Here is a 56,840-nt window from a genome sequence, read left to right on the forward strand (position 1 = left end):
CAAGGCATCGCTGTTCGGAGCCGCTTATCTCTTCCAGGCACCGCTGTCGAAGGCTGTTCGCACCATCGACGCGCTGCGTGAAAAGCAGGAGTCCGCTAACTAGGCACCTGCCTCGTTACGGTCAGATTTTCAAGAAACCAAATAGGAGTACATCATGGCAAAGCTTTCCACTGAAGACCTGCTTGAGCAGTTCAAGGGCCTGACCCTCATCGAGCTCTCCGAGTTCGTCAAGGCGTTCGAGGAGACCTTCGAGGTCACCGCAGCCGCTCCCGTCGCCGCTGCCGGAGCCGCTGGCCCCGCCGCTGCCGCTGAAGAGGTCGAAGAGCAGACCGCGTTCGACGTCATCCTTGACGCCGTCGGCGACAAGAAGATCCAGGTCATCAAGGTTGTGCGCGAGCTCACCAGCCTGGGCCTCGGCGAGGCCAAGGCCGTTGTCGATGGCGCGCCGAAGGCCGTCCTCGAGGGCGTTGCCAAGGATGCAGCCGAGAAGGCCAAGGCTTCCCTCGAAGCCGCTGGCGCCACCGTTACCCTCAAGTAATCCCTCCCCGAAAGGGGACGATTCGAGAGTTGCCGGCGTCTGCCTTGGGGCAGAACCTTGCACAGCACCACTGCGCAACAGAACAGGGCGTCATCCGCGAGGATGGCGCCCTGTTTGGTGTACCTCCGCCTGTGGAGCCGGTCAGGTGCGGGCGCGCGGGCCGCTCGTGCTGGCCCGCATCACGAGCCGTGGCGGCAGCTCGGTGAGTTCCCCGGCGGCGTGGTGATCGGTCGGGTTGTCCAGTTCAGCCAGCAGTGACACCACGGCGAGGCGCCCCTGCTCGCGCGGGTGCTGTTCCAGGGTTGTGAGCCGAAACATGTCGGCATACGGATGCCCGTCAATGCCGATCACCGAGAGATCGGCGGGCACGCTGATGCCCAGCTCCCGGGCCGCGACGATGATTCCGACGGCGATCTCATCACACGCGGCGAAGATGCCCGTGGGGCGGCGGCGCGGGTCGCCGAGCACCTCCATGCCGCGCTCGTAGCCGCCGGGCAGCGTGAATTCACTCGCGTAGAAGCATCCGTCGGTGGAGAGTCCCGCGTGCGTCATCGCCGACGTGAAGCCACGCAGCCGGTTGCTGTGCACCTCGAAGTCCATCTCGTCGACGAGCACCCCGCCCACGTGCACGATGTCCACATGACCGAGGCTCAGCAGGTGCTCGGTGGCCAGGCGGGCGGCCTCGACGTCGTCGATGGCGATGGTGTGCACCCCGCGGATCGGGCCGCCGATGCCGACCAGGGGGCGCCCCAGCCGGTGCAGTTGGTCGACCTCGGTCTCGCTGAGCGCGACTCCGACCGAGATGACCGCGTCGAAGCGCTTACGGGCCAGAAAATACTCGAAAATGCGGTCACGCTCGGGGCTCGCCGCCGGCAGGTTGTACAGGGTCATGTCGTAGCCCTGCTCGAGCAGGGCGATCTCGATGCCCTCGAGCACCTCGGCGAAGAACCACCGGTTGATGAAGGGAATGATGACCCCGACACTCTTGGTGCGCCCGGTCACGAGGCTCGCCGCGTTGGGCGAGACGACATAGCCGATCGTGCGGGCGGCGCTGACGACACGGGCTCGGGTCTCTTCTGAGACGTAGCCCTTGCCGCTCAGGGCGCGACTCGCGGTGGCCTTGGCGACGCTGGCGAGACGGGCGACATCCGCTATCGTGCTCACATCGGCCTCCCTCTCTGCATCCGTCATGCACAGAGTAGCGCCATTCCGCGATCTCTGGAATCGGTTCCATGAAGTTGTCTTGCAACGGATGTGCGTTCACGCAAGAAATCAGCGACTTGGGGGGATTGACTCCGAAGTTTGTCATTTCGTAACATTGGCGGGCTTGCGCGCCGGCAATGAGTGACGTACTTTATGTGTGGAACCGGTTCCCGAGTTCTGTCCCCTGCACTACCGCTTCGCAGCAGATCATCACTGCTGTCTACTGCTGATCACGAACACTCAATGAGGAGAAACCAGATGCGGTCATCGCTGCACCGTCGTATCATCACTCCGCTCGCCATCGCGGCGATCGCGGGTATCACTCTCGCCGGCTGCTCCGGCGGTCCCGGAGGCACCGACGCCGAGGCCGGCGCCGCGGGCGACGGGACGGTCACCATTTATGGTGGAATTTCCGACTTCGAAGCCGAACAGCTCGAAGAGTCCTGGGCCGATTGGGAAACAGATAACGACATCGACATCCAGTACGAAGCGTCGAAGGAGTTCGAGGCCCAGATCTCGATTCGCGCGCAGGGCGGCAACGCGCCCGACATCGCCATCATTCCGCAGCCCGGCCTGTTTGCCGACCTGGCCAGCCGCGACTTTCTGAAGCCCGCGCCGGCGGCCGTCGAAGCCAACGTCGACGAGTTCTGGTCCGAGGACTGGAAGGCCTACGGCACGGTTGACGACACGTTCTACGGGGCGCCGCTGATGGCCAGCCTCAAAGGCTACGTCTGGTATTCGCCGGCCAAGTTCGCTGAGTGGGGAGTCGAGGTCCCCGAGACCTTCGACGATCTGCTGGCGGTCACGAAGACCATCCAGGAGAAGACGGGAACAGCACCGTGGTGCGCCGGCTTCGGCTCCGGTGACGCCACCGGCTGGCCGGGTACAGACTGGGTCGAAGACCTCGTTCTGCGTCAGTCCGGTCCGGAGGTCTACGACCAGTGGGTCGCCAACGAGGTGCCGTTCACCGATCCGCAGATCGCGGAGGCGTTCGACGCCGTCGGTGAAATTCTGCTCAACCCGGCATATACGAACGCCACCTTCGGTGACGTCAAATCGATCAACAGCGTGCCGTTCGGTGACGTCGCGACCCCGATCGCCGAGGGTACCTGTGCCATGACGCACCAGGCTTCCTTCTTTGACGGCTTCATCACGGATGCCGGCGGCGAAGTCGGTCCCGACGGCGACGTGTGGGCGTTCATGACACCGCCCATCGAAGCGGGTGGGCAGACCGTCACCGGTGGTGGCGAGATCGTCGGCGCATTCTCCGATGACGCTGACACCCAGAAGGTGCTCGAGTACCTCTCCAGCGCCGAGTGGGCCAACACTCGCGTCGCTCTCGGTGGAGTTCTGAGTGCCAACTCCGGGCTCGACCCCGAGAACGCGACGAGCCCGATTCTGCAGGAATCGATCAAGATTCTGCAGGACCCGGACACAACCTTCCGCTTCGACGCGTCTGACGTGATGCCGGGAACGGTCGGCGCCGGTACGTTCTGGAAGGGCATCGTGTCCTGGATCAACGGCACACCGACATCCGAGGTCCTGACCAGTATTGAGTCCGGCTGGCCCTCAGAGTAGACCCGCACCCCACCGTGGGTCGCCCGCCCCGAAAAGCGGGCGGCCCACGCCCTGGCCGGCGGACTGCGCGAACCAGTCCCCGGCAGTGAACCGCTTCGTGTCACGAGGCGGCGGGCGATGACCCAGAGTCCATCGTTGAACTCGAAAGGTTTCAGATGTCCGAATTCTTTGCCTGGCTGGCGCAGCTGCCGCCTCTGGTACAGGTACCAATCATCGTCCTGGCTTTTGCCGCCGTGGTCGGGCTGGTGCTCTTCTTCGTCGAGATTGCGCCCCGCCCGGGGCGGATCTACACCGTCATCCGGCTGGCGGTCTGCATCGCGGCCCCGGTGCTGCTGCTCGCCGTCGGCGGATCCTACTGGTGGGCCATCGCCGGAGCGGCCGTGCTCGGCGGTCTCTTCTTTCTGCTCGACTATCGATCCCGCAAGGGTGCAGGTTATCTGTTCCAGCTGGTGGGTTTTCTCGCACCGGCCGTACTCCTGCTCGCGATCGGCTTGATCGTACCCACGATCTCCACCACCGTGCAGGCGTTCATGAACGCTCGCGGTGACCGTTTCGTGGGCTTGGAGAACTTCGCCTGGGTGTTCGGTCAGCCCGAGAACGTGCGCATCATCATCAACACCATCATCTGGGTGCTGATCGTTCCCGTTGTGTCCACCATCGCGGGTCTGGCCTACGCCGTCTTCATCGATAAGAGCCGCGGCGAGAAGTACTTCAAGACCCTGGTCTTTCTCCCGGTGGCGATATCTTTCGTGGGCGCCTCCATCATCTGGCGATTCGTCTACACGGCGCGTCCGGCAGATCAGGAACAGATCGGTCTTCTGAACCAGATTGTGGTCTGGTTCGGCGGTCAGCCGATCGACTTCATCGCCGAGTCGCCGTGGAACACCTTCTTTCTCATCGTCGTGCTCATCTGGGCGCAAACCGGCTTCGCCATGGTCGTGCTTTCTGCGGCCATCAAGGGCGTGCCGGTGGAGCAGATGGAGGCGGCGGAACTCGACGGAACCAACGGCTGGCAGCGGTTCACCAACGTGACGGTGCCGGGCATCCGCAGTGCGCTGATCGTCGTACTCACGACGATCTCGATCGTGTCGCTCAAGGTCTTCGACATCGTTCGAACCATGACGGGTGGCGCGAACGACACCAGCGTCGTCGCCAATGAGATGTACACCCAGTTCAAGAACTTCGAACTGGGCCGGTCGGCCGCATTCGCAGTGATCCTGTTCGTGTTGGTCGTGCCCATCGTTGTCTACAATGCTCGCCAGATCAAGAAGCAGAGGGAAATCCGATGACGGTCACACCCGCAAAAATCCCCCTCGACGAGGCTACGAAACGGCAACAGCGTCGAGGTGAACGCCGTACCGAGAATTCGGTCGCCAAGAACGCCAAGCGACGGCTCACGAGTCGGGGCGCAACCATTGCCGCCCTGGTCATCGCCGTGGTCTGGACCATCCCGACCCTGGGCCTGTTCATCTCCTCGTTCCGCCCCGCCCAGGAGGTGCGCACCACCGGGTGGTGGACCATCTTCCAGAATCCCGGCTTCACCCTCGACAACTACACGACGGCCCTCGCCGCCGGAAACAGCCAGCTCGACCTCGCGGGGTCGTTCGTCAACTCGCTCGCCATCACCATACCGGCGACCCTGATCCCGCTGATGATCGCCAGCATGGCCGCGTACGCGTTCGCCTGGATCGACTTTCGGGGCAAAGATATCCTCTTCATCGGCGTCTTTGCGCTGCAGATCGTGCCGATCCAAATGGCCCTCGTGCCGCTGCTGCTGTTCTTCTCGCAGGGAGAGTTCTTCGGATTCCCCTCGGTCGCACCGCTTGAGGCCGGCGGTTACGCTCAGGTGTGGATCGCCCACTCGATGTTCGCCCTGCCGCTGGCCATCTACCTGCTGCACAACTTCGTCTCGGAGATTCCGGCCGATGTCATCGAAGCGGCTCGCGTCGACGGCGCCGGGCATGCCCAGATCTTCTTCCGGATCGTGTTGCCGCTGAACATGCCGGCCATCGCGTCGATCGCCATCTTCCAGTTCATCTGGGTCTGGAACGACCTGCTGGTGGCGCTGATCTTCGCCGACGGTGCGGTCGCGCCCATGACCAAGCTGCTCGCGGAACTCTCCGGAGCCCGCGGACAGGACTGGTACCTGCTCACAGCGGCTGCGTTCCTCTCCATCCTGGTTCCGGTGATCGTCTTCCTGTCGCTGCAGCGGTACTTCGTGCGCGGTCTGCTGGCCGGCGCCACGAAGGGCTGACCCGCACGATCCCCGCGCCACCGTTTCGCGAGTGAGCAGTTGTGGCGCTTCCCGGCTCCGGGAAGCGCTGTGAAGCGCTGTGAAGCGCCACAACTGCTCACTCGCCAGCTGGGGGTGGGGCACGCGGAGCGGTGTCTCGGGTGCACCTAAAATGGGGCTATGAGTTCATCGCACGGGTCGGGTGGTGTGGGGCCACGACAGAACGCCGGCATGAAGCGTAACCGCGTCAGCAGCGCGGATGCCGTGGCGCAGCGCGCCGAGAACGCCGAAGCGCCCCGCATCCCCCACCTGTTGCGGCGTATTTTCGCCCTCTTCGCCCCGCATCGGGCCACCCTGATCGTGACCGTGGTGCTCGTGCTGGTCAGCGCTGCCCTGTCGGTGATCCCGCCGCTGCTCACCCAGCGGGCCTTCGACGAGGGCCTGTTCCCACCCGGAAACGTGCCGAACCTCGGCATCCTCGGCACCCTCGTGGGCCTCATGCTCGGTGTCTACCTGGTCTCGGCACTGCTCGGCGTCTGGCAGACCTGGCTGACCGCGACGGTCGGCAACTCGGTCATGGGCGCGCTGCGGGTGCGACTCTTCACCCACCTGCAGGCGATGGAGCTGAGCTTCTTCACCAAGACCAAGACCGGTGTCATCCAGTCCCGCTTGCAGAACGATGTCGGCGGCGTCGCGAGCGTGCTGACCAACACCATTTCAAGCATCCTCGGCAACACCGTGACCGTGATCGCGGCCTTCGTGGCGATGCTGCTGCTCAACTGGCAGCTCACGATCGTCGCGCTCGTGCTGATGCCGATCCTCGTCTTCGCCCAGCGCCGGGTCGGGCAGGTGCGGGCCCGCATCGCCGGCAAGACCCAGGAATCGCTCTCCGACATGACGGCGATCACCCAGGAGACCCTGAGCGTCTCGGGAATCCTGTTGTCGAAGAGCTTCACGCGGCAGCAGAACGAGATCGCCCGGTACGCCGACGAAAACGCCAACCAGGTACGCCTGCAGGTCAGCCAGCAGATGAGCGGCCAGTGGTTCTTCGCCACCGTCAGTATCTTTCTCTCGAGCATTCCCGCGATCGTCTATCTGGTCGCCGGGTATCTGATGTTCAATGGCACGACGGATGTCACACCCGGCACGATCGTGGCATTCACGACCGTGCAGGCCCGGCTGATTTTTCCGTTGCTCGGGCTCATGCGGGTCGCGCTCGATCTGCAGACCTCGAGCGCCCTCTTCGCTCGCATCTTCGAGTACCTCGACCTGAAGCCGGCGATCAGCGACAAGCCCGGCGCGCAGAGCGTACCGTCGGCAGCGGATGCCGGCGCGGGCGAACTCGGTCGGGTCGCGTTCGACAATGTGACCTTCGCCTACCCCGACGGGGCGGCGGAGTCCCGGCCGACGCTCGACGCCGTGTCGTTCATGATCGAACCCGGACAGTTCGCGGCCTTTGTCGGCCCGTCCGGTGCGGGAAAGACCACCGTGTCGTACCTGATTCCGCGTTTCTATGAGGCATCGGCAGGGCGGGTCGTGTTCAGTGGGGTCGACGTGCGCGACCTGACGCAGCAGTCTCTGGTGTCCCACATCGGCATCGTGAGCCAGGAGACCTACCTCTTTCACGCATCCATCGCCGAGAACCTGCGCTATGCCAAACCGGATGCCACCCTCGAGGAGCTCGAGATCGCCGCTCGCGCGGCGAACATCCACGACACGATCGACTCGTTCCCCGAAAAGTACGACACCATCGTGGGGGAGCGCGGCTACCGGCTCTCCGGAGGTGAGAAGCAGCGCATCGCGATCGCACGGGTGCTCTTGAAAGACCCGCCGGTACTCATTCTCGACGAGGCGACGAGCGCGCTCGACTCCATCTCGGAGGGGGTCGTGCAGGCGGCACTCGACACGGCGAGCCACGGCCGCACCACCATCGCGATCGCCCACCGGCTGTCCACGGTCGTCGACGCCGACGTCATCTTCGTGATCGACGGCGGCCGCATCGTGGAGCGCGGCACCCACGCCGGGCTGCTCGCGGCCGAGGGCGTCTATGCGAACCTGTACGCCCGGCAGATCACCTCATCACCGGTGCCCCTCCCCGCCGACTGACCACCCGGCCGGCCTGTTCGCATCCGCTCACCGCGCGCCGAGACGCAGCTCGCGCCGAGACGCTGCTCGTGCCCGCAATCGTGCGCCCACAAGCTGCTCGTGCGCCTGCAATTACAGGCGCCTGAGCAGTTTTCGGGCGCATGACCGCCACGACGTGGAATTCTTGGGCGCACGCGCAGCTTCTGGGCGCACGACGCAGCGCGTCAGACGGGCGCCCGTGCAGCTTTATGGCGCAGGCGCAGCTTGCGGGCGCATGAGCTGCGGTCAGCCGGTGTTCTGCACTCGCCGAAGCGATCTATTCGGCCCTGTGGGCTCGCGGGTCTGGGCTCGGGGGTCTGGGCAGGCCACGAAGACGCGCCGGCCAGGGCAGCGGATGCCGCTAGCTGCGGGCCTCGAGCATGCCGGTCATCAGGTCGATCTCGGACTTCTGACTCATCACCACGGCGTTCGCGAACGCGCGCACGGTGGAGTTGTCGCTGCGGTCGAGCACGGCCTCGGCCATCTCGACCGCGCCCTGATGATGGGCGATCATGAGCGTGAGAAACTCGCGCTCCGCCTGGGCACCAGATGCCGCGGTCAGCGACGCGATCTGCTCGCTCGTTGCGAGGCCCGGCATGGGTTCGCCCGCGACGTGCTCGGTGTCATGCGCATGACTCGAGTCCGCATCCGAATCGGTCGGGGCCGGCCTGGTCATCCACGTCATCGACGGTTCCGGGCCGGCCTGGCTCAGCTCCCAGAGTACGAGCCAGGCGTACATCTGCCCGGACTGCTGGCCCTGCGTGACGGTGATGTCATAGGCGAGTCGCCGCACGGCCTCGTCGTCGGTGCCGTCGCGAATGATGAGCGCGAGTTCGACGCCCTGATTGTGGTGGGTCTGCATGTCCCGGGCGAACCCGGCCTCGGCGCTCGTGCTGCTCGGGTTCGGGTCGACGAGCGTGCTCAGGCGGCCGATCGAAAACGCGGCGGCGCCCACAATCACGGCGGTCAGCAGAAGCGCCACGAGCAGGGTGACGCGGCGCACCCCGCGGTGCGGGTGGGCCGCGGTGGCCACGGGGTGCGGGGCATCCGTCTCAGTCATGCCGGTGCGGCCGTCGCGGGGCCACGCGGTGCGGGGTGTCAGCGACGTGCGCTCCAGCAGGCGTTCGGGTCATCGGGCGGGCCGTTAGGCCTTGCCGGGAGCGTCGATGCCGCCGGTGCAGGGAGCGCCGGGCTCCGGCACGGTCGAGGCCTTCCAGAACTCTTCAAAGAAGTCGGTGATGCGCGGGTCGGCGGCGTCGTCAACCTGAAGCTGGGAATTCCAGCCGCTGATGACGATCGGGGACGGCAGGCCCTCGAACGGCGAGAGCACGACGTAGGTCGAGGGCAGCACGGCCTTGAGCGCCTCGAGATCCGCGTCGGACGTGCTCGGGTCGTAGGTCACCCAGAGCGCGCCGTGCTCGAGGGCGTGCACCGCGTTCTCGCTCGGTACCTCCTCGGTGTAGACGCCGCAGTTGAGCCAGGCGCTCGCGTGCTCGCCGCCGGCCGGCGGGGTCTGCTCGTAGGTCACCGGCGTCTCGACGTGCCCGGCCGTGTTCTCGAAGCTCTCGACGCCGTCGATCGTCGACGCGTCGCCGTCGCCGCCGCCGGCGTAGTTCGCGGCCTGCGGGGTCAGCACGATTGACGCGACGATGACGCCGATCACGGCGACCGCGGCGACGGAACCGGCGATGATGCCGATGCGCCGGTTGCGCTTGGCCCGCTTCTGGGTGCGGTGGTATTCCTCGAGCTTCTTCGCGCGCTGGGCGACGCGCTGCTCTTTCACGGATGCTTTGTTCACGGGGGAGCCGGGGTTGGGCGTCACGGGGACCTCTCTCGATTGTGCAGTATCTATTCGAACGTATCAGCGTGAGGCCGGATGTCCGCTGGGAACGTGGAAGAGCTCGGAACCCGCCTCAGGCGCCGGGCTAGAGTACAAGGGGGCGACGGATGCCGCGGCCCTCACTTTCACCGCAGACCAAAGGACTCACTCCGATGCAGATTGCCGACACCATCCTCGACCTCATCGGCAATACCCCGCTGGTCAAACTGCACAAGGTCACGGAGGGTGTGGCGGCAACGGTGCTCGTGAAACTCGAGTACCTGAACCCGGGCGGCTCGGCGAAAGACCGCATCGCGGTGCGCATCATCGATGCCGCCGAGCGCGACGGCCTGTTGAAGCCCGGCGGCACGATCGTGGAACCGACCTCGGGCAACACCGGGGTTGGCCTCGCCCTCGTCGCCCAGCAGCGCGGCTACAAGTGCGTCTTCGTGCTGCCCGACAAGGTCGGCGAGGACAAACGCAACGTGCTCACCGCGTACGGCGCCGAGATCGTGGTGACGCCGACATCCGTCGCCCCCGACGACCCCGACTCCTATTACTCCGTGTCCGACCGCCTGGCCCGTGAGATTCCGGGCGCCTTCAAGCCCAACCAATACTTCAACCCGAACGGTCCGCTCAGCCACTACGAGACCACCGGCCCCGAGATCTGGCGCGACACCGACGGCACCGTCACCCACTTCGTGGCGGGCGTCGGCACCGGCGGCACGATCACCGGAACCGGCCGCTACCTGCGCGAAATCTCGAACGACACCGTGCGCATCGTCGGCGCCGACCCCGAGGGCTCGGTCTACTCCGGCGGCACCGGCCGCCCCTACCTCGTCGAGGGCGTCGGCGAAGACTTCTGGCCCGGCGCCTACGACCCCACGGTCGTGCACGAGGTGATCGCCGTGACGGATGCCGACAGCTTCGCCATGACCCGCCGGCTCGCCCTCGAAGAGGGCATCCTCGTCGGCGGATCGAGCGGAATGGCCGTCGTCGCCGCGCTGCGGCTGGCCGAAACCCTCACGAGCGACGACACCGTCGTGGTGCTGCTGCCCGATGGTGGCCGCGGCTACCTCGGCAAGATCTTCAACGACGGCTGGATGCGCAGCTACGGTTTCACCAACGCCCCGGCCGGCCACACGGTCGCCGACCTGCTCACCTCGAAGACCGGCCTGATGCCGCCCTTCGTCTACGTGCACCCGAGCGACACCGTGCACGACGCGATCGAAACCATGACGAGCGCGGGCGTCTCACAGCTGCTCGTGCTGAGTGCCAAACCGCCCGTCGTGATGGGCGAGGTGCTCGGCGCACTCGACGAGCGTGCGCTGATGGGCCTCGTCTTCTCGGGGGACGCGAAACTCACCGACCGGGTCAGCACGATCGTCGGCGAGGCGCTGCCGCTGATCGGCGTCAACGAACCGGTCGGCTCCGCCCGCGCTGCCTTCGCCCAGCACGATGCCCTGCTCGTGACCGATGGCGGCAAGCCGCTCGGCGTCATCACGCGGCACGACCTGCTCACCTACCTGAGCGCCTGATTTTCGTTTCCCACTGTTCAAAGGATTTTCATGACTGACAGCACCGCGCACAACTTCGACACCCTCGCCATCCACGCCGGCCAGGCCTTCGACCCGACCACCGGCGCCGTCATCCCGCCGATTTACCAGACCTCCACCTACGTGCAGAACAGCATCGGTAATCTGAAGGGCGGCTACGAGTACAGCCGCGGCGGTAACCCCACCCGCACCGTGCTCGAGACACTGCTCGCCGCGCTCGAGGGCGGCAAGCACGGACTCGCCTTCGCGAGCGGGCTCGCAGCCGAAGACACGATCCTGCGGGCGATCCTTGCTCCCGGCGACCACGTCGTGCTCGGCAACGACGTCTACGGCGGCACCCACCGCCTGATCAACAAGATCCACGGTGCCTGGGGCATCCGCAACACCACCGTCGAGATGAGCGACCTGGCCGCCGTCGAAGCCGCCATCATTCCGGGCGAGAGCAAGATCCTCTGGGTCGAAACGCCCAGCAACCCGCTCATGAAGATCAGCGACATCGCCGCCCTGTCGGCGCTCGGCCACCGCCACGGCCTCGTCGTGATCGTCGACAACACCTTTGCGTCGCCCGCGCTGCAGCATCCGCTCGCCCACGGCGCCGACGTCGTGGTGCACTCGACGACCAAGTACCTCGGCGGACACTCCGACGTGCTCGGCGGCGGCCTCGTGATCAACGACGACGAACTCGCCGAGAAGGCGACGTTCATCCAATTCGCGGCCGGCCCCGTCGCGGCCCCGCTCGACGCCTGGCTCACCGTACGCGGCATCAAGACGCTCTCGGTGCGCATGGAGCGCCACTCGAGCAACGCCCTGGCCATCGCGAAGCACCTGCAGGCGCACCCCGCCATCGAGCGGGTCTACTACCCGGGACTGCCCGAGCACCCCGGGCACGAGCTGGCCGCGAAGCAGATGAGCGGCTTCGGCGGCATGCTGTCCCTCGCGTTCAGGGGCGGCGCGGCCGCGGCCCGTACCTTCGCCGAGTCGATGCACCTGTTCCAGCTCGCCGAGTCGCTCGGCGGCGTGGAATCGCTCGTCAACTATCCCTCGGAGATGACGCACGCCTCGGTGCGCGGCACCGAGCTCGAGGTCGCCGACAACATCGTGCGTCTCTCGGTCGGCATCGAAGACGTGCGTGACCTCATTGCCGACCTCGACGCGGCACTCCCCGCGGCCTAGGCCTCGCGGGAGAACGCCGACGCCCGGGCGATCTGCTCGGGCGTCGGGCGGATGCCGGTGTACAGCACGAACTGCTCCTCGGCCTGAAGCGCCACCACCTCGCCCCCGGTGATGACGGCCTTGCCGGCCTCGCGCGCCGCCCGAATCAGTCGCGTCTCCGACGGTGAGGCCACCACGTCGAACACCACCCGGGCGGCCGCGATCGTGCCGGGCTCGAACGAGAGCAGGGCCTCGTCGGGAGTCATGCCCTGCGGGGTGACGTTCACGATCAGGTCGGCGGTCAGCTCGCCGACCCGCGGCGCCCAGGCGTAGCCGCAGAGTTCGGCCAACGCCCGCCCGGTGACCTCGTTGCGCGCCACGATCGTGCCGGAGGCGAACCCGGCATCGCGCAGCGCGGCCGCGACGGCCTTGGCCATGCCGCCGCTGCCCTGCACGATCACCGACAGCTGGGCCGAAACCGCGCGCTGCGTCAGCAGGCGCCGCACGGCCGTGTAATCGGTGTTGTAGGCGCGCAGGTACCCGTTGTCGTTCACGATCGTGTTGACCGAGTCGATCGCGAGAGCGGATGCATCGAGCTCGTCCACGAGCTCGATCACCGCCTCTTTGTAGGGCATCGAGATGGCGCAGCCGCGGATGCCGAGCCCCCGCACGCCCGCAATCGCGTCCCGCAGGGTGACCGGGGCGAAGGCCTTGTAGATGAAGTTGAGGCCGAGTTCGTCGTAGAGGTAGTTGTGGAACCGGGTGCCGATGTTGCTCGGCCGGGCGGCGAGCGAGATGCACAGGGTCATGTCCTTGTTCAGAATTGGCATGGCCCCATTGTTGCGCGTTCTGCGAATGGGCCGGTGAGCGGCGTGTTGCGGGAGCGTTATCGGCCGCCACTTGACATGAGCATTGCTCGGGGCCAGCATGACAAGGCTCTGATCGCTCGGAGTGCTTGAGCAGTCACACCGGTCGGCGACGGCAAGGAAGGCTTCAATGTTGAATAGCCCGGTCATCCTCGAAATGCGCTCCATCACCAAGGAATTCCCCGGCGTCAAGGCGCTGTCCAACGTCTCGCTCACCGTGAGGGCCAGCGAGATCCATGCGATCTGCGGCGAGAACGGCGCGGGCAAGTCGACGCTCATGAAGGTACTGTCCGGCGTCTACCCGTACGGCTCCTACTCGGGTGATATCTACTTCGAGGGCAGCGAGATGCGCTTCAAGGACATCCGCTCGAGCGAAACGGCCGGCATCGCGATCATCCACCAGGAGCTCGCACTCATTCCCGAACTGTCGATCACCGAGAACATCTTTCTCGGAAACGAGCCCACCCGGTGGGGCAGCATCGACTGGGTCGGTGCCAAGCGCACGGCCTACGAACTGCTCGCCAGGGTCGGCCTGCGCGACGACCCAGACACCCTGATCAAGAACATCGGCGTCGGCAAGCAACAGCTCGTCGAGATTGCCAAGGCGCTCAACAAGTCGGTCAAGGTGCTCATCCTCGACGAACCGACCGCCGCCCTCAACGAGGCCGACTCACAACATCTGCTCGATCTGATTCGTGGGCTGAAGAGCAAGGGCATCAGCTCGATCATGATCTCGCACAAGCTCAACGAGATCGAACAGGTCGCCGACTCGATCACCATCATTCGCGACGGCCTGGCCATCGAAACCCTCGACATCGCCGCAGACGGGGTCAATGAGGATCGCATCATTCGCGGGATGGTCGGTCGGAGTCTCGAGAGCCGGTTTCCCGAGCACACGCCCACCATCGGCCCGGTGTTCTTCGAGGTGCGCGACTGGACGGTGCAGCATCCGCAGGTTGCCGAGCGCCTCGTGGCGAAGGGCTCGAACCTGACCGTGCGCACGGGGGAGATCGTCGGCATCGCCGGGCTGATGGGCGCCGGCCGCACCGAGCTCGCCATGAGCATCTTCGGCCGCTCCTACGGCACCTTCATCTCGGGCCAGATCTTCAAGGACGGCACAGAGATCGAGCTGCGCAACGTGGGCGAGGCCATCGAGCACGGACTCGCCTACGTGAGCGAGGACCGCAAGGCGCTCGGCCTCAACCTGCTCGACGACATCAAACGCTCGGTCGTCTCGGCCAAACTCTCCAAGATCTCGGCGGGCCCGGTCGTGAACGACGCCAAGGAGTACGCGATCGCCGAGGAATACCGCAAGAACCTGCGCATCAAGACGCCGACCGTTGACATGGGGGTGAGCAAACTGTCCGGGGGCAACCAGCAGAAGGTCGTGCTGGCGAAGTGGATGTTCACCGACCCCGACATCCTGATTCTCGACGAACCGACCCGCGGCATCGATGTCGGAGCCAAATACGAGATCTACGGCATCATCCAGACCCTCGCCGCCCAGGGCAAGGGCGTGATCCTGATCTCCTCCGAGCTCCCCGAGCTGCTCGGCCTCGCCGACCGCATTTACACGATCTTCGAGGGAGCGATCACGGACTGCATCGACGCCGCCGACGCCGACCCCGAAACCCTCATGAAGAGCATGACCTCCGCCAGAAAGAAGGTGCGCACCATATGAGCGACACGACTCCGATCGCGACGAAGCCGAGCGCGGGACGCCGGTTCGGAAGCGGCAGGAACAGCATCCGCCAATTCGGAATTCTGTTCAGCCTGATCGCGATCATTATTTTCTTTCAGATTCTGACCGACGGGCTCACCCTGTCGTCGGGCAACCTGATCAACCTGGTCAGCCAGTACTCCTACATCCTGATCCTTGCAATCGGAATGGTCATGGTCATCATCGCCGGCCACATCGACCTGTCGGTCGGGTCGGTCGCCGCGTTCTGCGGCATCGTCGTGGCCAGTTCCATGGAGGACTGGAACTTTCCCTGGCCCGTCGCGATCCTGTTCGGTCTCGTCGTCGGTGCCCTCATCGGCGCCTGGCAGGGGTTCTGGGTCGCCTACATCGGGGTGCCGGCCTTCATTGTGACGCTCGCCGGCATGCTCATCTTTCGCGGCGGCAACCAGCTCATCGGCAACGCCAACACGGTGCCGGTGCCCGAAGGCTTCACCACGATCGGTGCCGGCTACCTGCCCGAAGTGGGGCCCAGTACCGGCTACAACAACCTCACCCTGCTGATCGGCTTTCTCATTGCGATCGCGATCGTCGCGCGGGAATGGCGGGCGCGTCAGGTGCAGAAGACCATGCACTCCGAGTCGGTGCCGCTGTGGGCGAGCGTGGTCAAGGTCGGCCTGCTCGACGCGGTCGTCATCTACGCCACGTTCCTGTTCGCCGGCGGCCGGGTCGGCACGAGCTTTCCGGTTTCCGGCATCATCCTCGGCGTACTCGTGCTGCTCTACAGCTTCGTCACGCGCAACACGATCCTGGGTCGGCACGTCTACGCGGTCGGCGGTAACAAACTCGCCGCCGAACTCTCCGGGGTCAATTCACGACGGGTGAACTTTCTCGTCATGATGAACATGGCGATCCTGTCCTCGCTGGCCGGCATGATCTTCGTGGCCCGCGCCGGGGCATCCGGCCCGCAAGACGGCCTCAGCTGGGAGCTCGACGCGATCGCCGCGGTCTTCATCGGCGGCGCGGCCGTGTCGGGCGGCATTGGCACCGTCATCGGCTCCATCGTCGGTGGCCTCGTGATGGCCGTTCTGAACAACGGCCTGCAACTGCTCGGAGTGGGTTCCGACCTCGTGCAGATCATCAAGGGCATGGTGCTGCTGGCGGCCGTCGGGGTGGATGTCTGGAACAAGAGCCAGGGGCGGCCCTCGATCATCGGTCTGCTCACCCGCAACCGGCGCGCTCCCGGCCCGCCGGAACCGCCGCCGGCCGTGCTTCCGACCGCCGGCACCCCGGCCACCGCGCAGCCCGCCGATCGGGCCACCAACTGACGAGCTCTCTTCAACCGATACCCGCAATCCCACAAATTCCCGTATTCAAATGAACAGAAAGTGACGGACATGCGAAAAATCACGGTCAGGGCTACAGCGATCACAGCGGTCGCCGCGGTAGCTCTCATGGCACTCTCGGGATGCTCCACCCGAGACCCCGATTCAGCCGCCGGGGGAACGGCCGAAGCCGGGTTCCCGGCCGACTCCGTCGTGGGGGTGGCCCTTCCGTCGAAGACCAGCGAGAACTGGGTTCTCGCCGGCGGCCTCTTCGAAGACGGTCTCTCCGAGGCCGGTTTCGAAGCCGACGTGCAGTACGCGGGAGCCTCGACCACGGTGAAGGATCAGCAGGACCAGATCTCCGCCATGGTCACCAACGGAGCCAAGGTCATCATCATCGGGGCCCAGGACGGTGGCCAGCTCGGCACGCAGGTCAAGGACGCCCACGATGCCGGCGCCATCGTCATTGCCTATGACCGTCTGATTCTCAATACCGACAACGTCGACTACTACGTGGCCTTCGACAACTTCAACGTGGGCGAGCTGCAGGGTCAGGCGCTGCTCGACGGGCTGGCCGCGGTGCGGCCGGAAGGTCCGTACAACATTGAACTGTTCTCGGGCAACTCCGCCGACGCCAACGCCCCGGTCTTCTTCAACGGTGCCATGAGCGTGCTGCAGCCGAAGATCGACGACGGCACCCTGGTTGTCGCTTCCGGACAGACCGACATCAAGCAGACCGCGACGGCGGACTGGAAGGCCGAGAACGCGCAGAGCCGCATGGACTCGCTGCTCACCAGCACCTACGGCGACCAGGAGATCGACGGGGTGCTCTCGCCGAACGACATGCTGGCGCGGGCGATCATCACCTCGGTGAAGGCGGCCGGCAAGCCGATCCCGGTCGTGACCGGCCAGGACTCCGAGGTGGAGTCGGTCAAGTCGATCATGGCGGGCGAGCAGTACTCCACCATCAACAAGGACACCCGGCTTCTGGTGGCGCAGGCGATCGACATGGTGAAGGCCCTGCAGGTCGGTGACACACCGGAGACCAACGACGACAGCTACGACAACGGCAACAAGATCGTTCCGGCCTACCTGATTCCGCCGGTGATCGTGACCAAGGCGAACGCGGCCGAGGCCTACGCCAACGATCCCAAGTTGGCGCCGCTGACGGAGTAGCACCCACGCCCCGCCCGGTGCGGGCAGCACGGCACGGAAGGTCGGAACGGATGCCGTTCCGACCTTCTGCATGCCGGGTCGGCGACACGCCGAAACACGCCGACCGAGTTTCCACAGGGAAGAATTTTGCCACCGCACCGGTTGTGGATAAGTAGGCGAAAACCGCGGAATTCGGGGGCCCCATTCGGGGGCGGCCTGTTGAAAACTCGAAAATGTCGGTGGATAACTACATAAATATAATTACCGCATGTAGTGGCTGTTCCTATCCAGAATCACTAGATGTAGTATTAAGACTCCAGTTGAGCCCTACGGCTCCCACGGCACAGTTTCTGCGGAAAAACACCGCACACCGTTCTAACAGACACCCCACGACAACTCAGAAGAGAGGCCATCTCCATGGCAATCACGGTCTACACGAAGCCCTCCTGCGTGCAGTGCAACGCGACGTATCGCGCGCTCGACAACAAGGGCATCGAGTACCAGGTTCTGGACCTGTCCGTGGACGAGAACGCCCTCGAAGCCGTCAAGGCGCTCGGCTACCTGCAGGCCCCCGTCGTCATCACCGACGAAGACCACTGGTCGGGCTTCCGCCCCGACAAGATCAACGAGCTCGCGGCGCGACTCGCGTAGCGCCCGGCCCCGGGCCGCGCCACATGGCTGACATCGTCTATTTCTCCAGCACCTCGGGCAACACCGCCCGCTTCGTCGAGAAGCTGGGCCGCCCGGCCACGCGCATCCCGCTGCACGCTCGTGATGAACCCCTGCAGGTCACCGAGCCCTACGTGCTCTGCCTGCCCACCTACGGCGGCGGAAACAACGCCGGGGCCGTGCCGAAGCAGGTCATCAAGTTTTTGAACAACGAGACCAACCGGTCTCTGATTCGCGGCGTCATCGGCGCCGGCAACACCAACTTTGGTGAGGCCTACTGCCTCGCGGGCGACATCATCGCCAGCAAGTGCAAGGTGCCCCACCTCTATCGCTTTGAAGTATTTGGAACACCGGATGATGTACGCATCGTTCACGACGGATTGGAAGCATTTTGGACACGACAGCCGTAAGAGCGACTCCGCTGGAAGCGCCCCTGGGCCAGGGAATGGATTACCACTCCCTGAATGCCATGCTCAACCTGTACGGCCCCAACGGAGAGATCCAGTTCGACAAGGACAAGGACGCCGCGCGCGAGTTCTTTTTGCAGCACGTCAATCAGAACACCGTGTTCTTCCACAGCCTGCGCGAACGTCTCGACTACCTCGTCGAGCACGAATACTACGAGCAGGCCGTTCTCGACCTGTACTCGTTCGAGTTCATCACGAGCCTCAACGACCTCGCCTACTCGAAGAAGTTCCGCTTTCAGACCTTCCTGGGCGCGTTCAAGTACTACACCTCCTACACGCTGAAGACCTTTGACGGCAACCGCTACCTCGAGCGCTTCGAAGACCGCGTCGTGATGAGCGCCCTCGGCCTCGCCCAGGGCGACGAGAAGCTCGCGATCGCCCTCGTCGAGGAGATCGTGGCCGGCCGCTTCCAGCCCGCGACCCCGACCTTCCTCAACTCCGGCAAGGCCCAGCGCGGCGAACTCGTCTCGTGCTTCCTGCTACGCATCGAAGACAACATGGAGTCCATCAGCCGCGGCATCAACTCCTCGCTGCAGCTTTCCAAGCGCGGCGGCGGCGTGGCCCTGCTGCTCTCGAACATTCGCGAGGCCGGCGCCCCGATCAAGCAGATCGAGAACCAGTCCAGCGGAATCATCCCCGTCATGAAGCTGCTCGAAGACTCCTTCAGCTATGCCAACCAGCTCGGCGCCCGTCAGGGTGCCGGTGCGGTGTACCTGCACGCGCACCACCCCGACATCATGCGCTTTCTCGACACCAAGCGCGAGAACGCCGACGAGAAGGTGCGTATCAAGACGCTCTCCCTCGGCGTCGTCATCCCCGACATCACCTTCGAGCTCGCCAAGAAGGGGGAGGACATGTACCTGTTCTCGCCCTACGACGTCGAGCGCGTTTATGGCGTGCCCTTCGCCGACATCTCGGTCACCGAGAAGTACCACGAGATGGTCAACGACTCCCGCATCAAGAAGTCGAAGATGAAGGCCAGAGACTTCTTCCAGACGCTCGCCGAGATCCAGTTCGAGTCCGGCTACCCGTACATCATGTTCGAGGACACGGTCAACAAGGCGAACCCGATCAAGGGTCGCATCAACATGTCGAACCTCTGCTCGGAGATTCTTCAGGTCAACACCCCGACCACGTACAACGAGGACCTCTCGTACAACGAGATCGGTAAGGACATCTCCTGCAACCTCGGGTCGATGAACATTGCCCTCGCCATGGACTCCGGCAACCTCGGCCGTACCGTTGACACGGCCATTCGCGGCCTGAACGCGGTCTCGGAGCAGAGCCACATCTCATCCGTTCGCTCGATCGAAGACGGCAACGACCGCTCGCACGCCATCGGCCTCGGGCAGATGAACCTGCACGGCTACCTCGCCCGGGAGCGCATTTACTACGGCAGCGAAGAGAGCATCGACTTCACCAACATCTACTTCTACACGGTGCTGTTTCACGCCATTCAGGCCTCCAACCGCATCGCCATCGAGCGCGGCCGCGCGTTCGAGGGCTTCGAGGACTCCGCCTACGCTTCGGGCGCGTTCTTCGACAAGTACACCGATCGGGCCTGGGTGCCCGTCACCGAGCGCGGCGCCGAACTGTTCACGCAGGCCGGAGTCGCCATTCCTACGCAGGCCGACTGGGCTGAGCTGAAGGCATCCGTCATGGCGCACGGCATCTACAACCAGAACCTGCAGGCCGTGCCGCCGACCGGGTCGATCTCGTACATCAACAACTCGACCGCGTCGATTCACCCGATCGCGGCCAAGATCGAGATTCGTAAGGAGGGCAAGCTCGGCCGCGTGTACTACCCGGCGCCCTTCATGACCAACGACAACCTGGACTACTACCAGGATGCCTACGAGATCGGTGCCGAGAAGGTCATCGACGTGTACGCCGCCGCCACCCAGCACGTCGATCAGGGCCTCTCCCTGACCCTGTTCTTCAAGGACACGGCGACGACCCGTGACATCAACCGCGCGCAGATCTACGCCTGGAAAAAGGGCATCAAGACGATCTACTACATCCGTCTGCGCCAGATGGCCCTCGAGGGGACCGAAGTTGAGGGCTGCGTCTCCTGCGCCCTTTAATACCCAGCGCTTAAATCAGTTGTCGATGTGCCTAGAAGGAAAAACCCATGACTAACAAGCTCAAGCTGGTCTCGCACGTGGATGCGATCAACTGGAACAAGATCGAAGACGAGAAAGACGTCGACGTCTGGAACCGGCTGACCAACAACTTCTGGCTGCCCGAGAAGATCCCGCTCAGCAATGACATCCAGTCCTGGAACCAGCTCACCCCGGGCGAGCAGCAGCTCACGCTGCGGGTCTTCACCGGCCTGACCCTGCTCGACACGATCCAGGGCACGGTCGGCGCGGTGTCGCTCATTCCCGACTCGATCACCCCGCACGAAGAGGCCGTGTACACGAACATCGCGTTCATGGAGTCGGTGCACGCCAAGAGCTACTCGTCGATCTTCTCGACGCTCAGTAACACGAAGGACATCGACGAGGCGTTCCGCTGGTCGACCGAGAACGAAAACCTGCAGCGCAAAGCCAAGATCGTCATGGACTACTACCAGGGCGACGACCCGCTCAAGCGCAAGGTCGCCTCGGTGCTGCTCGAGTCGTTCCTGTTCTACTCGGGCTTCTACCTGCCGATGTGGTTCTCGAGCCGGGCCCGCATGACCAACACGGCCGACCTCATCCGTCTGATCATTCGGGATGAAGCGGTGCACGGCTACTACATCGGTTACAAGTTTCAGAAGGGCCTCGAGGCGGCGACGCAGGAACGCCGCGACGAGATCAAGGACTACGCCTTCAACCTGGTCTTCGAGCTCTACGAGAACGAGGTGCAGTACACGCAGGACCTCTACGACGAGGTCGGCCTGACCGAAGACGTCAAGAAGTTTCTGCACTACAACGCCAACAAGGCGCTGATGAACCTCGGCTACGAGGCGATCTTCCCGAAGGACGTCTGCGACGTGAACCCGGCTATTCTGTCGGCCCTGTCGCCGAACGCCGACGAGAACCACGACTTCTTCAGCGGGTCGGGCTCCTCGTACGTGATCGGCAAGGCCGTGAACACCGAAGACGACGACTGGGACTTCTAGGCCGTCGTTTCGTTCCCGGTGGGAGACCAGGAACGCTTGTGGTGTCATCGGGCCGTTTGAGAAGAGTTATCGGGGGCATATGTTCGATCAGTCGAGTCTTTGGATGAAGTCCTTCCTAGAGAGGAAAGAGGATGTACACGCGGCTCATCGAGCTCACTTAAAGTCTTCATTCCTGTTGTTCAGGGATCACGTTGGGCCGATAGCGGCGGACATCTCACTCAGCGTTCCGGGATACACGGATCATAGTTTGACGCATTGCGACAGCTTGTGGGAGACCGCTTCGCTCCTGCTTCCTGAGGACTATCCGATAAACCCTGCCGAGGCCTTTGTCTTAGGCGGCGCCTTCTTGATCCACGATCTTGGTATGGGTCTCTCTGCCTACCCGGGCGGGCTTCGCGAGATCATCGAATCGACGGCATGGAAAGATCTGCTCACCGGTCTCTTCGATGATCGATCTTCAGACATTCAGGCCTCGATCGTTGAAGACTGCGAGAAGAATGCAACCTGGGACGGGATATCGAAGGCTGAGGCTAAACAAGGTCTCACTATCTTTCTGCGTTCAAGACACGCTCAACAAGCAGGAAATATTCTTTCACAAACTTGGGACGTGTCCAACGGGCAGCCTGAGTACCTCCTGCCTGACACTCAGTTGAGGCATTTCTACGGTGAGGTCATTGGCAAGATCGCGAAGAGCCATTGGAGCGACGTCTCGCGTCTCCCACAAGAATTGCCCGGTATTTTGGGTCCTATTCCGGGCTTCCCGCCTGAATGGACAGTCAATGCCACAAAATTGGCTTGCGTTCTACGCCTCGCGGACGCCATTCACATTGACGCGCGACGAGCGAATCCGCTGCAGACACCGCATCGCAATCCGCAGGGAGCCTCTCTTGCGCATTGGCAATTCCAAGAGCGGCTCTTGACGCCGCAACTCGAGGATCAGCGGTTAGTATTCACATCGTCAGAGGCGTTCGGAGTTGAAATTTCCGATGCTTGGTGGCTGGCGTATGACACCGTTAAAATGATTGATTCCGAGTTGCGGCGCGTGGATAATCTTTGCGCAGACCTCCACTTACCTCGACTCGCCGCGCATGCAGCCGCAGGGGCTGAGTCTCCGGAACGATTTGCAGCTTTTGTTGGCACGCAAGGTTGGGAGCCTGTGGACGCACGCCCGTACATTGGCGACCAGAATCTGGTGATCAAGAGTCTAGGCGGGGAGGCGCTGTACGGAAGCATGCAAACTGACGGTCTCGTTCCGGTTCGGGAACTACTCGCCAACGCTATGGATGCAACTCGGGCATACAGAATGGCCTTCCCTGAGACTGCGGCTCGCGCTGTTCAAGTCAGCCTAAGCCGATCCAGCGAATGTGATACGTTCCTAATCCGAGATTTCGGCGTCGGAATGTCGGCTGACGACGTTGTGACAAAACTCTGCAACTTCGGTGTCAGCGGTTGGCGCGATGAAGCCACTCGCACGGCACTACCCGGCCTCCTTAGCTCGGGTTATCGAACGACAGGACAGTTCGGGATTGGCTTCTTCTCTGTCTTCATGGCTGCAGACCGAGTGAGAGTGATCACTCGGCATGTCGAAGCAGCCAAGGCCGAAACGTTCGTGTTGGACTTCAAGAACGGGCTTGACGAGCGACCGATTCTTCGTCCAGGCACACGATCAGAACAATTACTCGAACCCGGCACCATTGTTGAATTGTCCCTGAAGGAACGCGTGGAGTCCAACTTGGGCATCCTCTCTCGGACCGCGCTTAATGTGGCACCGGACAATACCCTGTTGTGCGGAATTATCCGAGCTCTTGCGTTGACCTCTGATCAGTCAATCGACGTTCGATCAATCGGTGAGACCTACTTCGTGAACGCAATCTCCGGAGACCAGTGGCTGACCGACACTGGGCGCGACCTCTTCGATCATCTCAATCCACTCGTTCGCAAGCACAATCCAAGCTTTTTACGCGCGCGTAGTACTTTTGATGCTTTAGTCCGTCCGATTGAAGACACAACCGGGCGTGTGGTGGGCAGGATTGCGGTTGATGTGATCGGCCGTACTGCGGACGCCACGTACTGGATGACAACTCGACGTTCGTATTCTGGCGGGCTGGAATCACCGCGTTCGGTGCACGGTGTGGTCGGAGTACTTGAAGGGAATCCGTCGGGTGCCGCGCGGAGTGCCATCAATTTGCAGATTTCCCTTGAGGCCTTTCAGTCTTGGTTCAAGGCTCAGGTGACCGCACTGAACGAACTCGAGATCGAGCCAGTTGTTCTATTCTCCGCCTCTGCGCTGGGGGTGAACTTGGGTGTGGTGGGAGACGAGCTACCGCTCGCCTTCTCAACCGAGGGGTTTCTTTCTCGTTCGGCGCTGGTCCAGTTCTTGGCCGGATGCAATGAGATCTTCGTGTTCACCGAGCCCCCGCTTGAGTACGAGATCGATGGCACGCTTTTACGCATGTTCATGCCGGAAACGTCTGATGCGCTTGCCATCGTGGGTCCGAACATGCTGATAGTTGAAGAAGGGTCCTACGGACTTTCCGCCTTGGCGACGCGGCCAAATGATATGCCCGCGCCGGAGGTTAAAGATCCGGTGAGCGCTGACGAATATCTCTTTGCGTGGTGGGAACGCATCTATCATCAGCCTCTCGCTGAGGTGATGCGGTGTGCGAGCGAGGCTTGGAGAATGCCTCTATTGGAGGTTGCGAGGATCGTCGAGGGTCTAAGTGAGCGAGGGAACGGCGACGACTTTCGAGTCGAAGTGGACCGTTTCGGTGGTGGAGTCGTTAAAGTTGACGCTTTTCGTATCGGCAAGGCTATTGTCACGGAAGACGATGACTAAGACTCCGAGGAGCCTAGTTTCGTCGGTGCCAAGGCTTATGAGATGATCCTCGGGGCCCTCGTTGGAGTCGGGATTGATCGAATCCGACGCGTCGCCAGGCCGGGGCCGCGGGCCGTGAATCCGCAGTTCTCAACGAGCGAGACTGGCTGCGAGGCGTTCCGTGGCTTCAAACAGGGCTGGAATGTCGTTCCGGGCGGTCGTGCTCAGGATTGAGTGCGTGGTGTCGAAGTAGCGGTGTGCCAGGTGGTCACGCAGCCGCGCGATGTCGCCCCAAGGGATGCTGGGTTCCAGCTCTCTGGTGCGAAGAGTCAGATCTTTCGTTGCTTCGCCGATTTCGATCAGCCGCATGCGGATGGCATCGAAGATGAGGTCCTCTGCGGCATCGGTGCGGCTCAGGTAGTCCGCGATTGCCAGACAGGCCACGCGGATGTCATTCACACGTTCTCGGTCGGAACGACTCACAGCGGCCTCGCCTCGGTCAGCACTTTCTGGGCTATGCGGGGTTTGAGGCTGTCGGCCGGGACGATATCCACGGGCACGCCCAAGATACGCTCGGATTCGGCGTGTAGTTGAGCCAAGCCGAACAGGCCGACGTCCGTGCGAAGGTCGACGAGCAGGTCAATGTCACTGTCACTCGTATCCTCGCCGCGGGCCACGCTTCCGAAAACTCGAACGTTGTTCGCGCCGAGCTCTTCGAGCCTGCCCACCAGTTCATCTCTGTGGCTGGCGAGCAACTGCTGGTGCGGCGAGGCCATTGTGTGGGACGTGAGCGCCAGATCGAGCTGGAACCCGCTAGCGGCCACGAGACGCTGAAGCGTGGACAGAGCGGGTTCGCGCTTGCCCGCCTCATAGGCGCTGATCACGCTCTGCGTGACTCCGGCGCTCGCGCCCAGCTGGGCCTGGGTGAGACCGGCCCGTAATCGGGCCTGCAAAAGAATGGATGCGGCGGATGTGAGCACGACGAAAGTATAGCGTTTTGTAGATGTTTGTGGAAGTATCGGCGGTGATGTGCGCATCCCCGCGCGGGGTCGCGGTGGAGGCCGCCGGGACACGGCGGCGCGAGTGGAATCCCGAACTTGCTAGTGCCCGCAGGCCGGGGCGTAGGAACGAGATCCCACGAACTCCGCCCACTCCTGCTGGGTCAGGACCCGTCCGGCGATCGCGCACGCGTGTTCCTCCCATACCGCCGGCTCGGCGAAGACGAGCTGCCAATGCCCGTTGGACTGTTCGAGCGCGACGGTGCGGTCATCGAGCTCGGCCGGTGCCTGGTCCTGCACGTGTAGCCCGCTGCGAAAGGCCGCCGACCAGTCCCCTAAGTCATACATGATGATCGCGCCGTCATCTCCGGCCGTCACGAGCTCGCCGCCCGGCCGGAACTCGACTGCGGTGACTTCGCCATCATGATCCCGGAGCGTCTCCGCGATCTCGCCGGTCGCGGTGCTCGCCACGACGAGGTCGTCGCCGGCGGCGATGGCGAGCTGAGGGCCGTCTGGGCTGAAATCGGCCGCCGTGGGAAAGGACGACAGCGAGACGGTGATGGGTGTTGCTTGCCCTGAGGCGTCGACGATGCGCACCGCGCGCGCACCGTCGCGCACGGCGATCCGTCGGCCATCCGGACTGACGGCGAGAATGCCGGTGCCGGGGATGCGATGGAGCTCTGCGCCCGATGCCGTGTCAAGCACGACCGTCGGTCCGAACCCGCTGGCGTAGAGGCGCGAGCCGTCTGGGGAGAACTTCACCGCACTGTATTGCCAGACCGGACCGGGCAAGGCCTGATCCGACCAGGCCTGACCGGTCACGCCCTGATCGGGCGGCGGGGGCGGATCGGAACTGATCACGCCGAGATTCACGAGTATCGGGCCGGTCGCCGCGTTTGCGCCGCTTCGCCGGAAGGCGATGCTCACCGATGACTCAGGCTGCTGTGTCGCCGCGAGTGCGGCGAACAGGGAGCCGTCGGCCGAGTACTCGACGTCAATCGCGGTCCCGCTCATCCCCTCGTGGGTTGCCACGCCGGAGCGGCCCTGCTCTGCGAGATCGAGCGTCCCCGTGCGCCGGACCGGACAGAACGCGTCGTTGCAGGGGTCGGATATCTCGCTGAACGCGACGGCTCCGGAGACGGGATCGACAGCCGATGTCAGCACTGTCCTCGAGAAGGGGGAGTACTCGCCGAGCTGAGAGCGGTCGTTCAGATCGAACAGGCGCACGTCGTGGTCGCTGTCGATCACCGATGCCCGGGTGCCGTCCTGGGCAAGCGACATGCTCACGGCGGCGACTCCCTCCTCCGGGATCCGGATCACGCTCGTCAGACGGGGTGCGCGCGAGATGACGCGCACGAGGTTGCCCCGAGTGTCGGAATCGTCCCAGATGTGGATGGCCTCCACCGCGAGCAGCAGCGCACGGTCGAAGTCCGGCTCCTCCAGCGCCAGCCCGGCGACCCGCCGGGCCTCCGCGACCGTCGCGCGCTCGCCCGCGAGGTTCGCCTGGAAACCGGCAACGAGGCTCGCCGTCACCGCACAGATCGCGAGGGCGGCTGCGGCCACGGACACCCACGAGAGGCGCCGCACCATGCGGCGCTCCGTGCGAAGCTGGTTCTGCGCGGCAGCGAGCCCTGCGGTCTCATGCGCTGCGGAGGCATCGAGAAAGTCTCGTTCGACCGCCGTGAGTGCGGGAACGACCGCATCCCGCCAGTGCTCGGCCGCCGTCAGTCGGCCCCCGCGGTAGAGCTCACTGTCGGGCCGTCCCATCACATCCCAGGCGGCGGCCGCGGAACCCAGGTGTCGCATGATCCGCTGGCCCTCGACATCATCCGCGAGCCACTCCTTCAAGCGTGGCCACTCCCGTGCCAGTGCTTCGTGCGACAGCTGCACCGACTCCTCATCGGTCGTGAGCAGGCGTGCGTCCACCAGCCGATCAACGATCCTGGCATGGGCGTCGTCGATCGCGATCCGCGTGCGCTCGATCCGACGAGAGACGACCGCACCGCCTGCGGATGCTTCGACAAGACGCAGCAGGATGTCGCGCAGCAGCCGTTGGCCCTCCGCCGAGAGCTCGGCCATGACCTCCTCCGCGGTTTTCGCGACGGCGCCAGCGATCTCACCCGATGCCCGATACCCGTCGACGGTCATGACACGGCCCTCACGGCGTGACCACACCTGGCGCAGGGCGTGCGACAGCAGCGGAAGGTTTCGCCCATCGGCATCGCGAACGAGGATCTCGACGAGGCCCGGCTGCAGGATGAGCCCGGCCTGCTCTGCGGGCTTCTCGATCACTGCTCGAAGTCCGTCGGGACCGAGCCCGGTGAGCATGAGCATGTGTGACTGGATGATCGCGGCGAAGCCTTCGTGATCGGCCAGGTCTCCGAGACGGTCGGCGCGGATCGCGACAACCAGCAGGCCGCGGTAGACCATGCGCTTCAGGGCGGCGAAGAACTCCCGCACCTCGGCGGGGTCGGCCGCGGCGAAGGCGTGCTCGCACTGATCGACGATGAGCAGCGACTGTCCGGCCGGGAGTCCGAGATCGCGCAGGGCATCGAGCGGATGTTCGCCGGGCGACACGATGGCGACGTCCCTGCCGCGGGCGATCAGGTCCGCACCGATCCCGGCCCGCACGAATGAGGATTTGCCGACACCCGATGAGCCGGCGACGAGCAGCACGCCGTGCCTCTCAAGCTCTCGCAGCGCCACTGACAGCTCCTGCTCGCGACCGAAGTACCGTTCGGCGTCTCCGACGCCCGCGGGAGGCAGCCCGAAGTACGGACACTCCGGGCTCTCGGCCCGGAACACCCGGTCAGACAGCAGCGCGGGATCCTGGCGGAGGATCGCCTGCTCCAGCTCGGCAAGCTCCGTACACGGATCCAGTCCCAGCTCGACAGCGAGCAGCCCGCGCGCCCGGCGCACGGTGGCGAGCGCATCCGCTTGCCGACCCTGCCGGTACTGGGCCACGCTCAGCACGACCCAGCGCCGCTCGCGCAGCGGGGCCTCGGCGACGCGGGCGCGCGCCAATGCGGCGACCTCCTGAACGTCGCCCGCCTGCAGCCGTGCGTCGAGCAGCAGCTCCTCGACCCCGAGCCGCATCTCCTCGAGACGTCCGGTCGCGATCTGCGCCGGCTCCCAGTCGGGGAGTTCGACGTAGGGTTCCCCGCGCCACAGGGCGAGCGCCTCCGAGAACGTGTTCGCCGCCCGCTCGGGCTCACCGAGCTGGAGTTGCTGCGTGCCCCGCGTGACGAGTCGCTCGAACCGCTCGGCGTCGAACTCGATGCCCTCCGCGGCCAGGCGGTACCCGTGCGGGGTGGTTTCGATCCGCGCCGGCGCGATCAGCCGGCGCAACCGCATAATGCATCCCGGAATGACGTGTGACCACGAGGCGGGCACATCGTCGCCCCAGAGCGCCGCCGCGAGGGATTCGACCGACAGGGATTCACCCAGGCGGACCGTGAGCGCACCCAGCACCGCACGATCGCGCGGAGCCAGCGGAATCCGACCGTCGTCGAGCGTCAGCGATCCAAGAACTCGTACCTCCATGACGACATGGTGCGTCCGAATCCGACATCCGTCAAGACGGCTGATATCAGGCCGATACCGAACCGCTGGGCGCCGGTATCCTGCTGATATCGGCGAGTCCTTGACTGAAGTGAGCAGCCAACGCGCTGCGTTTTCGACCGAAGGGACATGACATGTGGAACTCAATTCGCCGCCCCCGCGCCGATCACGCGACACGCTCGCGGCAGGCGGGTGTTGCCGTTGCTGTGCTGGCGTGCTTCGGCCTCGCCGCGTGCACCGCGACCGAACCTCCGTCCTCCGCATCGACCGTGGAGGCTGACACGATCGCACCGTTCCCGGAGAGGGGCTTCATCGACGCCGGCACGTACCTCGTGACCGGCTACCCGGTGCCCTTCGAGATCACCGTCCCAGACGGCTGGAGGACCTACAACGGCGCGGAACTGGGCAGGGACGACCCGGATCACCCGGATGAATGGAATGTCTTCCTGTCTTTTTGGCCCCCCCACACTGTGCCGGCGGACGCATGCGCCTGGAAGGGCGCGCCCGTCGAGAGCGGTCCGACGGCTGAGGCGTTCGTCGCTGCGATGACGGCGCAGGCGTCAACGGTAACCACCCCTCCCGTCACGGTCGTGGTGGGCGACTACTCCGGCTTAGAGTTCGACCACGCCGCCGAGAGCGACGTCGACGTCACCGCCTGCGACGGCGGCAAGTTATGCACCGTGGACTCCGCGGAGGACTGCAACGGACGCGCCTACACAACCAGGGGCGAGCACGCGACCTACCTGGTGGTCGACCTGAGCGGCGAACGCGCCGTGATCGAGCTGGGTCAATCCGACCCCTCGATCGATCCGGCGCTGATCACGGAGGCACACGCCATTTTCGACTCGATCGAGTTCGTCGGACCCGACGAGTGACGCTTGGCCCGGTCGTCGTCGCCAGCGGAAATTGTCGTTGGGCGGTGCGAGTTCCAACCTGACGGATGGGCGTTTGCGGGTCGCGGCGGATGCCGTGCGGGACTAACGTGTGGGCGTGCCCGCTGCTGTGGTTGACGCCCGGAGCGCTCACGCCGCCGGCGTGCAGCGCCTTGTGGCGAGCTATCGGGCCGCCCCCGCGACGGCCCCGATCCGACTGGCCAAGCGCACCTCGAATCTGTTCCGAACCCGAGCCAACGCCGGCGCTGCAGGCCTCGACACGTCGGGATTGACCGGTGTCATCTGCGTCGACGTGGAGGCCCGAACCGCCGACGTCGAAGGCATGTGCAGCTACGACGACCTCGTCGCCGAGACCCTGCGTTATGGCCTGGCGCCGTTGGTCGTTCCGCAGCTGAAGACCATCACCCTCGGTGGTGCGGTCACCGGCCTTGGCATCGAGTCGACCTCGTTCCGCAACGGTCTGCCGCACGAGTCGGTACTCGAAATGGACATCCTGACCGGCGGCGGAGAGGTGGTCACCGCATCGCCCGACGAGAACAGCGAGCTGTACCGCGCCTTTCCCAACTGCTACGGAACCCTGGGCTACGCGGTGCGGCTGCGCATCGAGCTCGAACCGGTCGCACCGTTCGTGGCGCTCACGCACGTGCGCTTTCACTCGCTCGTCGACCTGATGACGGCCATGGACGCCATCATGGCGAGCGGCAGCCTCGACGGTGTTGCCGTGGACTACCTCGACGGTGTCGTCTTCGGCGCCGACGAAAGCTACCTGTGCGTGGGCCGGCAGACCGGCACACCCGGCCCGGTGAGTGACTACACCGGCCAACAAATCTATTACCGTTCCATTCGCCACGAGGGTGGCGCGACAACGGATCGCCTCACGATTCACGACTACCTGTGGCGCTGGGACACCGACTGGTTCTGGTGTTCCGAAGCGTTCGGCGCGCAGCATCCGCTCATTCGCCGGATTTGGCCCGGGCGCTATCGGCGCAGCAGCACCTACTCGAGGCTGATGAAGATCGAACAGCGGTTTCAGATCGGCGACCGCATCGAGCAACTGCACGGCCGACCGCCCCGCGAGCGAGTCGTGCAAGACGTGGAGATACCGGCGTCGCGGTGCGTGGAATTTCTCGAGTGGTTTCTGAGCACGGTGCCGATCACGCCGATCTGGTTGTGTCCGCTGCGCCTGCGGAGTGACGAGCGCTGGCCGCTCTACCCGATGCGGCCCGGGCAGGACTACATCAACGTGGGGTTCTGGTCGACGGTGCCGGTGGGGCCTGCCCCCGGCGAGACCAACACGGGGGAAAGCAACCGCCGCATCGAAGACAAGGTCGGCGAGCTTGACGGGCACAAGTCGCTCTATTCCGACTCCTATTACTCCCGGCGGGACTTCGACGAACTCTACGGCGGCGAAACCTACCGGGCCGTGAAGAAGAGCTACGACCCCGACTCCCGACTCCTCGACCTCTACTCCAAGGCGGTGCAGCGACGATGACCACGTTCAAGGACCCTGCGACGAAGTCGACGACGGCGACGGATGCGCCGGCGGCGCATCTCACCCTCGCCCAGATACTGGAGGTGCTGGCAGGTGGTCGACTCCCGGTGCGGTTCACCGCCTACGACGGGAGTTCGGCGGGGCCGCCCGACGCCCCGCTCGGGCTCGATCTCGTGACCCCCCGCGGAACGACCTACCTGGTCACGAGCCGCGGCGACCTCGGACTGGCCCGCGCCTATATCGCCGGCGACCTCGAGCTGCACGGGGTTCACCCCGGAGATCCGTACGAATTGCTCAAGGCACTGGCCGAGAGTCTGGTGTTCACCCGGCCGTCGGCGCGCACGATGGCGGACATCATCCGCTCTATCGGGGTGCGGCGGCTGCTCCCGATCGCGCCGCCACCGCAGGAGGCACAGCCCCGCTGGCGCCGCGTCGCCGCGGGACTCCGGCACAGCAAGACCCGGGATGCCGACGCGATCCACCATCACTACGACGTCTCGAACACGTTCTACGAGTGGGTGCTGGGGCCGTCGATGACGTACACCTGCGCCTGCTACCCCCGCGCCGACGCCTCCCTCGACGAGGCCCAAGAGAACAAGTACCGCCTCGTGTTCGAGAAGTTACGGCTTGTGCCGGGCGACCGGATGCTCGATGTCGGGTGCGGGTGGGGCGGCATGGTGCGCTACGCCGCACGCCGCGGCGTGCGAGCCACCGGCGTGACGCTCTCGATCGAGCAGGCCGCCTGGGCCCAGCGGGCCATCGCCGCCGAGGGGCTGAGCGATCTGGCGGAGGTGCGTTTCGGGGACTACCGCGACATCGCGGAATCCGGCTTTGACGCGGTCTCGTCGATTGGCTTGCTCGAGCACATCGGCGTGCGCAACTATGCCGCGTATTTCGGCTTTCTGCAGTCCCGGGTTCGCCCCGGAGGCCTGCTGCTCAACCACTGCATCACCCGGCCGGAGAACCAGAGCGAAGCGGCGACCCGCGGCTTCATCGACGCGTACGTCTTTCCCGATGGGGAGCTCACCGGTTCGGGCCGCATCATCAGCGCAGCGCAGGATGCGGGCTGGGAGCTGCTGCACGACGAGAACCTGCGTCAGCACTACGCGCTGACCCTGCGTGACTGGGGCGCCAACCTGGTCGAGCATTGGCACGAGGCGGTCGCCGAGGTCGGGCTGCCCACCGCAAAGGTGTGGGGGCTGTACATGGCGGGCTCGAGGCTCGCGTTCGAGAGCAACGGGATCCAGTTGCACCAGGTGTTGCTGGCCAGGCCCGACGATCGCGGTGGTGACGGCGGGCATCCGCTCCGACCGTGGTGGACGCCGTAGCCGCTGCTCGTTATGGGCCGAGGCGCGCTTGAGGGCTTACGGGCCCAGGACAGAGAGCGGGATGACCCGGACCCCGTCTGCGCGCGTGTAGGCATACCGGCCGGTCGTGATGACGATGAGCGCCTGCGGGACTCCGACCTTGCCGGTGTCGACCTTGGCCGTGAACTTCAGCAGTGCTGCGGCGCCCTCGTCTGCCGTGGCCTCGCCCAACTTGATCTCGATCACAGCCCAGGTGCCGTCGCTGAGCGAGATTATCGCGTCGACTTTCAGGCCTGAATCAGGTTTTAGGGGAAGGTTTGACGAGGACTGTCAGGGACGTTTGCGGGGAGTCCCGGTGACGGTCAGCGCGCTGACAGGAACTCGAGGGTGCGGCTGATCACGACATCGGGTCGTTCCTCGGCAATGTAGTAGCCGGTGCCCGGGACATGCTCGAAGGTCAAGTCGTCGACGTAGGCTTCGGAGCCGTCGAGGATTTGCGGGTGGTGCCGCGTCGGATCGTCGTTGCCGTAGAGAACGGTTCCGTAGAGCGAGAGGGTCGGTGTCTGGAGGCGCAGGTCGTGGTAGGCGCCCGCACCGCTGCGTTTCGCCTCGCGCAGGATGAAGTGCCGGTACAGGGCGGATCCGGCGCGCGCTCGCGCCGGATCCGTGAGCGGCGACACGAAAACGTCGAGGTCTGCTCGGGAATACACCGATGGGTCACACGTGTCGCTGGACATCAGCCAGCGCGGCAGGCGCCCCCGGCGCAGAAGCCACGGCCCGAGACCCGGCACGGCGATCGCGAACATCGGCCAGATCCGCCAGATGTAGAGAAGAGCCCGAAGGTGCAGTTCTGGGTACGGGTGGGGGGTCGCGAGATTGACGAACCGCCCGACTCGGTGTGGGTGCGCCAGACACAAGCGATAGCCGACGAGGCCACCCCAGTCATAGCCGAGAATATCGACCTTCTCCAGGTGCAGCGCGTCGAGCAGGGCGGTGATATCCGCCACCAGCTGGTCGCTCGTGTAGCCGTCGGGCGGGGCATCCGTCCAGCCGGCTCCGCGCAGATCCGGGCAGATCACCCGGTAGTGCGCGGCGAGGGCGGGGATCACCTTGCGCCAGGCCCACCAGTGTTGGGGAAACCCGTGCAGCAGCAGCAGCGGGTCGCCGGATCCGGCTTCGGCCACGTGCATGCGCAGCCCGGGGAGGTTGACAAAACGGTGTTGCACGCCTGCGAGTGTCGGCAACTCGGGCGCGGTGTGGATGCTGGTCATGGCACTTCTCCTCACGTGTGCCGACCATAATACTACGTTCGTAGTATCCCGTCACCCGGTCGACGGCAGGGAGCGTTTATAGTGACTGCATGGTCAGTACGCGCGATCGGGCACTGACAGCCGCCGTCGAAGTTCTCGGCAGCCAAGGCCTGCGCTACCTCACGCACGCCCGCATTGACGACGGTGCCGGCCTGCCGCGCGGCTCAACCTCGAACTACTTCCGCACCCGCGCCGCCCTCATCGCGGGGGTCATCGACTGGGTGGCGCGGCACGAGCTGGGCGACATCGACCCGGGCTTCGACCCTGCCGTGTCAACACCGGACGACCTCGTCGATGCCTTCTGTGACCTGGTCACACTGCAGACCGGCCCCGCCCGGGTGCGCACGATCGCCCGCTACCTCCTGTTTCTCGAGGCTGCCCGTGGCGGTGACGAATTTCGAGCCCCCCTCGTCGCCAATCGCGGGCTCTTCGAGCAGTGGACCACGTCGACCCTGGCCGCGCTGGGCGCACCGCACCCGAAGACCGCGGCCCTCGCTCTGATGGCGTTCGGCGAGGGGCTGATTCTGCACCGTCTCACGGTCGATGACAGCGCCGAGACCCGCCCCGCGATTGCCCTTGTTGTGCGTGCCTGTCTGGCGCCAGAGCCGGGCCCCACGTCGGAGCCACAGCCAGGGCCACTGGGAGACTAGGGTGTGGGCGTCGGATCGTCGCCGCGGAAGGAGGCGATCGCGATGAGGCGGCGCAGCACGTCGAGGTCGATGTCGTCGAGTTTTCGCACGTAGACGCAGCCCGCGCCCTCAGTGTAGGTGCCGAGCTGCGGCAACAGGGCGGCTCCCTCCGGGGTGTCTTTCAGCCCGTAGATCGACAGTTGCGCCTTGCGCGGCGAGAAGCCCGTCTTCATCCAGTCGCCGTTCGAGCGGGGATTTGAGGGCGACACGTAGTGGTAGCTGCCGTAGCCCACAATCGACGGGCCCCAGAGAACGGGGTCGTCGCCCGTCACCTCTCGGAAGATTGCGGCGAGGGTCAAGCCGTCTGCGCGGCGGCGGGCGGGCGTTGCCGCGTCGAGGAAATCGTTGACGGAGGCATCCGTCGGCTGTGTCTTATTCTCGGCCATGGCCCCAGTATTGCGCGTTCAGGCCTGATCGCGCGGATAATCGGGGATTTCCGTGACGACCGGCCGGCGCGCTCAGGTGCCGCCGCGGAGTGCGGTGATCGGCTCGATGTTCGAGGCCCTGACCGCGGGATAGGCGCCTGCGGCCAGGCCGACGACCGTGCCCAGCAGGGCGGCGCCGATGGCGACGAGGGGGTCGAGAATGGGAGTCCATCCCTGCGTGAGCGACACCACGACGACCGCGAACACCCCGAGTGCCGCGCCGATCAGGCCGCCGAGCAGGCCGATCACGGCCGACTCCACGATGAACTGCCGCGCAATGTCGCGCTTGGTCGCCCCGAGGGCCCGACGCAAACCGATCTCGCCGACGCGCTCCATGACGGAGAGCAGGGTGACGTTGGCGATGCCCAGACCACCGGCCAGCAGGGCGAGAATGCCGAGGGTCAGAAAGACGATGTTGACGTCGGCCTGAATGTCGTCCTGCAGCGACGACGCCGTGGCGGGCGCCTGCACCGTGAAGTTCTCTGGTGCACCGGAATCGAGGGCGATCGGCGCCTGGCGAGCGACGAGAGTGCCCGCGCCGACATCGATCTGCACGTGCAGTTCGGCGGCAGCGGTCAGGCCGAAGTCGGCTCGTGCCGTATTCAGCGGCAGGATGACCGCGTCGAGCAGGTTGGCGCGCCGCTCGACGCCATCGATGATGCCGATGACGGTATATGGCACCTCGCCGATGAAGATCGACGGCTGCCGGTCGACCCGGTTGATTGCGAGGGTCTCGGCGGCCCGCGACCCGAGCACGGCGACCCGGTCGGCTCGCTCGTCGTGACCGGCGTCGAAGTAGCGCCCGGTGACGACCTCGCCGCGCACGGCGGCGAGCAGACCCGGCGACGTGGCGATGACGGCGGGACTGAGCGTCTGCGCGGCCGAGGGGTCGTTGACGGGAACGGAGGTGATGCGCTGGCCAACGACGTCGACCTCGGCCAGAAGACCGGCGCGTTGCACTCCGGCGAGGCGATCGACGCGCTCCGGGGCATCCCACGGCAGACGGCCGGTCGCCTGCTCGGCCCCGCTCGAGGTGCGGGTCGACCCCGGTTCGATCAGGATCTGGGTCGCCGAGACGGCGTCGAACTGCTGGGAAATCTGGCCGGCCGCGGTCTGCGCGAACCCGATCGTGACCACGAGGGAGGCGATGCCCAGCACCGTGCCGAGGGTCGTCATCACGAGCCGGCTGGGGCGGGCGCCCACGCCGTAACTCGCCTCGACCAGCAGATCCTGCACCGAGAACCGGTCGGCGCGGCGGATGACCGGAACGATGCTGGCCGCATCCGGGGCCGCTTGCGACTGCGGTTCAGCGGATGCCTGCGGCTCGGCGCCAGACGTATCAGCGGGGAACCCGACCGAGGCGGCGGTGCCTGCGGAGCGGCGGCGCAGCATCCGCTTGCCGAAGAGGGTCACGACAGCTCGCTCAGGCGGCCGTCGGTGATGCGCACGCGGCGCTCGGCTCGATCGCTCACGGCCTGGTCGTGCGTGATGACGATGAGGGTGAGGCCGTCGGCGTGCAGCTCTTCGAAGAGGTCCATGACCTCACCGCCGGTGGTCTCGTCGAGGTTTCCGGTGGGTTCGTCGGCCAGCAGCAGCTCGGGCGAGGCGACGACGGCGCGCGCCACGGCGACCCGCTGTCGTTCGCCGCCGGAGAGGGTGCCGGGCCGAAAATCGAGGCGATGCCCCAGGCCAACCCGGTCGAGGGCGGTGCGGGCGCGGTTGTCGCGTTCGGTGCGCGGCACACCGCTGTAGAGGGTGGCGAGCAGCACATTGTCGAGCACGGTGCGGTGCGGCAGCAGATGGAAGGCCTGAAAGACGAAGCCGATGGTGCCGCCGCGCACGATGGCGCGCTGCTTCTCGTCGAGCAGGCTCGTGTCGCGGCCGTCGAGGTGGTACTCGCCGACGCTCGGCCGGTCGAGCAGACCGAGGAGGTTGAGCATGGTCGACTTGCCCGAACCGCTCGGGCCCACGATCGACAGGTAGTCGCCGCGCTCCACCCGCAGGTTGACCGATTTCAGGGCCTGAACCTCGGGCGGGCCGGGAAAGGACCGCGTGACGTTGACCAGTTCGACGACGGGGGCCGCGATCACCGGCCCATCACCGGCCCACCACGACGAGGTCGCCGGCGGCCAGTGAACCGTCGATTGCGGTGATCTCGACGAATCCCTCGGCCGCGAGTCCGGTCGTGACCTCGACCAGCACGGTCTCGGCGCCGTCGCCCGGGTCGAACTCGACGCGGGATTCACCACCGGGGCCCGCGGTGAGCGCGGCGAGCGGAACGGCGAGCACCTCGCCCTCGGTCGAGCTCACCGGGATGCGCACCCGCACGTTGCTGCCCTGCACGGCCTGGATCTGCTCGTCGGTGAGCGCATCCGGGGCGAACAGAACGGTGAAGCGGCCGCTCGCTGCTGCACTACTCGTTGCGGCACCGCTGGCCGGTTCGGCGGGCACTATCGAGGAGATGGTGGCGGTCTGGTCGCCGTCGGGCATGGCGAGAATGGCCGGCGCGCCGACGCTGAGCAGCGCGGCATCGCTCGCGGTCGCCGATCCCGAGATGACCAGGGTCGCGCCCGAGACCCGCATGACCGGCCCGGTGATGCTCGATCCGCGCTTCACGCTGATCTCGTCGACGCGCCGCGGGAGGCCGGGCAGGTACAGTACTTCACCGGCCGGCAGGTAGGCGAGCGCGCCGTCGCGGGCGTCGCTCAGGGCGTCTGCGGCGCGGGTCAGCTCGGCCTTGGCGGCGGTGACGGCGGCCTGCTCGGCGCTCGCGTCGCGCGGGGCCAGGGCCTGGTCTCGGCGCGCGACGGCCAGGGTGACGGCCTCGCCGGCATCCGCTATCTCATTGGGCGTACCGCCAGCCCGGGCGGAAGCGAGTGCCCGCTCGGCGCTGCGCACGAGGTTGCCCTGCTCGAGTACGTCGACGTTCGACGCGGCGCCCTGCACGATGGTGAGGGCTCCGGCGGCGTTGTCAACGGATGCCTGCGCACTCGTGACGCCGGCCTCGGCGCTGCTCACCGCGCTCGCCACCTCGGTGCCGCCGGTGGGTGCCGGGTAGCCGACCCTGGCGTAGAGCGCGGTGACCGCGCTCGCGGTCTGGGCGTCGAACACGTCGGAGTCGAGAGAGCCGGCATCGATCCCGGCCGCGCTGAGGCCCTGCTTGAACTGCAGCACATCGGGGCCGGAGACACCGACCCGCAGGGTGCGGTAGACCGGCAGATCCCCGGGCAGCACGATCACCGGGCGCCCGGCGACCTCGAGCGCGATCGAGGCGGTGTCGAAGATGGCGGCGACCTCGGGAACCTGCCCGGTGACGATAGGCGGGCCGGCGAGCTCGCCGGTTTCGATCGACACCTCCACCGAGTCGGCGTAGGTCGCATCACCGCGCATGGTCACGTCGTTGGCGAGCCTGCGGTTTTCGATGGGAACGGTGATGAGGCCGGCGGCGGGGGCCTCGGCATTCGCTGCGGCCTGCCCGGGCGAGACGATCAGCTGGCCGAGCCCGAGACCGGCCACGAGCGCGACGATGGCGACGGTGGCCATGACCCAGATCACCCGGTTGCCGGCGAACAGACGGCGCCAGCCCTGGCTGCCGGACCGCGCGGACTCGCCGGCCTGGTCAGCGGCCTCGGCGCCGGCGGCCTCACTGGCCTCGTCGGTGGCTGGCTCTGCGGCTGTGCGTCGACCGAGCAGGCGTGACACCTAGTTGCCTTGCTCGTAGTCCGCGATGAGCGCGTCGAGCTCGGCCTTGTGATCGGTGATGAACTGCTCTTCGAGTTCGAACTGCACCTGCAGCGATGCGTCGGTGTAGTCGATCTCTTCGGCGCAGGTGTAGTCGACCATGGCGAGGGCGAGCTCCTTCTCGCGCATGTCGGCGAGGGTCTGCTCGTCGGGACCGGTCTCGGTGTTTTCCTCATAGAGCGCGTTGGAGTCGTTCATGATCGATTCCTGGGCATCTGCCTTCTTGGTGAAGGTCGCGTAGCCGGCATCCGCCATGCAGGCGGCCCACTCGGCGTCGAGGGCGACGAGCGTCGGAGAGGCCTGCGCTTCTTCGTACATGGCGGTCATGGCGGTGAAGAGGGCCTCGTGCTCGTCTTCTGACGGCTGGTCGCCCGTGACTTGCTGACCGGCGAAACCCTGGCAGCCGGATGTCTCCCAGTCGTATTCGTAGGAACCGTCTTCGCCCAGCTCGTCCTCGGTCGGCTGAACGCCGTAGAGCACCTCGTAATAGGCGGCCTGCTCGCTCTGCGAGAGGCTCATCACGTAGTCCTGGTTGGGGTCGACGAACTCCTCTGACTGCTCGGTCTGGGCGGCGATCTGCTCGGGGGACTGGCTCATGCCGTAGCCGTTCTCGGCCACCCACTTCTCGGTGCCGTATTCCGCACCGGTTTCCGTCATCGTGCCGCTGTACGCAGCGCTGTCGACCGGAACGTAGTCGAAACCCTCGTCGGCCATGCAGGTGGCGATGATCTCCTCCTGGTCATTCTGCTGGGCGAGGACCGACTCCTCGTCGTAGCCTTCGGACATCGCCGACATGTACGTCGACAGCGGGCCCTCGGCCGCGTCCAGCGCGGTGTCGGCCTTCTCGGCGCTGCACCCCGCCAGGGCTAACGACAGAAAAACCGTGGTGGCGACGGTCGTGAGCAGTGAGCGATGGCGCATGAAGATCCCCTTTGAATGTGCAGTACTACAGTAACCATACCGGATAGCCCGTTTGTCCCTCTTTCGGGGGACTGACCACCGAGGCTGCGGGTAGACTCGTCGTCTAGTACGCGCAGGAGCGGAGCGTGGTTGCCGCCCCATGTCTCGATCAGCCGCCACCGACGAGCCCCAGGAGTCGCCAGCATGGATACCCTTCCCGCACACCTGCACGACACATACATCGCCCGCTACGCTCCGGGACTTGCCGCGAAGTATCGTCGCAACCACTTCATCCTGGCGGGGGCAATGATCGCGGTGCTGCTCGCCGGTCTCGTATTCACGATCCTCGGCGAAGTGGGTACCGGGATCTATGTCACCATCGGGGTCATGATGGTCGCTTTTCCGAGCCTGCTCTTGATCTCGGGGCGCGAGCTGGAAACCCGCTGGAGTTCGGATGACCGGCTCGCCATCGCGATCGGTGAGGCCGGGGTCGTGCTTCCCTGCCTCGGGCTGATCGGCTGGAGCGAACTGACGTCTATCGTGGTCTACGACAATTCCCTGGCCTACCGGAAGCGTTCCCTGGGAGCCACGACAACGAAGATGATGGGCCTGGACATGCCGATGTATGTCGACTTTCACGTCGCCGATTCGGAGGCCCTGCTGGTGCGCGAAGCCAATCCGGGTGCGTCGAACCCGCGGGGACTGCGCCGAGTGGCGGACAGGAACCTGAAGTTCACCGGCTTCAAGGGTGTGCAGGGCGAGGGCATGCTGGATCCCACCTTCCAGAGCGCCGTTCGCGTTCTTGTGGCCGAGGCCGAGAGCCGTGGCATTCCGGTGGAGATTCGGGTTCCGGCGAACGTGGACACCTATCGGCGGTAGACGCGGTAGGCCTGCGGATGCCTCGGTGGCGGATGCCGCGGCATCCGCCACCGAGGCATCCGCCCGCTTCCAGCCCCGTACCATTCGACGGAGTTAGCGCCCGAACACCGGGATTCCCGGCCCACACCCGTCGATAAGGAGCTCAACACCGTCGAATGGTACGCGGGCCGGGCGGTGCACGCGGCCGAATGGACACTTAAGTGCCCATTCGGACACTTAAGTGCCAGACCTGTCACTAAAGTGGGAGTAGACGACGTGTGCCCTATGTGGCTGAGTGTCCGGAGGAGGAACGGAAATGAACCTCAGCGAGCCGTTGAGCGCCATAGTTTCAGGACTTGATGCTCCTGTCTTGCGTGTGCTGAGTCGAACGACACAGCCGCTGTCCGGGTCGCGTATTGCGGCACTGGCCGAAAAATCTGTCGCGGGTGTCAGAAAGTGTCTGGGGCGTCTTGTGGAGCAAGGGACCGTCATTGTGCATCAGGCGGGTCCGTCCCTGATGTACGTAGCCAATCGTGAGCACCTCGCTTGGGCTGGCATCCAGGCCGCCGTCGACGTGGCGGACGCGCTACTCAGAGAGCTCGAAGGCCGGATCGTTCAGGAGTTAGAGATTTACGTTGGCCGAGAGATCGGAGATCGGTGCACTCTTGCCGTATTCGGCTCGGTGGCCAGGGGCACGAGCACCCCGCAGAGCGACCTGGATCTTCTCGTTCTCTGTCCGGACGAAATCGATACTGAGCAGGTCGATCGGTTCGTTGACTCGGTTCAGAACCAAGTCAAGCGCTGGACGGGAAATACGTGCAACATTCTGACCGTGAACCAGCGTCGGTTTGCGCAGCTGAAAGCAGGCCACGACCCGCTATGGGAATCGTGGCGAGATGAGGCTCGTACCTTTCACGGACCGGAGTTGCGGCTCATCTTGTCGGACGCGATAGCGGCCGGGTGACCCTGTGGCCCGAACGAAACGACTGACACCAGCGGATATCCGCCAGCGCGCGGGTTCTGCTCAGGAACACCTGCAAGTCGCCCTGGAGCGTGAAGAACTCATTCTGGGCACAACGGAACCCTCGGCGGCCGCGCAAGTGTGTGCATCCAATGCGATATCGGCTGGTATCGCGGCCGCTGATGCTATCTGCGGAGCGGTCCTGGGGAGTGCTCGTCTGATCAGAGCCACTCCCTTGCCGTCGAACTGCTAGCCACGGTCAGACCGAATGGCCCTGCGTTAGCGAAGCGACTTCAGAAGCTCCTGGTGGACGAAACGCTCCTGCAGTACGGGGGATATTGCACTCCAGACGTGGCGAGCAAGATGGTTCATTCTGCCCGCGACTTGGTCGCCGCGATGGAGTCGTTCGGAATCCGTACCTGACCTGTACCGGCATCGCAATGGAAGCCCGAGCAACGCCGACACGTGATCTCGCGGGGCTAGTGGCCGGTGTCGACGAGCTTGAGGCCGACGATGCAGCCGACGAGGCCGAGGATGAGCAGCACCTTGATGAGCGAGGCGGGTTCGCCGCCGAAGATCATCGCGTAGAGCACGGTGAGCGAGGCGCCGATGCCGACCCAGACGGCGTAGGCGGTGCCGACGGAGATGTCGCGCATGGCGAAGGCGAGGCCGGCCATGCTGATGACGAGGGCGACGCCGAAGACGACGGTCGGCCAGAGTTTGCTGAAGCCCTCTGACTTGCCGAGCGCGGTCGCCCAGACGGCTTCGAGAATGCCGGAGGCGATGAGGATGATCCAGGACATGGTGTGCTCCACTGGCCAGTCTTGTCGCGTGCCGGGTACTGGTCCCTCGTCCGGAGCCGCATCGCGCGGCTTGGGGTCAGCCTACCGGGGGAGTGTGTGCACAGGCTGGGCAAGTCAGGGCTGCAGGTAGGCCAGTTGGGCGCGCACGGAGGCCTCGGCGGCGAAGCGCACCGTGGCATCCGTTTCGGCGTAGACCAGATCGGTGACCTGCGCGAGCGTCGCGTGCGGCCCGATCTGGGCGAGGGCCAGGCGCACCTGCTCGAGGCGGTCATAGCGGTGCGCGAGGTAGGCGGCGCAGATGACTGCGAGGTCGGGCAGCACCGGGCCGTGGGCGGGCAGCACGGTCGCCGAGCCGAGCGCGCGCAGGGTCTCGAGCGAGGCGAGGTACTCGCGCAGGGTGCTGTCGGGATGGCCGACGACGGTCGTGCCGCGGCCGAGAACGGTGTCGCCGGTCAGTACGGAACCGTGCGGGCCGTCGCCCGGCAGGTACAAGCACACGGAGTCGGCGGTGTGCCCCGGTGTCGCGAGAACCCGGATGCTCACCCCGGCCGCCTCGATCAGCTCGCCCGGCACGAGGGGGTCGCCGCCGATGCAGTAGGCCGGATCGAGGGCCCGAACGGGCGCGCCGGTCAGCTCGGCGAAGCGCGCGCTCGCCGCCGTGTGGTCGGCGTGGTGGTGGGTGATGAGCACGAGGGCGACCGGTGCGGCGGCAGCGAGCCGGTGCAGGTGGGCCTCCACGAGAGGGCCAGGGTCGACGACGACGCACTGCTGCGCGCCGGGCGCCGCGATCAGATACGAATTGGTGCCGTCGAGGGTCATCGGCCCCGGGTTCGGGGCGAGCAGCCGGCGGGTGAGCGCGCTGGTCTGCTCCAAAACGGCAATCGGGCGGTCGGGGTGCGGGCGGATGCCGTCGGCGAGCATGTCCTGCAGCCTACCGGCACCGGGCGGATGCGCGTGAGGGAGGGTTAGAGTGAAACACCGTGCAGCGCGATGCGCGCTGAGGCTGGAGATTGCAATGGTGCGAGATACAGGTGTGAGCCCGGGTGCGGCGACATCGACGACGGATGCCGCGGATGCGGCGGAGGCGGCGGTGCCGACCCCGATCACGGGCGTCGCGGCGACCGTGGTGGTGCTGCGCGACGGGCCGGCCGGCCCCGAAGTGCTGCTGCTGGAGCGGCCGCGACACCGGGGGTCTTTTGCCGGCGCGTGGGTGTTTCCCGGCGGCTCGGTGGATCCGGAAGACAGGGTGGGCGACGACGCGGGCAGCGGCGAGGAGCCGGGCGTGCGTCGGGCCGCGGTGCGCGAGGTGCGCGAAGAGGCCGGGCTTGAGCTGCCGCCGGATTCACTCGTGGCGCTCAGCTGCTGGGTACCGCCCGAGGGTATCCCGAAGCGCCTGCGTACCTGGTTCTTTCTTGCCCCCGACCCCGGCGGGCCGCTCATCCTCGCGCCGGAGGAGTGTGTGGACTCGGCCTGGCTGCGGCCGCTGGATGCGCTCGACCGGCACGCATCCGGTGAGCTGCGCCTCGTGCCGCCGACCTGGGTGACCCTGACCGGGCTGGCCGGGCGGGCATCCGTCGCCGAGATTCTGGCCGGCGCGCGCGAGCCCGAGCAGTATGCGACACGGGCGGGCACGACCGTGACCGGCACCACCTTCTTCTGGGCGGGGGACGTGGCCGCGGCCGACGATGCGCTCGCCGAAGCGGATGGCGGCCGTCACCGCCTCGAGGTCGGCGCGCTGCCGTGGGTGTACCAGCGTTCGGGTGTCGGAGGTGCGCGATAGGGTGAGCGAGCGCACGGGTCGTTCGGCCGTGCGGGCGCCCCAGACCAGCAGGGCCTGAGCGAACCATCGGAGGCACATGTCGATTTTCGGTTCCCGTGATGTCGCGGCTGAGCCTGCCGCGGCCGCTGAGTCCGTGCCTGCTGAGTCCGTGCCCGCTGTGCCTGCTGAGCCTGCTGTGCCTGGCAGGCCCGCCGTTCCGGCGCTCTCGATTCGCGGGCTGGGCAAACGCTTCGGTGACGTGATCGCGGTCAATGGCATCGACCTCGACGTTCCGGTCGGCTCCTTCTACGGCCTGGTCGGGCCGAACGGTGCCGGCAAGACCACGACCCTGTCGATGGCGACCGGGCTGATGCGGCCCGAGATGGGCACCATCCGCATTCACGGGATCGATGTCTGGCAGCATCCGCTCGAGGCCAAACGCCTGGTCGGCGTGCTCGCCGACGGAGTGCGGCTCTTCGACCGGTTGACCGGTGAACAGCTCGTCACCTACTCCGGACTGCTGTCGGGCATGGACCGCCCGACCGTCGCCGGCCGCGTCGCCGACCTGCTGCGCATGCTCGACCTCGAGGCCGCGGCCGGCACCCTGGTCGTGGACTACTCCGCCGGCATGACCAAGAAGATCGCTTTGGCCTGCGCCCTCGTGCACGCGCCCAGGCTGCTCGTGCTCGACGAGCCCTTCGAATCGGTCGACCCGGTCTCGGCGGCGAACATTCGCGACATTCTGACCGGCTACGTGCGCACCGGGGGCACGGTCATCGTCTCCAGCCACGCCATGGACCTCGTGCAGCGGATGTGTGACCACGTCGCCGTGATCAGCGCCGGCCGGGTACTCGCCGCGGGCACGATCGACGAGGTGCGGCAGGGCGCGAGCCTCGAAGACCGCTTCGTGCAACTCGTCGGCGGCCGCCGCCACGCGGAGGGTCCGGAGTGGCTGAACGTCTCGCAGGATCTGCCGCTGGAGACGCCCTAGTGGTCAGGCATCTGCTGGCCCTGCGCTTTCTGGTTCTGAAAAACACGCTGCGGCGCAGCCCCTGGCAGCTGGTGGGCGTGATCTTCGGCGCGGTCTACGGGGTGGGGTTGCTCGGCGGTGGGCTGCTCGGTCTCATCGCCCTCAGCACCCAGCCGGCCGAGGTCGCCGGCACCATCGTGACCCTCGGCGGATCGCTGCTGTTGCTCGGCTGGGTGCTGATTCCGCTGCTCGCGAGCGGGGTCGACCAGACCCTCGACACCCTCAAGCTGCGCACCTTTCCGATTCGGCTCAACACCCTGCTGCTGGGACTGTTCGTCTGCGGCGTGCTCGGAGTGCCGGGCGTGGTGACCCTGCTGCTCGCGCTCGCGACGGCGGCAACGTGGTGGCAGCATCCGCTGGTCGCGCTCGCCGCCGTGATCTGCGCGCTCGTGGCCGTGGCGACCTGCGTGGTCGGGTCGCGCATGGTCGTGAGCCTGAGCTCGGTGTTCTCGTCGGGCCGCCGGTTCAGAGAGGTCGCGGGCCTGATCGGCCTGATTCCGCTCGTGCTGGCCGGCCCGATCATCGGTTATTTCACGGCCGGCATCGGCGGCGGGCCGATGGGGGACTTCACCGCGCTCGCCAACGCCCTGGGCTGGACCCCGTTTGGCGTTATCTGGGCGGTGCCCGCCGAGCTCGCGGCCGGGCACTACGGGCTCGCCGCGATCAGGTTCGTACTCGGTGTTGGCGTGCTGCTCGTCGCCACGCTTCTCTGGCGCCGTGGCCTCGCCGTTGAGCTCGTCACCCCGCCGCACACCGCGAACCGAACCTCGGCGCCCGGCAAGCTCGGATTCTTCGCCCGGCTGCCGGCCACGCCCGCGGGCGCCGTGGCCGCCCGCTCACTGACCTACTGGACGCGCGACCCCCGCTACCTGCGACAGCTGGTATCACTCATCGTCGCCCCGGCGCTGATGATCTTCTACTCCATTCTGTTTAATTCGCTCGGCTACCTCAACGCCATCGGGCCGATCGTTGCACTCGTGCTGTCGCTGGCCATCTTCAGCGACGTGTCCTATGACAGCACCGCCTTCGCGTCACACCTCTCGTCGGGTCTGCGCGGCGTCGACGACCGTCTCGGCCGGGTCTGGGCGATCGCGATCTTCGCGGTACCGGTCGTACTCATCGTGGATGTCGTATCCGTCGCCTTCTCGGGGGCGTGGGCCCTGCTGCCGGGCATTCTGGGGCTGTCGATCGGGCTGTTGCTGAGCGGATTCGGGCTCTCGAGCGTGACCAGCGCCACGGTCGTGGTGCCGGTTCCGGCTCCCGGCGACAGTCCCTTCAAGGCGCCGCCCGGCGCCGGATTCTCGAATGTGGCCTCGACGTTTGCGACCTGGGGCATTCTGCTGCTGCTCGTGCTGCCGGAGATCGTGCTGTTCACGATCGGCGCGGCGACCGGGCAGGCGGTGTGGGGCTGGCTCACCGTGCTGGTCGGCGTGGTGCTCGGCACGTTCTACCTGTGGCTCGGGGTGCGGCGCGGCGGCGCCCGACTCGACGCCCGCGGCGCCGACCTGTTCGAGAATCTGGTACGGCACGCCTGACCCGTGCCCGCCGCGCCGCCCGCCGCGCCGCCCCAGTGCCGGGGCCGCGTACCATTCGACGGAGTTCGACCGCAATGAGACGCGGTTGTGGACAAATCGGGCGTTTTCGATACCAAACACCGTCGAATGGTACGCGCGGGGGGTGACTAGCCGAAGAGGGTGCCGGCGCGGCAGGGCTGGCCGTCGACGAGGTTGAGGCACGGGTCGAAGAAGTCCGGGTAGCGTGCCGAATCGGGCTCGCCGAACCACTGGGTGTAGAAACTCCAGAAGTTGAGATTGCCGTAGGTGGAGCAATCGTCGGCGGTGCCTGCCAGCGTCTGCGGCGACGGCTGGTACGGCGTGTAGTTGTACAGGTTCGCGGTGGCCTGATTCACGATCTTCACCGGGGCCGATCCGCAGGCGGTGTCGGGAAAGTACCCCACGTCGATCGTGCCGACCTGAAAGGCCCGGTCGGGCTCCTGGGTGTACTGCCGAAACTGCCAGGCCGCGTTGTAGACCTGGTTGAAGAAGCCGAAGTAGTCGGCATTGCAGTCGGCGGTGTCGGGGCAGCCGTACCCGGTGGCGCGCAGGTAGCCCGACTCGTTCGGTGCGGTCAGCAGCGACTGCTCCTTCTGCAGCAGCACGAGCAGCACGCGCGGCGAGATTCCGCAGGCCTCGGACACCCGGGCGATGATCGTGCTGGCCCGCTCATGGGGTTGCCCGACGTAGGCCGCGCAGTGTCCGGCACCGTGCGCTGGCTCCGACTGGGTTGACTCGCGGTATTCCCAGAGGCAGGGAGACCCATCGCGGGGGTTGCAGGACCGGTTTTCGAGAAAGGTCTGCACCTCGGAGGCCGTCATCGCATCCGCGTTGTAGAAGTTGTAGTCGCTGATGATCAGTCCCGGATCGAAGTCGTCCGGGTCGATTTCATCTGACGGCGTCACGGCCGGAATGGCTGCGGACCGTTCGAGGGCGGCCGACCCCGCGGTGAAGGCGGCAGCGGCGCCGAAGGCCACGAGCGCCGCGACGACGAGTATCGCGATCAGTCGGCGGGGCTTCTCGCGCGTTCCCCAGAAGCCTCGACTGCTCGGGCCGCGCCGGCCCGGCGCGCGTCGGGGTGACAGAGTCATGGTTAAACCCTAGCGGGGCATACCTCACAGGGTGCTGCGAGCGGATGCCGAGCGCGGCCCCCGCAGAGCGAACGGGCTCGGTGAGACCCCGATTAGGCACGGTGTCGGGCGGCCAACACCGTGCCTAATCGGGGTCTCAGCGTAATCGGGGTCTCAGCGAGGGCGGCGACGCTAGTTGCGCTGGCCGGGGTCGGCGTCGGAGCGGGCGTTCACGATCACGGTCGGGGATTGAATGTTCAGCACGATCGAGTGGCTGACCAGCCCGAGCAGCATCCGACGAATGCCGTACAACCCGTGATTGCCGACCACGACGAGGGCCGCACCGCGGGCCGCGTCGAGCAGGGCCCACTGCGGCGCCCCGCGCACGAGCGTCGAGGTCACGGCGAGCTGCGGGTAGGCGCCGGTCGCCGTGCGCACCGAGTTCTGCAGCGTCTGCTGGTGCACCTGCTCGAGGGAGTGCAGAAAAGCGGGGTCGGGGGTGGCCGTGTCGCGCCAGACGAGCGGTTCCTGCCAGGCGTGGATGGCGCGCAGCTTCATGCCGGTGCAGTCGGCTTCGGCCGCGGCGAAGGCGAGAGCGGCCGCTGAGGCGGCGGAGCCGTCGACCCCCACGACGACCCCGGTCGCGCGCGGGCTGGTGTCTTCGGGGATGATCGCGATCGGGCCGTTCGCGGCCCCCGCGAGCCGGGCGCCCACCGACCACTCGTAGCGCACCGGGGATCCTTCCCGAGTGTGCGTGCCGACCACGACGAGGGTGTTCGGCCCCGACAGATGACGCAGATGGGTGATCGGGTCGCCGATCAGAAACTCGCTCGTGATGGTGACGGTGGGGTTCTCGCGACGGATGCGGTCGGCCTCTTCCCGAAAGGAGAGCTCGGCGCGGGTCGCGGTCGAGTCGGCGACAAAGTACTCGGCGTCGGCCTGTGACCGGTCGAGCACGTGCACGAGGTGCAGTGCGCCGTTCGGGTTGCGCCGCAACGCCCAGGCGAGGGCGGCGCGTGCCGGACCCGACGCATCCCACGCGACAATGGTCGTCGCGGACGTCGCGCGGGGGGCGGGAGCCATGCGCGCGGCGGGTGCCGCCACGGGGGCGGATAACGGTTGCCTCGACGTGGACTCAACCGTTGTTGTCGGACCTGCACTGCGTGTTGTCATGGCGCTCGACCTTTCTCGTCGCGGCTCTCGTGTCGCTTTTTTCTGTGGCGTGCTCCCCCGGTAGCATCACGCTACGCAGGGCGGCCACGGCGGTCTAGGGTCTTTCGGCCCGTCGCTGCCGTCTTCGCCCGACGGATGCCCCGGTCGGCTCAGCCGCGGTGCGCGCCACTCAGAGGAACGAGCGCACCGAGCGCACTGCCCCAGGCCTCGGCCCGTTCGATCTCGCCGAGGGCGAGCAGGGTTTCCTTGGTCACCAGAAAACTCTGCGCCGGCAATGCCAGCTCGAAGCCGACGCGCTCGAGCAGGTGGGCGATGCCCTTCGAGGCACGCCCGGTCACGAGGGCGGGCGCGTCGACGCGGGTGTCGAACGCGGCAGCGATGCCTGACTGGGCGCTCAGCCCGTGCAGCCAGTCCCGAACGCCGACGCCCGCGGCATCCGGGTCGAGATTGAGCGTGCTGTCGGCCGTGGCCGCCGCGTCGGCCGCGGCATGCCGGGTGCTGTCCCGGCTCATGCCGTGCACGTGGGTGGGGCCGCCGACGACGACCAGATCGAACGCGGCGAGGTTCTGCTCGTCGGCGTGGGCGACCGGCACGATGGAGGCGGTCCAGCGGGTGCCGAGGCCGCGACCGATGGCCTCGGCGAGGGCATGGGTGTTGCCGTACATCGATTCGTAGATCACGAGGGCATGCATGGGAATCCTTTCAACTCTGAAGTGAGCGCTGACAGCGCTTCGGCCGGGGTGGCGCGTTCGAGGAACGCGGCCCCCCGGCCGAAGCGCAGTGCGGGTGTTAGCGGGAGATGACGACCTTGAGCGCCTTCGTCTCCGCGGCGCGGGAGAAGGTGTCGTAGGCCTCGATGAACTGGTCGAAGCTGAAGTGGTGCGTGGCGAGCTTCTCGGCGGCGAGCTTGTTCTTGGCGACGAGCTTGAGCAGCATCGGCGTGGTGTTCGCGTTGACGAGGCCCATGCTGATGTTGATGTTCTGAATCCACAGGTCTTCGAGGTGCAGTTCGACGGACTTGCCGTGCACGCCGACGTTGGCGACGTTGCCGCCCGGGCGCACGATCTCGGTGGCCATGCTGAAGGTCTGCGGCACGCCGACGGCCTCGATCGCCACATCGACGCCGGCACCATCGGTGAGGGCGAAGACCTGTTCCTTCCAGTCTGCGGAGCCGGAGATCACGACATCCGTCGCCCCGAAACCGCGAGCCGCCTCGAGGCGGTTCTCGTCGAGGTCGATCGCGATGATCGTGGCGGCGCCGTAGAGGCCAGCGGTGGCGATGGCGGCCAGGCCGACCGGGCCGGCGCCGATCACGGCAACGACGTCACCGGGCTTGACGCGACCGTACTGCACGCCCATCTCGAAGCCGGTCGGCAGGATATCGGAGAGCATGACGGCCTGGTCGTCGGTGACGCCCGCGGGGATCTTGTGCAGGGAGTTCTCGGCGTAGGGCACGCGCACGAACTCGGCCTGGGTGCCGTCGATGAGGTGGCCGAAGACCCAGCCGATGCCGGACGCTCCCTCGTCGCCGAGGCAGTGCGAGTACAGGCCGGTGCTGCAGTTCACGCAGTGGCCGCAGCTCTTGATGCAGGAGATGATGACCCGATCGCCGACGGCGAGGCTCGTGACGGCGGAGCCGATCTCGGTGATCGTGCCGACGCCCTCATGGCCGAGAATGCGACCGACGGTGACCGCCGGAACATCGCCCTTGAGAATGTGGAGGTCGGTGCCGCAGATGGTGGTCGTGTCGACCTGCACGATGACGTCGGTCGAGTTCTCCAGCCGAGGGTTGGGAACTTCGGTCCATGCCTTGATGCCGGGTCCGCCATATACGAGTGCCTTCACGGTGTCTCCTTCGATCTGTGCCGGTGAATGTGCAGGCGTGCGCGCCTGCACTGTCAATCTAGATCGGGGGCAGACAGGGTAAACAGGGCCGAAAGTCCCCGGCTGGGGGCATGTTTCGCCCGTCTTGGGACGTTCGACTCTATGCCGGGGCCACCCGCACGCGGGAGGGTGGAGGTGGCCGGCACCGTCGCCGTCCCCCCTGGTTTCAACAAACAGTAAGACGAGGTGATTTCCGTGGACCGGATGATTGTGGTTGGCGTAGACGATTCAGCCCCGGGCGATGCCGCCCTCACGTGGGCCATGCAGCGCGCCACGAAGGTCGACTGCCCGGTGACCCTGGTGCACACCGTGTACGACACCTGGATGGCCGAGGGCTACGGCTACTACGACAGCATCGTCGACGCTGAAAAGAAGCTGCTGCTCGACGCGCAGGCCAAGGCCACCGCGCTCAACCCGCACATTCCCACCCACACCGAGCTGCGCCACGGCAACGCCCCGCGGGTGCTGGCCGAGTTCAGCGACGAGGCGAGCCTGATCGTGGTCGGTACCGACAAGAAGGGCCGCTTCGAGGGTGAACTGTTCGGCAGCGTCAGCCTGCAGGTCGCCGCGCTCGCCCGCTGCCCCGTCGCGATCATTCCCGAGCTCAACGACCCGGTCGGCCTCACGCGCTCCGGCGTCGTCGTCGGTGTCGACGGCTCCGCCGATTCCGTGGCCGCCGTGGCGATCGCCGCAGCCGAGGCCGACCGCACCGGGCAGGAACTCACCGCGATCTACGCCCCGCCGACCCCGTCGAGCACCAACCTGCGTTTCATCCCCACCCAGGCGGTCGAGGAGCGCATGGAAGAGGAGCGCATTGTGCTGGCCGAGTCCGTGGCGGGCCTCACCACCCGCTACCCCGACCTGGTCGTGCACCAGCGCATCGAAAAGGATGCCTACCCCGCCCGGGTGCTGGTTGCTGCGGCCCACGAGGCCCAGCTTCTCGTCGTCGGCAGCCACGGCCGCGGCGCTCTGGCCCGCCTGATGCTCGGATCGGTCAGTCACGAGGTGCTGCTGCACATTCCGTGCCCGACGATCATCACCACGGTGCGTCACCCCAAGAAGTAGCGCAACCCCAAAACAGGTCGACGGAAGTGCCCGTTTGTGGTGCCTCCGCGCGCGAGACCTGACATTCTGGACTTACACGTCGGCGGACCGGCCGCTGACGTGTGGGCCAGTGGGGAACCGATGAACGAACAGCGCGCCGCGGACCGGTTGTTGAATCAGGAACGGATGCGTGGGCTGCTCGCCGCGGTCATCTCCGTCGCCGAAGACCTCAGCCTCGAAGCCGTGCTGGAACGGGTGGTGTCAAGCGCCTGTGAACTCGTTCAGGCGCGCTATGGCGCCCTCGGCGTGATCGGCGGCGACAACGGCCTCAGCCACTTCATCACCGTGGGCTTCGACGAGGAGACGGTGAAGCTCGTCGGCGACCTGCCGGTCGGTCACGGCGTGCTCGGACTGCTGATTCGGGAACCGCGGCCGATTCGCCTGCACGACCTGCACGACCACGCCAGCTCCTTTGGGTTTCCGGCCCACCACCCGCCGATGAAATCGTTTTTGGGCGTGCCCGTGCGGGTGCGCGACGTGGTCTTCGGCAACCTCTACCTCACCGAGAAGCTCGGCGGCGGTGACTTCACCGAGGAGGACGAGTCCCTCGCGATGGCGCTCGCCGCGGCCGCCGGGGTGGCGATCGAAAACGCCCGCCTGTTCGAGGAATCGCACCGCCGTGCCGAATGGCTTGAGGCGTGCGCCGACATGGCCCGTGACCTGCCGGCCCCCTTCGATGAGGCCGAGGAAACCGGGCTCGACCTCGTCGCCCAGCGTGCCCTCGCGGTGTCGGGCGCGGAACTGGTCGTCATCGGTTTTCCCGCCGACGACAGCCTGTACTGCCTCGCCGCGGCCGGCGTCGGCGCCGAACAGCTGCTCGGACGCACCGTCATCGTGCGGTCAGCGGCCCTGGCCCAGGTGCGCGCGACCGGGCTGTCGTCGGTGGAGCCGAGCCTGCCGTTGCTCTCGCCCGATCTGGAGCTGCGGGAATCGGGCCCGACCCTCGTGGCCGCGCTCGGCCCGATCGGTGACGGCCAGGGCGTGATTCTGCTGTCGAAGGCGATTGGTACCGGCTCGTTCAGCACCACCGACCTGGAAATGAGCGCGGTCTACGGGGTGCAGGTGGCGCTGGCCCTCGAGCTCGCGACCGCGCACCGGATGCGGGAGGAACAGGCCGTACTCGGTGATCGGGACCGCATCGCCCGGGACCTGCATGACCTCGTGATTCAGCGGTTGTTCGCCGCCGGGCTGAGCATGCAGAGCCTGCGCCGCTTCACGAGCGATCCGGTCGCCCTCGACCGCATCAACTCGGTCACGACCGAACTCGACGAGACCATTCGCGAACTGCGCGACACCATCTATTCCCTGCGCGGCATGAGCCAGACCACGGGAACGCTGTCGAGCCGTATTCTCGCGGTGATCAAGGATGGCGCGGATGCCCTGCCGTTCGCCCCGCGCATCCGTCTGTCTGGACCGATCGATGCGGCGGAGGTGACCGAGGAGCTGCGCGGCAACCTGCTCGCGGTGCTCTCCGAGGGGCTCAGTAACGCGGCCCGGCACGCCGGCGCGACCGCGATCGACGTGTCGGTGAGTTCAGAAGGCGGCCGGGTGAAGATCGTGATCGCCGACAACGGCCGGGGGTTCTCCGAGTTGGTGCGGCGCAGTGGCCTCGACAACCTGCGGCGTCGGGCCGATCTCTGCGGCGGCCGGTTCACGGTGAAGAGCGCGCCGGGTGAGGGTACACGGCTGCGCTGGTCGGTGCCGGTGGCGCCCCGCCCCGTCGCACCGGCCGAACTCGGCGGCCGGCCGGTGCGACAGCGCCGCTAGCTGCGGCGCTGGTCGTCGCCGTGCTTGGCGACGTAGACCGCGGCCTGGGTGCGGCGCTGAAAGTCGAGCTTGGCGAGCATCGACGACACGTAGTTCTTCACGGTCTTCTCGGCGAGAAACATCGACTGGCCGATCTCGCGGTTGGTGAGGCCCTCGCCGATGAGGTCGAGCACCTTGCGTTCCTGCGCCGTCAGCGAGGCCAGCCGGGCGTCCTGCGGGTCGGCGAGGCCCGACACGATCGCGGCCTTCACCCGCGGATCGAACAGGGACTCACCGACGGCGGCCCGCCGGATCTTGTCGAGCAGGTCGTCGCTGCGAATCTCCTTGAGCACGTAGCCGGCGGCGCCGGCCAGCACGGCGCCGCGCAGGGCGTGCTCGTCGTCGTAGCTCGTGAGAATCAGGCATTGCTGCGCGGGGTCGAGGGAACGCACGTCGCGGCACACCTCGATGCCGGTGCCGTCGGGCAGCCGGGCGTCGAGAATGGCGACGTCGGGCCGCAACGCCGGAATCATCCGGGTCGCCTCGACGGCGGAACCGGTGTCGCCGAGCACCTCGAAACCCTCGCCCTCGAGCAGTTCGCGCAGGCCGCGACGCACGAGTTCGTGGTCGTCGAGGATGAAAATGCGAATCGGGAGCTCCCGGTTCGGGCGTGACGCTCGGTTCTGCGTCTCATCCATGGGGATCCCTTCGTTGTGGCGCACCGGCGGTTGGTCTGGCGGCGTGCGGCTGTTGCGCGCTTACTATTCTCTCCCGGCCGTATGGTGCTCGGTAGGGTCGAAGGTCCGTTACCGGGTTGCGGGACCTCCGGCCCTGTGCGGCCGGTGAGGCCCGCGGCAGGGTGGAATCATGACGATCGATTGGAAACGACCGGCGGGCACGCCGGTGTCGACTCCGCAGCGGGGTCTGCGTGGTCTGCTGCTCGGGCTGCTCTATTTTGGTGCCGCCTCCGCCTTCGGCGGCGGGGTGCTGGGGGTCTTCGCCAACGGCGCGGGGGTGCCGCTCGACTATCTCGCGGGCAGCCCCTTCACTTCGTTCCTGTGGCCCGGACTCATCCTCGGGGCGGTCGTCGGCGGTACCCAGCTGCTCGCGGCCGTGACCCTGCAGCGACGGCGGCCGCTCGGCCCGCTGTCGAGCGTCGTGGCCGGCTTCGGAATGCTGATCTGGATCTTCGTGGAACTCGCCGTGATGCGCGAGTACTCTGTGCTGCAAACACTGTATTTCGCCCTCGGAGGCCTCGAACTGCTCGCCGTTTTCGGCCTGCTCGGTCTGGTGCCCGCATCCGCCGAAACGCTTCAGGCGGATGTCGCCGGCCGGGACCTCTGACCCTGTTGCGGCCCGCGCCTCGGTGCCAGCATGAATACAGATCTGGCGTGCGTCGATGGGGCCGCCCACCGCTGGCACGCACTGATCTGTGGTTGCGTTCCTGATCTCCGTTCACCGATTGAAGGTTCTCATGCACAGCTCCGCACCGCTCGTTTCACCCGCCCCCGCAGCGCCCAGGCGATGGGTCGGCGCGACAATTGTGCTCGTCATCGGCTCACTGCTGGCCCTGACCGGCCTCGCGGTGATGCTCGTCGGCGGCGCCGCCCTCTGGGCGAACGGTCAGACCCGCGGCAGCGGCTTCTTTCAGACGCCGACCGTGAGCGTCGCGGCCGACTCCTTTGCCCTCGTGTCGCCGCCGATGGAGGTGACGACCGACGTGAACGACGCGGTGGCCCTGCCATTTGACCTCGGAACGCTGCGGCTCGTCGCCGAGGCGATCGACGGCAACACGCCGATCTTCGTCGGGGTCGGGCCGCAGGCCGATGTCGACGAGTACCTCGCGAACGTGCACCACACCGTGCTCACGACCGTGAGTGCCGGCCCGTTCGGATCGCGGTACCGCGACGTGCCCGGCACGGTTTCGCCCACCCTGCCCGGTTCCCAGGACTTCTGGGAGCTCTCGTCGTCTGGCACGGGTGAGCGGCAAATTCTGTGGGATCTGCAGACCCTCACCGCGGCTAATTCGGCAAATTGGACGATCGTCGTAATGAACGCTGATGCGAGCGAGAACGTCGCCGTTCAGCTGACCGGCGGAGCGCGCAGCGACCTGATCGCACCGATCGGCTGGGCGCTACTCGCGAGCGGCCTGATCGTGTTGCTGATCGGTGTCGTGCTGATCGTGCTCGGGGCCGTGAGCCTCGGCCGTCGTACCCCGCGAGGGCCAGCGGCATCCGCTGCCGGGCCGGTTCTGCCCGCCGTGACGCCCGACGGGTTTTCACGCGACACGAATTTTGTGGCCGCGCCGCCGTCGCTCGCCGGGGACCTGGTTTCGGGGGCGACGGATGCCGCGCCGCGCTACCCGGCGCAGCTGCGCGGAACGCTCGACCCGGCACTGTCCCGGTGGCTGTGGCTCGTGAAGTGGGTGCTCGTGATTCCCCACCTGATCGTGCTGTTCTTTCTGTGGATCGCTTTTATGGTGTGCACCGTGGTGGCCGGGTTCGGCATCCTCTTCACCGGGCGCTACCCGCGTGCGCTGTTCGATTTCAATGTGGGTGTGCTGCGCTGGACCTGGCGGGTGTCGTTCTACGGCTATTCCGCGCTGGGTACCGACCAATATCCGCCCTTCACCCTGGCCCGTACCGATTACCCGGCCGACTTCGAGGTCGCGTACCCCGAGCAGCTGTCCCGCGGACTCGTGCTCGTGAAGTGGTGGCTGCTGGCGATTCCGCACCTGCTGATCGTGGCGGCGCTGACCGGGGGACTGATCGGCTGGGGGAGCGGATGGGGCAACGGAGCTGCCGGCGACGGCGCCTGGGCGGACGGCTCGAACGCCGGGGTCTCGCTGCTCGGGCTGCTCGTCTTCATCGCCGGCGTGATTTTGCTGTTCACGGGGCGGTTTCGGCAGGGGCTCTTTGACCTGATTCTGGGCATCAACCGCTGGGTGTTCCGCGTGATCACGTACACCGCGCTGATGCGTGACGAGTACCCGCCATTTGTGCTCGATCAGGGCGCCGCGCGGCCGTAGGGCGGCGGTGGCGCGCCGCCGAGTGACGCGGTACTTACGCCGCTACGCGGTAGGCGCGCCCACCGCGTAGCGGCGTTACTGCCGCGCAGCTCGATTGTGCCCGTCAGGCTGGGTGACGCAACTCCCGGCCGGGCTAGGAGCGCACGAGTCGGGCTATCGCGGCCGACGCCTCGAGCAGTTTCGCCTCGGCCTCGGCGCCTCCCGAGGCCACGGCGTCGCGCACGCAGTGGTTGAGGTGATCGTCGAGCAGGCCGAGGGCGACCGACTGCAG

The 56,840-nt window shown here is 66.2% G+C and carries 51 protein-coding genes and 1 riboswitch (2 of these 52 cut by a window edge); of the genes, 29 read left to right on the forward strand and 22 right to left on the reverse strand.

Annotated features, from left to right (window positions below; translation table 11 throughout):
- Both rplJ and rplL read left to right on the forward strand, forming a co-directional pair.
- Window positions 1–103: the end of a 50S ribosomal protein L10 gene (gene rplJ / locus E3T55_RS03690; protein WP_134518206.1), read on the forward strand. 413 nt of this gene lie to the left of the window's left edge; 103 of the gene's 516 nt are visible here — the last part of the coding sequence; its start codon lies beyond the left edge, outside the window; it ends in the stop codon at window positions 101–103.
- 51 nt (window positions 104–154) lie between these two features.
- A complete protein-coding gene (gene rplL / locus E3T55_RS03695; RefSeq protein ID WP_119976452.1) occupies window positions 155–538 on the forward strand; it encodes a 50S ribosomal protein L7/L12 in 384 nt (127 codons plus the stop codon).
- 141 nt (window positions 539–679) lie between these two features.
- On the opposite strand, the gene E3T55_RS03700 is transcribed toward rplL, so the two are convergent.
- Window positions 680–1,729, reverse strand: coding sequence for a LacI family DNA-binding transcriptional regulator (locus tag E3T55_RS03700; protein WP_241992840.1), 1,050 nt, complete (start codon window positions 1,727–1,729; stop codon window positions 680–682).
- A gap of 270 nt (window positions 1,730–1,999) precedes the next feature.
- On the opposite strand from E3T55_RS03700, the gene E3T55_RS03705 reads away from it, so the two are divergent.
- From E3T55_RS03705 to E3T55_RS03720, 4 genes are all read left to right on the forward strand, one after another.
- Window positions 2,000–3,319, forward strand: coding sequence for an ABC transporter substrate-binding protein (locus E3T55_RS03705; protein WP_134518207.1), 1,320 nt, complete (start codon window positions 2,000–2,002; stop codon window positions 3,317–3,319).
- A 155-nt stretch (window positions 3,320–3,474) separates the two neighbouring features.
- Window positions 3,475–4,608, forward strand: coding sequence for a carbohydrate ABC transporter permease (locus E3T55_RS03710; protein ID WP_134518208.1), 1,134 nt, complete (start codon window positions 3,475–3,477; stop codon window positions 4,606–4,608).
- A complete protein-coding gene (locus tag E3T55_RS03715; protein WP_134518209.1) occupies window positions 4,605–5,573 on the forward strand; it encodes a carbohydrate ABC transporter permease in 969 nt (322 codons plus the stop codon). The genes E3T55_RS03710 and E3T55_RS03715 overlap by 4 nt, the downstream gene beginning before the upstream one ends.
- A gap of 159 nt (window positions 5,574–5,732) precedes the next feature.
- Window positions 5,733–7,658, forward strand: a complete 1,926-nt coding sequence (locus E3T55_RS03720; RefSeq protein ID WP_420897965.1) for an ABC transporter ATP-binding protein — start codon at window positions 5,733–5,735, stop codon at window positions 7,656–7,658.
- A 379-nt stretch (window positions 7,659–8,037) separates the two neighbouring features.
- Here E3T55_RS03720 and E3T55_RS03725 read toward each other — a convergent pair whose 3' ends face one another.
- Both E3T55_RS03725 and E3T55_RS03730 read right to left on the reverse strand, forming a co-directional pair.
- Window positions 8,038–8,736, reverse strand: a complete 699-nt coding sequence (locus tag E3T55_RS03725; RefSeq protein WP_134518210.1) for a DUF305 domain-containing protein — start codon at window positions 8,734–8,736, stop codon at window positions 8,038–8,040.
- 84 nt (window positions 8,737–8,820) lie between these two features.
- The gene (locus E3T55_RS03730; protein WP_134518211.1) at window positions 8,821–9,498 is read right to left on the reverse strand and encodes a DUF3105 domain-containing protein; all 678 of its coding nucleotides are present in this window, start codon (window positions 9,496–9,498) and stop codon (window positions 8,821–8,823) included.
- A 170-nt stretch (window positions 9,499–9,668) separates the two neighbouring features.
- On the opposite strand from E3T55_RS03730, the gene E3T55_RS03735 reads away from it, so the two are divergent.
- Complete coding sequence (locus E3T55_RS03735; protein ID WP_134518212.1) at window positions 9,669–11,033, forward strand: cystathionine beta-synthase; 1,365 nt, start codon at window positions 9,669–9,671, stop codon at window positions 11,031–11,033.
- A gap of 30 nt (window positions 11,034–11,063) precedes the next feature.
- Complete coding sequence (locus tag E3T55_RS03740) at window positions 11,064–12,224, forward strand: cystathionine gamma-synthase (RefSeq protein ID WP_134518213.1); 1,161 nt, start codon at window positions 11,064–11,066, stop codon at window positions 12,222–12,224.
- Here E3T55_RS03740 and E3T55_RS03745 read toward each other — a convergent pair.
- Complete coding sequence (locus tag E3T55_RS03745; RefSeq protein WP_134518214.1) at window positions 12,221–13,033, reverse strand: shikimate 5-dehydrogenase; 813 nt, start codon at window positions 13,031–13,033, stop codon at window positions 12,221–12,223. The genes E3T55_RS03740 and E3T55_RS03745 overlap by 4 nt on opposite strands.
- Before the next feature lie 166 nt (window positions 13,034–13,199).
- Between E3T55_RS03745 and mmsA the strand changes: the two genes are divergently transcribed.
- From mmsA to E3T55_RS03785, 8 genes are all read left to right on the forward strand, one after another.
- Complete coding sequence (gene mmsA / locus E3T55_RS03750) at window positions 13,200–14,750, forward strand: multiple monosaccharide ABC transporter ATP-binding protein (RefSeq protein ID WP_134518215.1); 1,551 nt, start codon at window positions 13,200–13,202, stop codon at window positions 14,748–14,750.
- Window positions 14,747–16,075: a multiple monosaccharide ABC transporter permease gene (gene mmsB / locus E3T55_RS03755; protein ID WP_134518216.1), complete on the forward strand. Its 1,329-nt coding sequence runs from the start codon at window positions 14,747–14,749 to the stop codon at window positions 16,073–16,075. Before mmsA ends, mmsB begins: the two co-directional genes overlap by 4 nt.
- 69 nt (window positions 16,076–16,144) lie before the next feature.
- Window positions 16,145–17,248 carry a substrate-binding domain-containing protein gene (locus E3T55_RS03760; RefSeq protein ID WP_134518217.1) on the forward strand — a complete coding sequence of 368 codons (1,104 nt, stop codon included), beginning with the start codon at window positions 16,145–16,147 and terminating at the stop codon, window positions 17,246–17,248.
- A 396-nt stretch (window positions 17,249–17,644) separates the two neighbouring features.
- Window positions 17,645–17,878, forward strand: coding sequence for a glutaredoxin-like protein NrdH (gene nrdH, locus E3T55_RS03765; RefSeq protein ID WP_119976465.1), 234 nt, complete (start codon window positions 17,645–17,647; stop codon window positions 17,876–17,878).
- A gap of 23 nt (window positions 17,879–17,901) precedes the next feature.
- On the forward strand, window positions 17,902–18,306 hold the full coding sequence (gene nrdI, locus E3T55_RS03770) for a class Ib ribonucleoside-diphosphate reductase assembly flavoprotein NrdI (RefSeq protein ID WP_134518218.1): 405 nt from the start codon (window positions 17,902–17,904) through the stop codon (window positions 18,304–18,306).
- 35 nt (window positions 18,307–18,341) lie between these two features.
- Window positions 18,342–20,447, forward strand: coding sequence for a class 1b ribonucleoside-diphosphate reductase subunit alpha (gene nrdE, locus E3T55_RS03775; RefSeq protein ID WP_134518219.1), 2,106 nt, complete (start codon window positions 18,342–18,344; stop codon window positions 20,445–20,447).
- A gap of 47 nt (window positions 20,448–20,494) precedes the next feature.
- Complete coding sequence (nrdF, locus tag E3T55_RS03780) at window positions 20,495–21,469, forward strand: class 1b ribonucleoside-diphosphate reductase subunit beta (RefSeq protein WP_134518220.1); 975 nt, start codon at window positions 20,495–20,497, stop codon at window positions 21,467–21,469.
- A gap of 103 nt (window positions 21,470–21,572) precedes the next feature.
- Window positions 21,573–24,305, forward strand: coding sequence for an HD domain-containing protein (locus E3T55_RS03785; RefSeq protein WP_134518221.1), 2,733 nt, complete (start codon window positions 21,573–21,575; stop codon window positions 24,303–24,305).
- Between the two features lie 129 nt (window positions 24,306–24,434).
- Here E3T55_RS03785 and E3T55_RS03790 read toward each other — a convergent pair whose 3' ends face one another.
- The 3 genes from E3T55_RS03790 to E3T55_RS03800 all read right to left on the reverse strand — a co-directional run bounded on the left by E3T55_RS03790 (window position 24,435) and on the right by E3T55_RS03800 (window position 28,825).
- Window positions 24,435–24,743, reverse strand: coding sequence for a HepT-like ribonuclease domain-containing protein (locus E3T55_RS03790; RefSeq protein WP_241992841.1), 309 nt, complete (start codon window positions 24,741–24,743; stop codon window positions 24,435–24,437).
- 20 nt (window positions 24,744–24,763) lie between these two features.
- Window positions 24,764–25,264 carry a nucleotidyltransferase domain-containing protein gene (locus tag E3T55_RS03795; RefSeq protein WP_241992842.1) on the reverse strand — a complete coding sequence of 167 codons (501 nt, stop codon included), beginning with the start codon at window positions 25,262–25,264 and terminating at the stop codon, window positions 24,764–24,766.
- Window positions 25,265–25,384: 120 nt separating this feature from the next.
- Window positions 25,385–28,825 (reverse strand): nSTAND1 domain-containing NTPase, encoded by a 3,441-nt coding sequence (locus E3T55_RS03800; RefSeq protein WP_166791661.1) that lies wholly within the window; start codon window positions 28,823–28,825, stop codon window positions 25,385–25,387.
- A gap of 152 nt (window positions 28,826–28,977) precedes the next feature.
- Between E3T55_RS03800 and E3T55_RS03805 the strand changes: the two genes are divergently transcribed.
- The 3 genes from E3T55_RS03805 to E3T55_RS03815 all read left to right on the forward strand — a co-directional run bounded on the left by E3T55_RS03805 (window position 28,978) and on the right by E3T55_RS03815 (window position 32,556).
- Entirely contained in the window at window positions 28,978–29,718 is a 741-nt protein-coding gene (locus E3T55_RS03805; protein WP_241992843.1) for a hypothetical protein, read from the forward strand.
- Window positions 29,719–29,833: 115 nt separating this feature from the next.
- Window positions 29,834–31,228: an FAD-binding oxidoreductase gene (locus tag E3T55_RS03810; RefSeq protein WP_134518226.1), complete on the forward strand. Its 1,395-nt coding sequence runs from the start codon at window positions 29,834–29,836 to the stop codon at window positions 31,226–31,228.
- Entirely contained in the window at window positions 31,225–32,556 is a 1,332-nt protein-coding gene (locus tag E3T55_RS03815) for a class I SAM-dependent methyltransferase (RefSeq protein ID WP_134518227.1), read from the forward strand. The genes E3T55_RS03810 and E3T55_RS03815 overlap by 4 nt, the downstream gene beginning before the upstream one ends.
- Window positions 32,557–32,592: 36 nt before the next feature.
- On the opposite strand, the gene E3T55_RS03820 is transcribed toward E3T55_RS03815, so the two are convergent.
- Both E3T55_RS03820 and E3T55_RS03825 read right to left on the reverse strand, forming a co-directional pair.
- Window positions 32,593–32,781, reverse strand: a complete 189-nt coding sequence (locus E3T55_RS03820) for a NagC family transcriptional regulator (protein ID WP_134518228.1) — start codon at window positions 32,779–32,781, stop codon at window positions 32,593–32,595.
- Window positions 32,782–32,897: 116 nt separating this feature from the next.
- Window positions 32,898–33,806 (reverse strand): alpha/beta fold hydrolase, encoded by a 909-nt coding sequence (locus E3T55_RS03825; protein WP_166791662.1) that lies wholly within the window; start codon window positions 33,804–33,806, stop codon window positions 32,898–32,900.
- 89 nt (window positions 33,807–33,895) lie between these two features.
- Here E3T55_RS03825 and E3T55_RS03830 point away from each other — a divergent pair, with 89 nt between their 5' ends.
- Window positions 33,896–34,495, forward strand: a complete 600-nt coding sequence (locus E3T55_RS03830) for a TetR/AcrR family transcriptional regulator (protein ID WP_134518229.1) — start codon at window positions 33,896–33,898, stop codon at window positions 34,493–34,495.
- Here the strand turns inward: E3T55_RS03830 and E3T55_RS03835 are convergent.
- The 5 genes from E3T55_RS03835 to E3T55_RS03855 form a co-directional block, all read right to left on the reverse strand.
- Window positions 34,492–34,920: a DUF1801 domain-containing protein gene (locus E3T55_RS03835; RefSeq protein WP_134518230.1), complete on the reverse strand. Its 429-nt coding sequence runs from the start codon at window positions 34,918–34,920 to the stop codon at window positions 34,492–34,494. The two genes, E3T55_RS03830 and E3T55_RS03835, sit on opposite strands and share 4 nt — an antisense overlap.
- 72 nt (window positions 34,921–34,992) lie before the next feature.
- Window positions 34,993–36,372, reverse strand: a complete 1,380-nt coding sequence (locus E3T55_RS03840; RefSeq protein ID WP_241992844.1) for an ABC transporter permease — start codon at window positions 36,370–36,372, stop codon at window positions 34,993–34,995.
- A complete protein-coding gene (locus E3T55_RS03845) occupies window positions 36,369–37,049 on the reverse strand; it encodes an ABC transporter ATP-binding protein (protein ID WP_134518231.1) in 681 nt (226 codons plus the stop codon). The genes E3T55_RS03840 and E3T55_RS03845 overlap by 4 nt, the downstream gene beginning before the upstream one ends.
- Before the next feature lie 7 nt (window positions 37,050–37,056).
- Window positions 37,057–38,661, reverse strand: a complete 1,605-nt coding sequence (locus tag E3T55_RS03850) for an efflux RND transporter periplasmic adaptor subunit (protein WP_241992845.1) — start codon at window positions 38,659–38,661, stop codon at window positions 37,057–37,059.
- Complete coding sequence (locus E3T55_RS03855) at window positions 38,662–39,621, reverse strand: hypothetical protein (RefSeq protein ID WP_134518232.1); 960 nt, start codon at window positions 39,619–39,621, stop codon at window positions 38,662–38,664.
- A 183-nt stretch (window positions 39,622–39,804) separates the two neighbouring features.
- Between E3T55_RS03855 and E3T55_RS03860 the strand changes: the two genes are divergently transcribed.
- Both E3T55_RS03860 and E3T55_RS03865 read left to right on the forward strand, forming a co-directional pair.
- Window positions 39,805–40,479 carry a hypothetical protein gene (locus E3T55_RS03860; RefSeq protein ID WP_134518233.1) on the forward strand — a complete coding sequence of 225 codons (675 nt, stop codon included), beginning with the start codon at window positions 39,805–39,807 and terminating at the stop codon, window positions 40,477–40,479.
- Window positions 40,480–40,774: 295 nt separating this feature from the next.
- Window positions 40,775–41,422, forward strand: a complete 648-nt coding sequence (locus E3T55_RS03865) for a nucleotidyltransferase family protein (protein ID WP_134518234.1) — start codon at window positions 40,775–40,777, stop codon at window positions 41,420–41,422.
- 476 nt (window positions 41,423–41,898) lie between these two features.
- On the opposite strand, the gene E3T55_RS03870 is transcribed toward E3T55_RS03865, so the two are convergent.
- Window positions 41,899–42,222, reverse strand: a complete 324-nt coding sequence (locus E3T55_RS03870) for a DMT family transporter (protein ID WP_134518235.1) — start codon at window positions 42,220–42,222, stop codon at window positions 41,899–41,901.
- A gap of 10 nt (window positions 42,223–42,232) precedes the next feature.
- Window positions 42,233–42,297, reverse strand: a riboswitch (guanidine-III (ykkC-III) riboswitch).
- A gap of 39 nt (window positions 42,298–42,336) precedes the next feature.
- Window positions 42,337–43,143, reverse strand: coding sequence for an MBL fold metallo-hydrolase (locus E3T55_RS03875; RefSeq protein ID WP_134518236.1), 807 nt, complete (start codon window positions 43,141–43,143; stop codon window positions 42,337–42,339).
- Between the two features lie 94 nt (window positions 43,144–43,237).
- Here E3T55_RS03875 and E3T55_RS03880 point away from each other — a divergent pair, with 94 nt between their 5' ends.
- From E3T55_RS03880 to E3T55_RS03890, 3 genes are all read left to right on the forward strand, one after another.
- Window positions 43,238–44,002: an NUDIX hydrolase gene (locus E3T55_RS03880; protein WP_134518237.1), complete on the forward strand. Its 765-nt coding sequence runs from the start codon at window positions 43,238–43,240 to the stop codon at window positions 44,000–44,002.
- Between the two features lie 175 nt (window positions 44,003–44,177).
- On the forward strand, window positions 44,178–44,972 hold the full coding sequence (locus E3T55_RS03885) for an ABC transporter ATP-binding protein (protein ID WP_241992846.1): 795 nt from the start codon (window positions 44,178–44,180) through the stop codon (window positions 44,970–44,972).
- Window positions 44,972–46,546 carry a transporter gene (locus E3T55_RS03890; protein WP_134518239.1) on the forward strand — a complete coding sequence of 525 codons (1,575 nt, stop codon included), beginning with the start codon at window positions 44,972–44,974 and terminating at the stop codon, window positions 46,544–46,546. Before E3T55_RS03885 ends, E3T55_RS03890 begins: the two co-directional genes overlap by 1 nt.
- Window positions 46,547–46,692: 146 nt before the next feature.
- Here E3T55_RS03890 and E3T55_RS03895 read toward each other — a convergent pair whose 3' ends face one another.
- From E3T55_RS03895 to E3T55_RS03910, 4 genes are all read right to left on the reverse strand, one after another.
- On the reverse strand, window positions 46,693–47,655 hold the full coding sequence (locus tag E3T55_RS03895; protein WP_134518240.1) for a hypothetical protein: 963 nt from the start codon (window positions 47,653–47,655) through the stop codon (window positions 46,693–46,695).
- Window positions 47,656–47,826: 171 nt separating this feature from the next.
- Complete coding sequence (locus E3T55_RS03900; RefSeq protein ID WP_166791663.1) at window positions 47,827–48,717, reverse strand: universal stress protein; 891 nt, start codon at window positions 48,715–48,717, stop codon at window positions 47,827–47,829.
- Between the two features lie 239 nt (window positions 48,718–48,956).
- Window positions 48,957–49,499 (reverse strand): flavodoxin family protein, encoded by a 543-nt coding sequence (locus E3T55_RS03905; protein WP_134518242.1) that lies wholly within the window; start codon window positions 49,497–49,499, stop codon window positions 48,957–48,959.
- A gap of 97 nt (window positions 49,500–49,596) precedes the next feature.
- Window positions 49,597–50,652 (reverse strand): zinc-dependent alcohol dehydrogenase family protein, encoded by a 1,056-nt coding sequence (locus tag E3T55_RS03910; protein WP_134518243.1) that lies wholly within the window; start codon window positions 50,650–50,652, stop codon window positions 49,597–49,599.
- Window positions 50,653–50,895: 243 nt separating this feature from the next.
- On the opposite strand from E3T55_RS03910, the gene E3T55_RS03915 reads away from it, so the two are divergent.
- The gene (locus tag E3T55_RS03915; protein ID WP_241992857.1) at window positions 50,896–51,756 is read left to right on the forward strand and encodes a universal stress protein; all 861 of its coding nucleotides are present in this window, start codon (window positions 50,896–50,898) and stop codon (window positions 51,754–51,756) included.
- A gap of 120 nt (window positions 51,757–51,876) precedes the next feature.
- Window positions 51,877–53,562, forward strand: coding sequence for a GAF domain-containing sensor histidine kinase (locus tag E3T55_RS03920; protein WP_134518245.1), 1,686 nt, complete (start codon window positions 51,877–51,879; stop codon window positions 53,560–53,562).
- Here the strand turns inward: E3T55_RS03920 and E3T55_RS03925 are convergent.
- Window positions 53,559–54,239 carry a response regulator gene (locus tag E3T55_RS03925; RefSeq protein WP_134518246.1) on the reverse strand — a complete coding sequence of 227 codons (681 nt, stop codon included), beginning with the start codon at window positions 54,237–54,239 and terminating at the stop codon, window positions 53,559–53,561. The genes E3T55_RS03920 and E3T55_RS03925 overlap by 4 nt on opposite strands.
- 169 nt (window positions 54,240–54,408) lie before the next feature.
- Here E3T55_RS03925 and E3T55_RS03930 point away from each other — a divergent pair, with 169 nt between their 5' ends.
- Both E3T55_RS03930 and E3T55_RS03935 read left to right on the forward strand, forming a co-directional pair.
- Window positions 54,409–54,885, forward strand: a complete 477-nt coding sequence (locus E3T55_RS03930) for a hypothetical protein (protein ID WP_134518247.1) — start codon at window positions 54,409–54,411, stop codon at window positions 54,883–54,885.
- Window positions 54,886–55,015: 130 nt separating this feature from the next.
- Window positions 55,016–56,569: a DUF4389 domain-containing protein gene (locus E3T55_RS03935; protein ID WP_134518248.1), complete on the forward strand. Its 1,554-nt coding sequence runs from the start codon at window positions 55,016–55,018 to the stop codon at window positions 56,567–56,569.
- 133 nt (window positions 56,570–56,702) lie between these two features.
- Here E3T55_RS03935 and E3T55_RS03940 read toward each other — a convergent pair whose 3' ends face one another.
- Window positions 56,703–56,840: the 3' portion of a metal-sensitive transcriptional regulator gene (locus tag E3T55_RS03940; protein ID WP_134518249.1), read on the reverse strand. 216 nt of this gene lie beyond the right edge of the window; the window shows 138 of its 354 coding nt (coding positions 217–354); the start codon falls outside the window, past its right edge — the gene reads right to left on this strand; its stop codon occupies window positions 56,703–56,705.

Source organism: Cryobacterium frigoriphilum (assembly GCF_004403305.1).
Lineage (GTDB): Bacteria > Actinomycetota > Actinomycetes > Actinomycetales > Microbacteriaceae > Cryobacterium > Cryobacterium frigoriphilum.

Excerpts from the sequence above, each read along its gene's own strand:
- rplL (WP_119976452.1), top strand. The coding sequence starts at position 155 with ATGGCAAAGCTTTCCACTGAAGACCTGCTTGAGCAGTTCAAGGGCCTG.
- E3T55_RS03700 (WP_241992840.1), bottom strand. The coding sequence starts at position 1,729 with ATGACGGATGCAGAGAGGGAGGCCGATGTGAGCACGATAGCGGATGTC.
- E3T55_RS03705 (WP_134518207.1), top strand. The coding sequence starts at position 2,000 with ATGCGGTCATCGCTGCACCGTCGTATCATCACTCCGCTCGCCATCGCG.
- E3T55_RS03710 (WP_134518208.1), top strand. The coding sequence starts at position 3,475 with ATGTCCGAATTCTTTGCCTGGCTGGCGCAGCTGCCGCCTCTGGTACAG.
- E3T55_RS03715 (WP_134518209.1), top strand. The coding sequence starts at position 4,605 with ATGACGGTCACACCCGCAAAAATCCCCCTCGACGAGGCTACGAAACGG.
- E3T55_RS03720 (WP_420897965.1), top strand. The coding sequence starts at position 5,733 with ATGAGTTCATCGCACGGGTCGGGTGGTGTGGGGCCACGACAGAACGCC.
- E3T55_RS03725 (WP_134518210.1), bottom strand. The coding sequence starts at position 8,736 with ATGACTGAGACGGATGCCCCGCACCCCGTGGCCACCGCGGCCCACCCG.
- E3T55_RS03735 (WP_134518212.1), top strand. The coding sequence starts at position 9,669 with ATGCAGATTGCCGACACCATCCTCGACCTCATCGGCAATACCCCGCTG.
- E3T55_RS03740 (WP_134518213.1), top strand. The coding sequence starts at position 11,064 with ATGACTGACAGCACCGCGCACAACTTCGACACCCTCGCCATCCACGCC.
- E3T55_RS03745 (WP_134518214.1), bottom strand. The coding sequence starts at position 13,033 with ATGCCAATTCTGAACAAGGACATGACCCTGTGCATCTCGCTCGCCGCC.
- mmsA (WP_134518215.1), top strand. The coding sequence starts at position 13,200 with ATGTTGAATAGCCCGGTCATCCTCGAAATGCGCTCCATCACCAAGGAA.
- mmsB (WP_134518216.1), top strand. The coding sequence starts at position 14,747 with ATGAGCGACACGACTCCGATCGCGACGAAGCCGAGCGCGGGACGCCGG.
- E3T55_RS03760 (WP_134518217.1), top strand. The coding sequence starts at position 16,145 with ATGCGAAAAATCACGGTCAGGGCTACAGCGATCACAGCGGTCGCCGCG.
- nrdH (WP_119976465.1), top strand. The coding sequence starts at position 17,645 with ATGGCAATCACGGTCTACACGAAGCCCTCCTGCGTGCAGTGCAACGCG.
- nrdI (WP_134518218.1), top strand. The coding sequence starts at position 17,902 with ATGGCTGACATCGTCTATTTCTCCAGCACCTCGGGCAACACCGCCCGC.
- nrdE (WP_134518219.1), top strand. The coding sequence starts at position 18,342 with ATGGATTACCACTCCCTGAATGCCATGCTCAACCTGTACGGCCCCAAC.
- nrdF (WP_134518220.1), top strand. The coding sequence starts at position 20,495 with ATGACTAACAAGCTCAAGCTGGTCTCGCACGTGGATGCGATCAACTGG.
- E3T55_RS03785 (WP_134518221.1), top strand. The coding sequence starts at position 21,573 with ATGAAGTCCTTCCTAGAGAGGAAAGAGGATGTACACGCGGCTCATCGA.
- E3T55_RS03800 (WP_166791661.1), bottom strand. The coding sequence starts at position 28,825 with ATGGAGGTACGAGTTCTTGGATCGCTGACGCTCGACGACGGTCGGATT.
- E3T55_RS03805 (WP_241992843.1), top strand. The coding sequence starts at position 28,978 with ATGTGGAACTCAATTCGCCGCCCCCGCGCCGATCACGCGACACGCTCG.
- E3T55_RS03815 (WP_134518227.1), top strand. The coding sequence starts at position 31,225 with ATGACCACGTTCAAGGACCCTGCGACGAAGTCGACGACGGCGACGGAT.
- E3T55_RS03825 (WP_166791662.1), bottom strand. The coding sequence starts at position 33,806 with ATGACCAGCATCCACACCGCGCCCGAGTTGCCGACACTCGCAGGCGTG.
- E3T55_RS03830 (WP_134518229.1), top strand. The coding sequence starts at position 33,896 with ATGGTCAGTACGCGCGATCGGGCACTGACAGCCGCCGTCGAAGTTCTC.
- E3T55_RS03835 (WP_134518230.1), bottom strand. The coding sequence starts at position 34,920 with ATGGCCGAGAATAAGACACAGCCGACGGATGCCTCCGTCAACGATTTC.
- E3T55_RS03855 (WP_134518232.1), bottom strand. The coding sequence starts at position 39,621 with ATGCGCCATCGCTCACTGCTCACGACCGTCGCCACCACGGTTTTTCTG.
- E3T55_RS03860 (WP_134518233.1), top strand. The coding sequence starts at position 39,805 with ATGGATACCCTTCCCGCACACCTGCACGACACATACATCGCCCGCTAC.
- E3T55_RS03865 (WP_134518234.1), top strand. The coding sequence starts at position 40,775 with ATGAACCTCAGCGAGCCGTTGAGCGCCATAGTTTCAGGACTTGATGCT.
- E3T55_RS03870 (WP_134518235.1), bottom strand. The coding sequence starts at position 42,222 with ATGTCCTGGATCATCCTCATCGCCTCCGGCATTCTCGAAGCCGTCTGG.
- E3T55_RS03875 (WP_134518236.1), bottom strand. The coding sequence starts at position 43,143 with ATGCTCGCCGACGGCATCCGCCCGCACCCCGACCGCCCGATTGCCGTT.
- E3T55_RS03880 (WP_134518237.1), top strand. The coding sequence starts at position 43,238 with ATGGTGCGAGATACAGGTGTGAGCCCGGGTGCGGCGACATCGACGACG.
- E3T55_RS03895 (WP_134518240.1), bottom strand. The coding sequence starts at position 47,655 with ATGACTCTGTCACCCCGACGCGCGCCGGGCCGGCGCGGCCCGAGCAGT.
- E3T55_RS03900 (WP_166791663.1), bottom strand. The coding sequence starts at position 48,717 with ATGGCTCCCGCCCCCCGCGCGACGTCCGCGACGACCATTGTCGCGTGG.
- E3T55_RS03905 (WP_134518242.1), bottom strand. The coding sequence starts at position 49,499 with ATGCATGCCCTCGTGATCTACGAATCGATGTACGGCAACACCCATGCC.
- E3T55_RS03915 (WP_241992857.1), top strand. The coding sequence starts at position 50,896 with ATGATTGTGGTTGGCGTAGACGATTCAGCCCCGGGCGATGCCGCCCTC.
- E3T55_RS03920 (WP_134518245.1), top strand. The coding sequence starts at position 51,877 with ATGAACGAACAGCGCGCCGCGGACCGGTTGTTGAATCAGGAACGGATG.
- E3T55_RS03925 (WP_134518246.1), bottom strand. The coding sequence starts at position 54,239 with ATGGATGAGACGCAGAACCGAGCGTCACGCCCGAACCGGGAGCTCCCG.
- E3T55_RS03930 (WP_134518247.1), top strand. The coding sequence starts at position 54,409 with ATGACGATCGATTGGAAACGACCGGCGGGCACGCCGGTGTCGACTCCG.
- E3T55_RS03935 (WP_134518248.1), top strand. The coding sequence starts at position 55,016 with ATGCACAGCTCCGCACCGCTCGTTTCACCCGCCCCCGCAGCGCCCAGG.